40 protein-coding genes, 12 pseudogenes and 2 riboswitches (1 of these 54 only partly in view) are annotated in these 57671 nt (G+C 71.2%); of the genes and pseudogenes, 16 read left to right on the forward strand and 36 right to left on the reverse strand.

What is annotated here, in order from left to right; all coding sequences use genetic code 11:
• Both WJ438_RS12845 and WJ438_RS12850 read left to right on the forward strand, forming a co-directional pair.
• Window positions 1–932, forward strand: the 3' portion of a protein-coding gene (locus WJ438_RS12845) for an aldo/keto reductase (protein ID WP_406725360.1). Its footprint begins 67 nt before the window's first position; only the last 932 of its 999 coding nucleotides appear in the window; the start codon falls outside the window, past its left edge; it ends in the stop codon at window positions 930–932.
• A gap of 106 nt (window positions 933–1038) precedes the next feature.
• A pseudogene (locus WJ438_RS12850) lies at window positions 1039–2201 on the forward strand (PQQ-dependent sugar dehydrogenase).
• Here WJ438_RS12850 and WJ438_RS12855 read toward each other — a convergent pair.
• The 16 genes and pseudogenes from WJ438_RS12855 to WJ438_RS12930 all read right to left on the reverse strand — a co-directional run bounded on the left by WJ438_RS12855 (window position 2198) and on the right by WJ438_RS12930 (window position 22195).
• Window positions 2198–2392 carry a DUF6191 domain-containing protein gene (locus WJ438_RS12855; RefSeq protein ID WP_406725361.1) on the reverse strand — a complete coding sequence of 65 codons (195 nt, stop codon included), beginning with the start codon at window positions 2390–2392 and terminating at the stop codon, window positions 2198–2200. The pseudogene WJ438_RS12850 and the gene WJ438_RS12855 overlap by 4 nt on opposite strands.
• Window positions 2393–2449: 57 nt before the next feature.
• Window positions 2450–5544, reverse strand: a pseudogene (locus WJ438_RS12860) (AAA family ATPase).
• Window positions 5545–5651: 107 nt separating this feature from the next.
• Complete coding sequence (locus tag WJ438_RS12865) at window positions 5652–5837, reverse strand: hypothetical protein (RefSeq protein ID WP_406725362.1); 186 nt, start codon at window positions 5835–5837, stop codon at window positions 5652–5654.
• Window positions 5838–6040: 203 nt separating this feature from the next.
• The gene (locus tag WJ438_RS12870; RefSeq protein WP_406725363.1) at window positions 6041–6652 is read right to left on the reverse strand and encodes a hypothetical protein; all 612 of its coding nucleotides are present in this window, start codon (window positions 6650–6652) and stop codon (window positions 6041–6043) included.
• Window positions 6653–6730: 78 nt separating this feature from the next.
• Complete coding sequence (locus WJ438_RS12875; RefSeq protein ID WP_406725364.1) at window positions 6731–7297, reverse strand: GNAT family N-acetyltransferase; 567 nt, start codon at window positions 7295–7297, stop codon at window positions 6731–6733.
• Window positions 7275–9527: an MMPL family transporter gene (locus tag WJ438_RS12880; RefSeq protein WP_406725365.1), complete on the reverse strand. Its 2253-nt coding sequence runs from the start codon at window positions 9525–9527 to the stop codon at window positions 7275–7277. The genes WJ438_RS12875 and WJ438_RS12880 overlap by 23 nt, the downstream gene beginning before the upstream one ends.
• 684 nt (window positions 9528–10211) lie before the next feature.
• Window positions 10212–11726 carry an Asp-tRNA(Asn)/Glu-tRNA(Gln) amidotransferase subunit GatB gene (gene gatB, locus WJ438_RS12885; protein ID WP_406725366.1) on the reverse strand — a complete coding sequence of 505 codons (1515 nt, stop codon included), beginning with the start codon at window positions 11724–11726 and terminating at the stop codon, window positions 10212–10214.
• Between the two features lie 15 nt (window positions 11727–11741).
• Complete coding sequence (locus tag WJ438_RS12890; RefSeq protein WP_406725367.1) at window positions 11742–11981, reverse strand: hypothetical protein; 240 nt, start codon at window positions 11979–11981, stop codon at window positions 11742–11744.
• The gene (gene gatA, locus WJ438_RS12895) at window positions 11978–13471 is read right to left on the reverse strand and encodes an Asp-tRNA(Asn)/Glu-tRNA(Gln) amidotransferase subunit GatA (protein WP_406725368.1); all 1494 of its coding nucleotides are present in this window, start codon (window positions 13469–13471) and stop codon (window positions 11978–11980) included. Before gatA ends, WJ438_RS12890 begins: the two co-directional genes overlap by 4 nt.
• A gap of 5 nt (window positions 13472–13476) precedes the next feature.
• Window positions 13477–13773, reverse strand: a complete 297-nt coding sequence (gene gatC, locus WJ438_RS12900) for an Asp-tRNA(Asn)/Glu-tRNA(Gln) amidotransferase subunit GatC (RefSeq protein ID WP_031117542.1) — start codon at window positions 13771–13773, stop codon at window positions 13477–13479.
• A 239-nt stretch (window positions 13774–14012) separates the two neighbouring features.
• On the reverse strand, window positions 14013–16403 hold the full coding sequence (locus WJ438_RS12905; protein WP_406725369.1) for a putative bifunctional diguanylate cyclase/phosphodiesterase: 2391 nt from the start codon (window positions 16401–16403) through the stop codon (window positions 14013–14015).
• Between the two features lie 259 nt (window positions 16404–16662).
• Window positions 16663–18858 carry an NAD-dependent DNA ligase LigA gene (ligA, locus tag WJ438_RS12910; protein WP_406725370.1) on the reverse strand — a complete coding sequence of 732 codons (2196 nt, stop codon included), beginning with the start codon at window positions 18856–18858 and terminating at the stop codon, window positions 16663–16665.
• Between the two features lie 14 nt (window positions 18859–18872).
• Window positions 18873–19880, reverse strand: coding sequence for a methionine synthase (locus tag WJ438_RS12915; protein WP_406725371.1), 1008 nt, complete (start codon window positions 19878–19880; stop codon window positions 18873–18875).
• Window positions 19881–19952: 72 nt separating this feature from the next.
• Window positions 19953–20642 (reverse strand): SDR family oxidoreductase, encoded by a 690-nt coding sequence (locus WJ438_RS12920; protein WP_406725372.1) that lies wholly within the window; start codon window positions 20640–20642, stop codon window positions 19953–19955.
• A 216-nt stretch (window positions 20643–20858) separates the two neighbouring features.
• A complete protein-coding gene (locus tag WJ438_RS12925; RefSeq protein WP_406725373.1) occupies window positions 20859–21395 on the reverse strand; it encodes a TIGR00730 family Rossman fold protein in 537 nt (178 codons plus the stop codon).
• Entirely contained in the window at window positions 21392–22195 is an 804-nt protein-coding gene (locus tag WJ438_RS12930; protein WP_406725374.1) for a class I SAM-dependent methyltransferase, read from the reverse strand. Before WJ438_RS12930 ends, WJ438_RS12925 begins: the two co-directional genes overlap by 4 nt.
• A 75-nt stretch (window positions 22196–22270) precedes the next feature.
• Between WJ438_RS12930 and WJ438_RS12935 the strand changes: the two genes are divergently transcribed.
• The 3 genes and pseudogenes from WJ438_RS12935 to WJ438_RS12945 all read left to right on the forward strand — a co-directional run bounded on the left by WJ438_RS12935 (window position 22271) and on the right by WJ438_RS12945 (window position 24283).
• Complete coding sequence (locus tag WJ438_RS12935) at window positions 22271–22594, forward strand: DUF427 domain-containing protein (RefSeq protein ID WP_406725375.1); 324 nt, start codon at window positions 22271–22273, stop codon at window positions 22592–22594.
• A 105-nt stretch (window positions 22595–22699) separates the two neighbouring features.
• Window positions 22700–23478, forward strand: a pseudogene (locus WJ438_RS12940) (alpha/beta fold hydrolase).
• Between the two features lie 432 nt (window positions 23479–23910).
• Window positions 23911–24283 (forward strand): annotated as a pseudogene (locus WJ438_RS12945) (hypothetical protein).
• A 214-nt stretch (window positions 24284–24497) separates the two neighbouring features.
• Here the strand turns inward: WJ438_RS12945 and mnmA are convergent.
• Entirely contained in the window at window positions 24498–25640 is a 1143-nt protein-coding gene (gene mnmA, locus WJ438_RS12950; protein WP_406725376.1) for a tRNA 2-thiouridine(34) synthase MnmA, read from the reverse strand.
• A 43-nt stretch (window positions 25641–25683) separates the two neighbouring features.
• Here mnmA and WJ438_RS12955 point away from each other — a divergent pair, with 43 nt between their 5' ends.
• The gene (locus WJ438_RS12955) at window positions 25684–26364 is read left to right on the forward strand and encodes an N-acetylmuramoyl-L-alanine amidase (protein WP_406729668.1); all 681 of its coding nucleotides are present in this window, start codon (window positions 25684–25686) and stop codon (window positions 26362–26364) included.
• Window positions 26365–26448: 84 nt separating this feature from the next.
• Window positions 26449–26622: riboswitch (TPP riboswitch) on the forward strand.
• 19 nt (window positions 26623–26641) lie between these two features.
• Here the strand turns inward: WJ438_RS12955 and WJ438_RS12960 are convergent.
• The 11 genes and pseudogenes from WJ438_RS12960 to WJ438_RS13010 form a co-directional block, all read right to left on the reverse strand.
• Entirely contained in the window at window positions 26642–27808 is a 1167-nt protein-coding gene (locus tag WJ438_RS12960; RefSeq protein ID WP_406725377.1) for a cysteine desulfurase family protein, read from the reverse strand.
• Window positions 27809–28024: 216 nt separating this feature from the next.
• Window positions 28025–28888 carry a thioesterase family protein gene (locus tag WJ438_RS12965; protein ID WP_406725378.1) on the reverse strand — a complete coding sequence of 288 codons (864 nt, stop codon included), beginning with the start codon at window positions 28886–28888 and terminating at the stop codon, window positions 28025–28027.
• A gap of 74 nt (window positions 28889–28962) precedes the next feature.
• Window positions 28963–29622 (reverse strand): trimeric intracellular cation channel family protein, encoded by a 660-nt coding sequence (locus tag WJ438_RS12970; RefSeq protein ID WP_406725379.1) that lies wholly within the window; start codon window positions 29620–29622, stop codon window positions 28963–28965.
• 86 nt (window positions 29623–29708) lie between these two features.
• Window positions 29709–30944 carry an ABC transporter ATP-binding protein gene (locus WJ438_RS12975; RefSeq protein ID WP_406725380.1) on the reverse strand — a complete coding sequence of 412 codons (1236 nt, stop codon included), beginning with the start codon at window positions 30942–30944 and terminating at the stop codon, window positions 29709–29711.
• Window positions 30941–31942 carry an ABC transporter ATP-binding protein gene (locus tag WJ438_RS12980; RefSeq protein WP_406725381.1) on the reverse strand — a complete coding sequence of 334 codons (1002 nt, stop codon included), beginning with the start codon at window positions 31940–31942 and terminating at the stop codon, window positions 30941–30943. The genes WJ438_RS12975 and WJ438_RS12980 overlap by 4 nt, the downstream gene beginning before the upstream one ends.
• Window positions 31943–31948: 6 nt before the next feature.
• Complete coding sequence (locus WJ438_RS12985; protein ID WP_406725382.1) at window positions 31949–32908, reverse strand: ABC transporter permease; 960 nt, start codon at window positions 32906–32908, stop codon at window positions 31949–31951.
• Between the two features lies 1 nt (window position 32909).
• A pseudogene (locus WJ438_RS12990) lies at window positions 32910–33913 on the reverse strand (ABC transporter permease).
• Between the two features lie 109 nt (window positions 33914–34022).
• On the reverse strand, window positions 34023–35693 hold the full coding sequence (locus WJ438_RS12995) for an ABC transporter substrate-binding protein (RefSeq protein WP_406725383.1): 1671 nt from the start codon (window positions 35691–35693) through the stop codon (window positions 34023–34025).
• 428 nt (window positions 35694–36121) lie between these two features.
• A pseudogene (locus WJ438_RS13000) lies at window positions 36122–36870 on the reverse strand (enhanced serine sensitivity protein SseB C-terminal domain-containing protein).
• A 179-nt stretch (window positions 36871–37049) separates the two neighbouring features.
• Window positions 37050–37841 (reverse strand): enhanced serine sensitivity protein SseB, encoded by a 792-nt coding sequence (locus tag WJ438_RS13005; RefSeq protein WP_406725384.1) that lies wholly within the window; start codon window positions 37839–37841, stop codon window positions 37050–37052.
• Between the two features lie 82 nt (window positions 37842–37923).
• Entirely contained in the window at window positions 37924–38589 is a 666-nt protein-coding gene (locus WJ438_RS13010; protein ID WP_406725385.1) for an AAA family ATPase, read from the reverse strand.
• A gap of 220 nt (window positions 38590–38809) precedes the next feature.
• Window positions 38810–38908, forward strand: a riboswitch (glycine riboswitch).
• Window positions 38909–39099: 191 nt separating this feature from the next.
• On the opposite strand from WJ438_RS13010, the pseudogene gcvT reads away from it, so the two are divergent.
• The 4 genes and pseudogenes from gcvT to WJ438_RS13030 all read left to right on the forward strand — a co-directional run bounded on the left by gcvT (window position 39100) and on the right by WJ438_RS13030 (window position 43556).
• Window positions 39100–40226, forward strand: a pseudogene (gene gcvT / locus WJ438_RS13015) (glycine cleavage system aminomethyltransferase GcvT).
• 154 nt (window positions 40227–40380) lie between these two features.
• On the forward strand, window positions 40381–40758 hold the full coding sequence (gene gcvH, locus WJ438_RS13020) for a glycine cleavage system protein GcvH (protein WP_406725386.1): 378 nt from the start codon (window positions 40381–40383) through the stop codon (window positions 40756–40758).
• Window positions 40759–40773: 15 nt separating this feature from the next.
• Entirely contained in the window at window positions 40774–42033 is a 1260-nt protein-coding gene (gene glyA, locus WJ438_RS13025; protein ID WP_406725387.1) for a serine hydroxymethyltransferase, read from the forward strand.
• Window positions 42034–42188: 155 nt separating this feature from the next.
• Window positions 42189–43556: an L-serine ammonia-lyase gene (locus WJ438_RS13030; protein ID WP_406725388.1), complete on the forward strand. Its 1368-nt coding sequence runs from the start codon at window positions 42189–42191 to the stop codon at window positions 43554–43556.
• A gap of 328 nt (window positions 43557–43884) precedes the next feature.
• Here the strand turns inward: WJ438_RS13030 and WJ438_RS13035 are convergent, their stop codons facing one another.
• Window positions 43885–44790 (reverse strand): SGNH/GDSL hydrolase family protein, encoded by a 906-nt coding sequence (locus WJ438_RS13035; RefSeq protein ID WP_406725389.1) that lies wholly within the window; start codon window positions 44788–44790, stop codon window positions 43885–43887.
• Between the two features lie 769 nt (window positions 44791–45559).
• On the opposite strand from WJ438_RS13035, the gene WJ438_RS13040 reads away from it, so the two are divergent.
• From WJ438_RS13040 to WJ438_RS13055, 4 genes and pseudogenes are all read left to right on the forward strand, one after another.
• A complete protein-coding gene (locus WJ438_RS13040) occupies window positions 45560–45781 on the forward strand; it encodes a hypothetical protein (RefSeq protein WP_406725390.1) in 222 nt (73 codons plus the stop codon).
• A 96-nt stretch (window positions 45782–45877) separates the two neighbouring features.
• Window positions 45878–46282 carry a cold-shock protein gene (locus WJ438_RS13045; protein ID WP_406725391.1) on the forward strand — a complete coding sequence of 135 codons (405 nt, stop codon included), beginning with the start codon at window positions 45878–45880 and terminating at the stop codon, window positions 46280–46282.
• 132 nt (window positions 46283–46414) lie between these two features.
• Window positions 46415–46462 (forward strand): annotated as a pseudogene (locus WJ438_RS13050) (hypothetical protein); the annotation flags it as partial.
• Entirely contained in the window at window positions 46444–46998 is a 555-nt protein-coding gene (locus WJ438_RS13055) for a glycoside hydrolase family 25 protein (protein WP_406729669.1), read from the forward strand. The pseudogene WJ438_RS13050 and the gene WJ438_RS13055, both read left to right, overlap by 19 nt.
• 325 nt (window positions 46999–47323) lie before the next feature.
• Here the strand turns inward: WJ438_RS13055 and WJ438_RS13060 are convergent, their stop codons facing one another.
• Entirely contained in the window at window positions 47324–48013 is a 690-nt protein-coding gene (locus tag WJ438_RS13060) for an NADPH-dependent F420 reductase (RefSeq protein ID WP_406729670.1), read from the reverse strand.
• 264 nt (window positions 48014–48277) lie between these two features.
• Here WJ438_RS13060 and WJ438_RS13065 point away from each other — a divergent pair.
• Window positions 48278–48589, forward strand: a pseudogene (locus tag WJ438_RS13065) (GNAT family N-acetyltransferase); the annotation flags it as partial.
• Between the two features lie 28 nt (window positions 48590–48617).
• Here the strand turns inward: WJ438_RS13065 and WJ438_RS13070 are convergent.
• From WJ438_RS13070 to WJ438_RS13085, 4 genes and pseudogenes are all read right to left on the reverse strand, one after another.
• Window positions 48618–49121 carry an ATP-binding protein gene (locus tag WJ438_RS13070; RefSeq protein ID WP_406725392.1) on the reverse strand — a complete coding sequence of 168 codons (504 nt, stop codon included), beginning with the start codon at window positions 49119–49121 and terminating at the stop codon, window positions 48618–48620.
• 272 nt (window positions 49122–49393) lie between these two features.
• A pseudogene (locus tag WJ438_RS13075) lies at window positions 49394–50160 on the reverse strand (enoyl-CoA hydratase/isomerase family protein).
• A 204-nt stretch (window positions 50161–50364) separates the two neighbouring features.
• Window positions 50365–51522, reverse strand: a complete 1158-nt coding sequence (locus tag WJ438_RS13080) for an Ig-like domain-containing protein (protein ID WP_406725393.1) — start codon at window positions 51520–51522, stop codon at window positions 50365–50367.
• A 273-nt stretch (window positions 51523–51795) separates the two neighbouring features.
• Complete coding sequence (locus WJ438_RS13085; protein WP_406725394.1) at window positions 51796–53031, reverse strand: Ig-like domain-containing protein; 1236 nt, start codon at window positions 53029–53031, stop codon at window positions 51796–51798.
• Window positions 53032–53343: 312 nt separating this feature from the next.
• On the opposite strand from WJ438_RS13085, the gene glgX reads away from it, so the two are divergent.
• Window positions 53344–55623 (forward strand): glycogen debranching protein GlgX, encoded by a 2280-nt coding sequence (gene glgX / locus WJ438_RS13090; RefSeq protein WP_406725395.1) that lies wholly within the window; start codon window positions 53344–53346, stop codon window positions 55621–55623.
• Window positions 55624–55661: 38 nt separating this feature from the next.
• Here glgX and WJ438_RS13095 read toward each other — a convergent pair.
• A pseudogene (locus WJ438_RS13095) lies at window positions 55662–56305 on the reverse strand (response regulator).
• Window positions 56298–57547: pseudogene (locus WJ438_RS13100) on the reverse strand (sensor histidine kinase). Before WJ438_RS13100 ends, WJ438_RS13095 begins: the two co-directional pseudogenes overlap by 8 nt.
• Window positions 57548–57671 lie beyond the last annotated feature (124 nt).

Here is a 57671-nt window from a genome sequence, read left to right on the forward strand (position 1 = left end):
TGAGCTGGGCCTACAGCACCTCGCGGCAGCGCGGCGAGAACTCGCTCAGAGCGGTGCACCGGGCACTCGACCTGGGCTCGACGCTGCTGGACACGGCCGACATGTACGGCCCGTTCACCAACGAGCTGCTGTTGGGGCGGGTGTTGAAGGAGCGGCGTGGTGACGCCTTCGTGTCGACGAAGGTCGGCCTGCTGGTGGGCGACCAGCACATCGTGGCCAACGGCCGCCCCGGGTACGTGAGAAGAGCCTGTGACGCGTCCCTGAGGCGGCTCCAGACGGACGTCATCGATCTCTACCAGCTGCACCGCGCGGACCCGGAGGTGCCGGTCGAGGAGACCTGGGGCGCGATGGCCGAGCTCGTCCAGGCCGGAAAGGTACGGGCGCTGGGGCTCTGCGCGGTCGGCGCGCGGTCGGCGCGGCGGCCGGGGGCGCGGCTGCACGACACGACGATCCGGCAGCTGGAGCGGGTGCAACAGGTCTTCCCGGTGAGCGCGGTGGAGGCGGAACTGTCGGTGTGGTCGCCGGAGGCACTGGAGGCGCTGTTGCCGTGGTGCGGGGCGCGCGGTGTGGGCTTCCTGGCCGCGATGCCGCTCGGCAACGGCTTCCTGACCGGCACGCTGACACCGGGTGAGGGATTCGAGGCGGACGATCTGCGCGCCCGGCACCCCCGCTTCACGGCCGAGATGATGGCCGCGAACCAGCCGATCGTGGTCGGCCTGCGCCGTATCGCCCGCCGGCACGGCGAGGACGTCACCCCGGCGCAGGTGGCCCTGGCCTGGGTGTTGTCCCTGGGCGGGCAGGTGATCCCGGTGCCGGGCACCAAGCAGGAGCGGTGGGCCGCCGAGAACGCGGGGGCGGCGGAGCTGCGCCTGACGGAAAAGGACCTGGCGGAGATCGCGGAGCTGCCCGCGGCGCGGGGATCGTGGGACTGAGACGGTGGTGCGCGGTGATCGGCGATTCGGACTCGCGTGATCGGGAACCTGTGAGGCGCGAGCGGGGTATGACAAGGAGGACCTGCCGCGTCGAAGGGACAAGATCGTGCACCATCGAGCCGTTACGGCCGTGCTGGCCGCCGCCTCGCTCCTGCTGACGGCCGGCTGTTCCTCCGACGGCGGAGGAGCACCGGGCGAAGACGACAGCGCCCCACCGAGCCGTGCGACGGGGCAGTCCTCGCCCACGGAGCGCAGCGCCGAGGAGGCGCCCCCGGCGAAGGGCTCGGTGAAGGTGCTCCGCACGGTCACCGAGGACCTGAACACCCCCTGGGGCCTCGTCCCCCTGGAAGACGGCGATCTGCTGGTGTCCTCCCGGGACGAGGCGACGATCACCCGGGTCGACACGAAGACGGGCGAGAAGTCCGAGCTGGGCGAGGTGCCGGGGGTGTCGCGGCCGGCGAGGGCGGCCTGCTCGGCATCGCGCTCTCCCCGGAGTTCGCCTCGGACCACATGGTCTACGCCTACTTCACCTCGGCCTCGGACAACCGCGTCGTCCGCATGGTCTACGACGAGAAGAGGCCCGCGGGCGAGCAGTTGAGCGCACCCGACACCGTCTTCCGCGGCATTCCCAAGGGGGTGGTCCACAACGGCGGCCGGATCGCGTTCGGCCCGGACAAGATGCTGTACGTGGGCACGGGCGAGAGCGGGGACACCGGACTCTCCCAGGACAGGGGATCCCTGGGCGGCAAGATCCTTCGGCTGACCCCGGAGGGTGAGCCGGCACCGGGCAACCCGTTCCCCGACTCCCCGGTGTACTCGTACGGCCACCGCAATGTGCAGGGTCTGGCCTGGGACGGCAAGCAGCGCCTGTTCGCCTCGGAGTTCGGCCAGGACACCTGGGACGAACTGAACGCGATCAAGCCCGGTGACAACTACGGCTGGCCCGAGGCCGAGGGCTCGTCCGACAACGGCGACTTCCACAATCCGATAGACCAGTGGAGCACGGACGAGGCCTCCCCCAGCGGCATCGCGTACGCCGAGGGGTCGATCTGGATGGCGGGCCTGCGCGGCGAGCGCCTGTGGCGGATCCCGCTCAAGGGCGCGGAAGCCTCGGCGAACCCGCAGGCCTTCCTCGAGGGCGAGTACGGCCGGCTGCGCACGGTGGCCCCGGCCGGCGGCGACAAGCTGTGGCTGATCACCAGCAACACGGACGGCCGCGGCGACCCGAACGGCGAGGACGACCGCATCCTGGAGGTGCGGGTGAGCTAGGGCCCTTCGTTCGGTTCCGGTTCGGGGTGGTCCGGTGACGGGCGTACGACGACCCTTCCGGACGCGAGGTCCATCGGCCCGTGTCCGGGATCGGCGTCGCCGACGTCCTCACGGGTCAGTTCGAGCCGGTTCTGCTCGTCCCGGGTGTGCTTGCGGCCGGGAGCGAGCAGTTCCTCGAAGGCATCGGACATCGCTCCCCTTTCCAGGGCCGCACGGGCATCGGCCCGGGCCGCGCGGGCGTCAGCCCATCATCCCGCCGTCGACCTGTTCCCGGCCGGGAACAGGCCCAGGCGGTGGGCGACCGCCGCCGCCTCGCCCCGGCCGGAGACGCCCAGCTTGGCGAGGATGTTGGACACGTGGACGCTGGCCGTCTTCGGCGAGATGAACAGCTGCTCGGCGATACGGCGGTTGGTGTGGCCGACGGCCACCAGGCGCAGTACGTCGCGTTCCCGGCCGGTGAGGCCCAGGGCGTCGGCCGGATCGGTGGGCGCCGGGACGGGCTCCCGGGTGGCGGGGTCCAGCGCGAGGCGGGCGCGCTGGGCCAGCAGGGCGGCCGACCGGGCCAGCGGGGCGGCTCCGAGGTGCTCGGCGACGGCTCTGGACAGCCGGAGCAGCTCCGTGGCGCGGGCGCGCTCGTCCTCGTCCGCTCCGGAGGCGAGCAGCGCCCCGGCGAGCCGGAAGCGGACCCGCGCGAGGTCGTAGGGCCGTTCCAGCGGTTCCAGCGCGGCGACGGCGGCGGCCCACTCCCCCGGCGCCGGCCCTCGGCGCGCAGCAGCTCGGCGCGCAGCCACACTTCGTACGCCTGCCACAGCGGTACGCCGGTCGCCAGGCACTTGGCCGCCGCGCGGAGGTGCCCGAGGATCCGCGGGCGGTCCGGTTCGGTGGCCGGGTCGCCGTGGGCGTCTGCCTCGGCGGTCGCGGCGGCGAGCAGCAGCGGCCAGCCGTAGCGCTGGGTGCCGGGCGGGAGACCGGATTCGAAGTCGCCGAGAGCGGTGAGCAGTTCGGCCCGGGCGTCGACGAGACGGCCCTCCGCGGCGGCCACCCCGATGGCGACCCAGGTCATCGGCAGGGAGTACTGCGGCATGGAGTCGTGGGTGCCGAAGGAGGCGCGGGCCGCGCCGAGATGACGGTCCGCCGTGGCCAGGTCGCCCCGGTCGAGGGCGAGGTGGGCCAGCCGCACCCAGGCGCCGGCGCGGGGCTTGGCACTCTGCTCCAGGTGCTGGGCGCCGGCCGCGGCCCGGGCCGCCTCGTCCCAGCGGCCGAGGGAGTGGAGGGACTCGGCCAGATTGCCCCACACCCAGCCTTCCGCGTCCAGCAGCCCGAGCCTGCGGGTGACGCGTACGCCTTCGCGCAGGAGTTCGGCCGCTTCCGCCGAGCGGCCGATGCCTTCGAGGGCGGAGGGCAGGTTGATGTGGCTGCGGCCCACCACCGTATCCACGCCCAGTTCGGTCGCCCGGTCCTTGACCTCGTACATCTCGGCGAGGCCGGCGTCGATGGCGCCGGCGCCGACCATGAGGCCGCCGAGGGTGAGCCGGGCGTTGAGTTCGATGTCGTGGGCGCCGACCATGCGCGCGTACTCGACGGCCCGTTCGGCGGCGGCCATGGCGTCGGGGCCCGGTTCGTGCAGCATGGACCAGCCGGCGACGGAGGCGAGGACCTCGGCGTGCACCTCGGAAGGAGGCAGACCGCGGACCAGGTCCTGGGCGACGCCGAGTTCGGTCCAGCCGTCGCCCCGGGCGAGGGACGTGGTCAGCCGGAAGCGCTGTACCCAGAACCAGGCGGCGCGCAGCGGGTCCGGTTCCTCCTCGAGGACGCGCAGGGCCCGCTTGGTGATCTTCATGGCGCGTTCACGTTCCCCGCAGAGGCGTCCGGCGACGGCGGCCTCGGCCATCAGGTCGAGGTAGCGCAGTGGGGTGGTGTCGGTGTCGCCGGAGGTGGCGCCGGGTGCCGTGTCGCGGCGGCGCGGCCGCGGAGGCCGGTAGGCCTCGGTGTAGTCGGCCGGGCGCAGGCCGGCCCGTACGGCGTCGGGGACGGCGTCCCACAGTTCCATCGCCCTTTCCAGCAGGCCTAGTTGCTCGGAATAGGCGTGGCGTCGGCGGGCCTCGACGGAGGCGTCGAGGACGGCGGGCAGCGCTTTGGCCGCGTCGTGGGCGTGGTACCAGTAGCTGGCCAGGCGCGTCACCCGTTCGTCGGCGGGCACGGGCGTGGGGTCGGCCTCCAGGGCCTCGGCGTAGCGGCGGTTGAGGCGGGAGCGTTCGCCGGGCAGCAGGTCGTCGCTGACGGCCTCGCGGACCAGGGAGTGGCGGAAGCGGTAGCCGTCGCGGTCGGGCGCGGGCGTGAGGATGCTGGCGTTCACCGTCGAGCGCAGCGCGTCGAGGAGGTCGTCCTCGGCGAGCCGGGCGACGGCGGCCAGCAGCCGGTACTCGACGGTGGAACCGCCCTCGGCGACGTACCGGACCACCTGCTGGGCGCTCTCGGGCAGACGCTCGACCCTGACCAGGAGCAGATCGCGCAGGGAGTCGGTGAGACCGGTGTGGCAGCCCTCGTGGGAGGCGACGGCGAGTTCCTCGACGAAGAAGGCGTTGCCGTCGGAACGCTCGAAGATCTCGTCGACGCGTTCCGGTTCGGGTTCCCGGGCAAGGATGCCGGCGATCTGCAGGCCGACCTCCTCGCGGTTGAAACGGCAGAGTTCGATGCGGTGGACCGCGCGGAGCCGGTCGAGTTCGGCGAGGAGGGGGCGCAGCGGGTGGCGGCGGTGGATGTCGTCGGAGCGGTAGGTGGCGAGGACGACGAGGCGGCCGGTGCGCAGGGTACGGAAGAGGTAGGCGAGCAGATGCCGGGTGGAGGCGTCCGCCCAGTGCAGGTCCTCCAGGGCGAGGATTACGGTGTGCTCGGCGGCGACGCGCTCCAGCAGGCGGGCGGTGAGTTCGAAGAGGCGGGCCATGCCCTGTTCGTCGCGCCGGGTCTCGGGGACGGGGGTGCCGAGTTCGGGCAGCAGGCGGGCCAGTTCCTCCTCCTGCCCGGCGGCCGCGGCGGCGAGTTGGTCGGGCAGTTCGCGGCGCAGTCCGCGCAGGGCGGTGGAGAAGGGGGCGAAAGGCAGCCCGTCGGCGCCGATCTCGACGCAGCCACCGAGCGCGACGACCGCGCCCCGGCGGCGGGCCTCGGCGGCGAACTCCTCGACGAGGCGGGTCTTTCCGACGCCGGCCTCTCCTCCGACGAGCAGCGCCTGCGGCACGCCCGTGCCTTCGATGGCGCGGACGAGCGCGGTGTTCAACGCGTCGAGTTCACCGGCACGACCGACGAACACGGGACTGACGGACCTGGTCTCCACGGCTCCGAGCATCGCACGGGGGTCCGGCATCGCGGCACCGGTTTTCACCGTGTGGAGCACCACCGGGTGATGCCCGTCGGCGACGGGAGCGGGCCGGAGCCCTCCGCTCCCCTCGGTGTTCATACCGCTCGGGCGGACCGGCGCCGGCGTGGGCCGCGGCCATGGCTCTCGGGCTCGGCGCCCCGTGCGTTGGCTCCGCGGCGGGCGGCGCGCTCGAGGCGGACGGCCTCACGGGCCTGATGCTCTTGCTCGGCCTGGCGGACGAGCTCGGCGGAACGGTACTTGTGGATCTCGTACTCGTACATGGTGTGATCCCTCGGAGAGCGGGTGCCGGACATCGCTTTCCGCGATGCCTCCACCTTCGCCTCCCAGACGGGTCGGCCACATCGGAAGAGTTCCGCATCTTCGGCGGCCGTCGGGGCCTTAGACATGCGGTGAGACACACGTGAGGGGCCTTAGGCCGTCCGTGAGGTGCTCGTGGACGGCCTAAGGCCCCTGGAGAACCGGCTCAGCCGGTGGCGGGCAGGCCGAGCAGCACGTCGGTGTACGTGAGGACGGCGAGCAGCAGCCCGAGGGCACCGAGCGCGACACCGGCCCAGGCGACCGACTTGATCCAGGGCGCCCGCGTACCGCCGGGCGCCCCGAAGGCGGGCCGGACGAGCACCACGGCGCCGATGATCAGGGCGGCCAGGGCGAACATGCCGCCCCATACCGCGCTGGCGTGCCAGGCGTCGCCGTACACCTCCTTGATCTGTGTGGCGACGGTCGAGTCCGCGGCGGTCTCCAGCCGGCCGACGAGGGTTTCGCGGGCGGCGGCCACCGTGCCGAGCCAGCTGCCGGTGAGCGAGACGATGCCGAGCCCGGCGGAGCCGATCGCCGCGGCGCCCCGCCCGACACCGGAGGCGCCCGGCTCCCGGGTCCCGGTCGCGTCCTCGGCCACCGGTTCCGGCCCCGGTTCCGCTTCCGGCCCCGGTTCCGCTTCCGTCCCCGGCTTCGGCGCCGTGGTGGCGTCCGCGTCGGTGACGTCCACGGCCGTCTCGGTCCCGGCCTCGCTCCTGCCGTCGGCCCCGGCCGCGTTCTCGGTGTCGGCCGCGTTCTCGGTCTCGGTCCTGGTTTCCATGGTGCGCTCGTTACGGACGCTCTCTGAGAGGCGCCTCAGTGACCGCTGTGCGCCCTGGAGCACGCCGGACCGCGGGCGCTATCGGTTCGCACGCGCGTGCGCCTGCCGCCATTCGGGGGCCAGGACCGACCACACCTCCAGGTCGTGCCGTACGCCGTGGTGGAGATGGGCCTCGCGCCGCACCCCGTCCCGGGTCATGCCGAGCCGGCGGGCGATGTTCAGGCTGGGCTCGTTGCCGGCGGCGGCGACCCACTCCACGCGGTGGATGCCGCGCTGCTCGACCGCCCAGTCGATCAGCACCCGCATCGCGCGGGTGACGAGCCCGCGCCCGGTGGCGGCGGGCTCGAGCCAGCAGCCCACCTCACAGGTGCCGTTCTCGGCGTCGAAGTGGAGGGTGAGCACCCCGCCCACGAGCCTGCCGTCCAGCCACAGGCCGTGCAGCGAGGCCGTGTCGGCGGCGCGGAAGTCGGCGTACCGCTGGAGCGTCTCCCGCGCGGTGGGCACGTCGGTGGCCTTGGAGCCGAAGGGGACGTACTGGTTGATGAACTCCCGGCCCCGCTCCAGATGCGCGAGGAACTCCTCCGCGTGCCAGGGCTCCAGGGGACGCAGTTCGGCTCCGTCGTCACCCAGTCGTATCGCGTACATTCCGCTCCCGCCCCTCCTGCGCAGGCACGGTCGCCACCTCGACGTCCGTGGCCGTGGCCGTGGCCAGCCTTTCATGGGCGGCGCGGGCCTCGGGAGGCTCGATGCTGATGCGCGGCAGGATCCGGTCCAGCGAGCGCGGCAGCCACCAGTTGGCCCCGCCGAGCAGATGCATGAGCGCGGGGACCAGCAGGGTCCGCAGCACAAAGGCGTCGAGGGCGACGGCCACGGCGAGCGCGATGCCGAACATGGCGATCACGCGGTCGCCGGTCAGGACGAAGGCGAGGAAGACCGAGATCATGATCACGGCCGCGGAGTTGATCACTCTGCCGGTCTCCGCGAGGCCGACCCGTACCGCACGCCGGTTGTCACCGGTCTCCAGCCACTCCTCGTACATGCGGCTGACCAGGAAGACCTGGTAGTCCATGGAGAGCCCGAAGAGGACCGACACCATGATCACCGGCAGGAAGGGTTCGATGGGGCCCGCCCGGCCGAGGCCGAGCAGTTCGCTGCCCCAGCCCCACTGGAAGATCGCCACGATCACACCGAAGGCGGCGGCGACGGCGGCCACGTTCATCGCGGCGGCCTTGAGCGGGATCGCGACGGACCGGAAGGCGAGCATGAGCAGCAGGCAGCCCAGGCCTATGACGACACCCACGAACACGGGCAGCTTGCCGATGATGACGTCGGCGAAGTCGTCGTCGCCGGCCGTCACTCCACCGACCCGTACATCGAGCGTGGTACCGGTCTCGGCGCGCGGCAGCACGTCCTGTCGCAGCCGGTCGACGAGGTCGCTGGTCCGCTTCGACTGCGGGGACGACTCGGGTACGACGGTGAGGTACGCGGTGTCGCCGCCGGCGCTGTGGACCACCTGTCCCACGGACGCGACGCCCTCGGTCGCGCGCAGCGTGGGGCCGAGCCGGTCCAGGGCGAGCCGGTCGGCGGCGCCGTCGATTTCGGTGACGAGGGTGAGGGGGCCGTTGACCCCGGGCCCGAAGCCGTCGGCGAGGAGGTCGTAGGCCTGGCGGGTGGTGGACGTCCTGGGGGCGTTGCCCTGGTCGGAGGTGCCGAGGTGCAGGGAGAAGGTGGGCAGCGCCAGCACCGTCATGACGACCAGCGCGAGCGCGCCGAGCAGCCTGGGGTGGCGTTCGACGAACGCCGACCAGCGGGCGGCGAAGCCGGTCGGCAGCTCGGGCTGGGGGCCGAGTTCCGCCAGTCGGCGCCGCTCGCGGCGGCTGAGCGCGCGCATGCCGATGAACGACAGCAGGGCGGGCAGCAGGGTGACGGAGGCGGCGACGGTCAGCACGACGGTGAGCGAGGCCGCGACGGCGACGCCGTTGAGGAAGTTCAGCCGGAGGATCAGCATGCCCAGCAGGGCGATGCAGACGGTGGCACCCGCGAACACGACCGCGCGTCCGGTGGTGGCGACGGCTTCGGTGGCGGCCTCGGTGACGGACAGCCCGCGCTTCAGTCCGCGCCGGTGCCTGGTCACGATGAACAGCGCGTAGTCGATGCCGACGCCGAGTCCGATCAGCATGCCGAGCATGGGCGCGAAGTCGGCGACGGTCATGACGTGCCCGAGCAGCACGATTCCGGCGTAGGCGGTGCCGACCCCGACCAGCGCGGTGGCGATGGGGAGCAGCGAGGCGGCGAGCGAGCCGAAGGCGAGGAAGAGGACGACGGCGGCGACGGCCACACCGATGACCTCGGCGAGGTGCCCCTCGGGGGCCTCGGTCAGTGCGGCGGCGCTGCCGCCCAGTTCGACCTGGAGTCCGTCGGTCTCCGCGGTCTGCGCCGCCTCGACCACGGCCGCCGCCTCGGCCGGGTCGATGTCCTTGGCCAGATCGTCGAAGATGACGGTGGCGTACGCGGTGCGGCCGTCCGCGCTGATCCGGCCGGGGCCCTGGTCGTCGTACGGACCGGTCACGGCGGTGACGCCGGGCAGCTCCTCGATCCGGTCCAGGGTGCGGGTCATGGTCTGTTCGACGTCGGTGTCCCGGACGCTGCCGGACGTGGTGTGCCAGACGAGGGTGTCGCTGTCACCCCCGAGGGCCGGGAACCCTTCGTGCAGCAGCTCGGCGGCGTGTCCGGACTCGGTGCCGGGCACCTCGTAGTCGTTCGAGTACGCGGATCCGGCCGCGAAGGCCCCCGCAGTGACCCCGCCGAGGGCGAGGAGCCACAGCAGAACCGTGATCAGACGACGTCGGACACACCAGCGTGCGAGGGCTGCCACGAAACGTGCTCCCAGAGAGACAGTGTGGATCTTTGACCGGGAACAGCCGCGTGTGAACTGGACAACCCGCAAAGAACGCATGAGCAGTGCAATGCCACTCTTGCAGGCAAAAGTGATCGATTACCGGGTTCGTGGGCTTATTCACAGTAAGAGGAGGCAATTCATGCGACAAACGCACCGGATCTGTCACTGGACGTGACGTCGCTCACCCGCCGCTCGTCCGTTGCCGTTGCACTCGTTCTCGCCCGTTCTCGCCCGTTTCGACCCGCGATTCAGTCGAACTGGCCCCCCGGCCCCCTCACCGTCAGCCCCGCGACCAACAGCCACAGCGCCCTGCGGGTCCGTCCGCGTGAGCCCAGTACGGCGGCGAGGGCGCAGCCGCCGGCCCCGCAGCGGGACCGTGGAGGCCGAGACGTCCGACTGGCTGCCGGACGGCCGGTGCGAGTGCTGCTGTGGTGCGACGTCGTGGCCGAGGCGAGCACGGAGGGGTTCGTCGTGCGGACGAGCCGCGGGAGCGCGGAGATGCTGCGCACGGACGAAGGCCGCACGCTGGACTTCGCGCGCGTGGTGGGGCGTCGGCCCCGACCACGTGAAGCGCCGGCCGTGACCGCATGACCGTAGGTACGAGAGAGGGGTGACGCATCGGGCCCGATGCGTCACCCCTCTCTCGTCCGCCCTTGAGGATCAGCCCTCGCCGACGCCCAGCTTCTGAAGGATCAGCTCCTTCACACGGGCCGCGTCCGCCTGACCGCGCGTGGCCTTCATGACCGCGCCGACCAGCGCACCGGCCGCCGCGACCTTGCCGCCACGGATCTTGTCCGCGACACCCGGGTTGCCGGCGATGGCCTCCTCCACGGCGGCGGTGAGCGCGCCGTCGTCGGAGACGACCTTCAGGCCGCGCTTCTCGACCACCTCGTCCGGCGTGCCCTCGCCCGCGAGGACGCCCTCGATGACCTGACGGGCCAGCTTGTCGTTCAGATCACCGGAGGTCACCAGCGCGCTGAGGCGGGCGACCTGCTCCGGCGTGATCGCCAGCTCGTCGAGCGCCCTGGCGGACTCGTTGGCGCTGCGGGCGAGCTCGCCCATCCACCACTTGCGCGCGGAGGCCGCGTCCGCACCGGCGGCGATCGTGGCGACGATCGGATCCAGCGCACCGGCGTTGAGGATCGCCTGCATGTCGGTGGCGGAGACGCCCCACTCCTCGCGGAGCCGGTTGCGGCGCACCAGCGGCAGCTCGGGCAGCCCGGCGCGCAGTTCCTCGACCCACTCGCGGGACGGCGCCACCGGGACCAGGTCGGGCTCCGGGAAGTACCGGTAGTCCTCGGCCTCCTCCTTCACGCGGCCGGAGGTCGTCGACCCCGTGTCCTCGTGGAAGTGCCGGGTCTCCTGGATGATCGTCCCGCCGCCGCCCAGCACGGCGGCGTGCCGCTGGATCTCGAAGCGGGCGGCACGCTCCACGGACCGCAGCGAGTTGACGTTCTTCGTCTCCGAGCGGGTGCCGAACTTCTCCCGCCCGTGCGGACGCAGCGACAGGTTGACGTCGCAGCGCATCTGGCCCATCTCCATCCGGGCCTCGGACACACCGAGCGCCCGGATGAGCTCGCGCAGCTCACGCACGTAGGCGCGCGCGACCTCGGGAGCACGCTCCCCGGCACCGACGATCGGCTTGGTGACGATCTCGATCAGCGGGATGCCGGCGCGGTTGTAGTCGAGCAGGGAGTGGGACGCGCCGTGGATACGGCCGGTGGCGCCGCCGACGTGCGTCGACTTGCCGGTGTCCTCCTCCATGTGGGCGCGCTCGATGTCCACGCGGAAGGTCTCGCCGTCCTCCAGCTGCACGTCGAGGTAACCGTTGAAGGCGATCGGCTCGTCGTACTGGGAGGTCTGGAAGTTCTTCGGCATGTCCGGATAGAAGTAGTTCTTCCGGGCGAAACGGCACCACTCGGCGATCTCGCAGTTCAGCGCGAGACCGATCTTGATCGCCGACTCGACGCCGGTCGCGTTGACGACCGGGAGCGCGCCGGGCAGGCCGAGGCAGACCGGGCAGGTCTGGGTGTTCGGGTCGGCGCCGAGCGCCGTCGAGCAGCCGCAGAACATCTTGGTCTTGGTGCCGAGTTCGACATGGACCTCGAGGCCCATGACGGGGTCGTACGACGCCAGCGCGTCCTCGTACGACACCAGGTCGGTCGTGGTGGTCACGGTGAAACTTCCCTCTCAGCCCAGCAGGACGTCGTCGTCGCCCAGCCGCTTCAGCTCGCGGTAGAGGATGGCGAGGCCGGTGACGATGGCGGCGGCGGACACGGTGGCGTCGATCAGGACCAGGGTGTCCTTCTCCAGCCGGGCCTTCTTGACGCGCTTGGCGACGCCGAACGCGCCGAACGCGGTGGCGGCCATGGACAGGTACGTACCGGACCTGGACTTCTTGAAGCCCTTGGCCTTGGTCAGTGCACTCACAGCGACGGAGCCTCCTCGAGCAGCGGGTGGCCCCACTTTTCCACGAAGGCGGCCTCGACGGCGGCACCCACCTTGTAGAGGCGGTCGTCCTTCATGACCGGGGCGATGATCTGCAGTCCGACCGGCAGGCCGTCCTCGGGCGCGAGGCCGCAGGGCAGCGACATGGCGGCGTTGCCGGCCAGGTTGGTCGGGATGGTGCACAGGTCGGCGAGGTACATCGCCATCGGGTCGTCGGCACGCTCGCCGATCGGGAAGGCGGTGGTGGGGGTCGTCGGGGAGACGATCACGTCGACCTGCTCGAACGCCTTGTCGAAGTCCTGCTTGATCAGCGTGCGGACCTTCTGGGCGCTGCCGTAGTACGCGTCGTAGTAGCCGCTCGACAGGGCGTACGTGCCGAGCATGATGCGGCGCTTGACCTCGGGGCCGAAGCCGGCCTCACGGGTCAGCGAGGTGACCTCCTCGGCGGAGTGCGTTCCGTCGTCGCCGCTCCGCAGGCCGTAGCGCAGGCCGTCGAAGCGGGCGAGGTTGGAGGAGCACTCGGACGGTGCGATCAGGTAGTACGCCGACAGCGCGAGGTCGAAGGACGGGCAGTCCAGCTCGACGATCTCGGCGCCCAGTTCCTTGAGGAGCTCGACGGTCTCGTCGAACCGCTGGACGACGCCGGCCTGGTAGCCCTCACCGCGGAACTGCTTGACGACACCGACGCGCAGGCCGGTGACCGAGCCGTTGCGGGCGGCCTCGACGACCGGCGGGACCGGGGCGTCGATGGAGGTGGAGTCGAGCGGGTCGTGCCCGGCGATGACCTCGTGCAGCAGGGCCGTGTCCAGGACCGTGCGGGCGCAGGGGCCGCCCTGGTCGAGGGAGGAGGAGAACGCCACCATGCCGTAGCGGGAGACCGCGCCGTAGGTCGGCTTCACACCGACGGTGCCGGTGACGGAGGCCGGCTGGCGGATGGAGCCACCGGTGTCGGTGCCGATGGCGAGGGGGGCCTGGAAGGAGGCGAGCGCGGCGCTCGACCCGCCGCCGGACCCGCCGGGGATCTTGGTGAGGTCCCAGGGGTTGCCGGTCGGGCCGTAGGCGCTGTTCTCGGTCGACGACCCCATGGCGAACTCGTCCATGTTGGTCTTGCCGAGGATGACGACGTCGGCGGCCTTGAGCCGCTTGGTGAGCGTCGCGTCGTACGGCGGGATCCAGCCCTCGAGGAGCTTCGAGCCGACGGTGGTCGGGATGCCCTCGGTGGTGAAGATGTCCTTGAGGGCGAGGGGGACGCCGGCCAGCGGGCCGAGCTTCTCGCCCCTGGCCCGCTTCTCGTCAACGGCGCGGGCCTGGGCGAGGGCGCCCTCGCGGTCGACGTGCAGGAAGGCGTGCACCTTCTCGTCGACGGCCTCGATCCGGGTCAGGTGAGCCTCGGTGACCTGGACGGCCGTGAGCTCGCCGGAGGCGATCTTCGCGGCGGTGTCGGCGGCCGTGAGCTTGATGATGTCCATCATGGAATTCAGTCCTCCCCCAGGATCTGCGGCACCTTGAAACGCTGCTGCTCCTGGGCCGGGGCGCCGGAGAGCGCCTGCTCGGGGGTGAGCGAGGGACGGACCTCGTCCGGGCGCATGACGTTCGTCAGCGGCAGCGGGTGCGAGGTCGGCGGTACGTCTTGGTCGGCGACCTCGCTGACGCGGGCCACCGCGCCGATGATGTCGTCGAGCTGGCCTGCGAAGTGGTCGAGCTCTTCGGGCTTCAGCTCCAGACGCGCCAGCCGGGCGAGGTGGGCGACCTCCTCGCGCGTAATGCCAGGCATGCAGCGATCCTCTGGGGTGAGTGTGCGGTTCGGGGCTAGGCCGTCGCGATCCGGGCCAGGCGTGGAGCGGCGGGCGGGAAGGTGACGACAGGCCCCAATCCTATGGGGCGCCGCCCCGTACCCGTGAAACGGTTTCCCCCGCCCCCGAAACCACGGCACACCGGTGCCACGATCAGGACGCCGGAACCCGGGCCGACACCACCCCCTCCGCACCCGGCCCGTGCCGGGACGAAACGCTGTCAGGCCCGGCGGGTCGAGTCGTCGGATGCTGCCGCGGGGAGGGCCACTGCCGGGCGTTGCCAGCCCCGGGAGCCGCGGGCGAGGAGCCAGGCCGTGGCCTCGTCGGGCGGCATCGCGGCCGCGACCAGCCAGCCTTGGACGGCGTCGCAGTCGAGGTCGCGCAGGCGTTCCCAGGTCTCGTCGTCCTCGACGCCCTCGGCGACGACGAGCAGGCCGAGCGAATGGGCGAGGTCGATGGTGCAGCGCACGATCTCGGCGTCCTCGGCGTCGACGGCCAGCCGGGCCACGAAGGAGCGGTCGATCTTCAGTTCGCTGACGGGCAGCCGCCGCAGGTGCACGAGGGAGGAGTAGCCGGTGCCGAAGTCGTCCAGGGACATCTTCACGCCGTGCCCGGTCAGCCCGTTGAGGGTGTCGGCGGCGCGCTGCGGGTCCTCCAGGAGGACGTGCTCGGTGATCTCGAGTTGGAGCGCTCCCGCCGGCACACCGTGCCGGGCCAGTCGCGCCGCGACGGAGCCGGCGAAGCCGGGGGTGTGGACGTCACGCGGGGAGACGTTGACCGCGACCGGCACGAACAGGCCCTGGGAGCGCCACCGGGCGACCTGTCCGAGGGCGGTTTCCAGCACGTACTCGGTGAGACGCGGCATCAGGCCGGAAGACTCGGCGATCGCTATGAACTCGTCCGGCGGGACCCTGCCTCGCTCCGGGTGCACCCAGCGGACCAGGGCCTCCAGGCCCGCGACCTGTCCATCGAAGCGGACCTTGGGCTGGTAGTGGAGCTGGACCTCGTGGGCGTCCAGGGCCCGGCGCAGGTCGCCCAGGAGTCCCAGCCGGTCGGGGGTGTTGGAGTCCCGCTTGGACTCGTAGACCTCGACGCCGGTACGGTCCCGTTTGGCCTGGTACATCGCCACGTCCGCCCGCCGCAGCAGCCCCTCGGCGTCGAGGGCGTGATCGGGGAAGACGGCGACGCCCGCGCTGGCCTCCAGTACGAGGGTGAGCCCGTCGAGGTCGAGCGGCGAGCTCAGCGCGGAGACCAGACTGCGGGCGACCCGGGTCGCGGACGTCGTGGAGTCGGCGACCGGCAGTAACACGGCGAACTCGTCGCCACCGAGCCGCGCGGCCTCCGCCCCGCGCGGCAGGGCCAGCCTCAGCCGGTCGGCGATCTGCAGCAGCAGCCGGTCACCGGCAAGGTGACCGAGAGTGTCATTGACCGATCGGAAACGGTCGAGGTCGATCAGCATCAGGGCAGCGCGGGCGCCGATGCGCTCGGCGTCGTCCAGCGCGGTCCAGATGCGCTCCAGCAGCCACTGGCGGTTGGGCAGCCCGGTCAGCGGATCGCGCAACTGCTCCTCCGCTCGGGCCCTCGCTATCCACAGGGTGGAGTCGAGCGCGATCAGCGGGATGGCGAACAGGGGCAGCAGAATCGGCCGGGCGTACGCGACCACGCAGATCAGCGGCGCTATACCGAGCAGCGCGACCGCGACCAGGCCCTGTCTGGCCAGGGCGGTGCGGGCGACGGTGGGCAGTCCGGCGCGCGGGGTGTGCAGGTACCAGAGGAGGGTGCGGGTGACCGCGAGATACGCGAGAGCGGCCAGCACCACCTCGGCAGCGGTGTGCAGGCCCCAGGTGTCCGGGGTCGAGGGGGACTCGACGGACGGTGCGGACCCGAAGAGGGCCGGCACCAGCGCGCCGGCGCTGATGCCGAGCAGGTCCACCGCGCCGTGCAGGATGCCCTGGCGCCAGCGGCCCCGCCTGGCTACGCCGACCAGCACGACCACGGTGAGGCTGACCATGGCGGCCGGGACCCAGCCGTAGAGCAGCAGCACGGCGAGGGTGACGGCGCCGCCCGATCCGGTGCCGCCCCACCAGCGGCAGCGGCCCAGCATCACCAGGTGACCGACGATGATCCCGGTCAGTACGGCCAGGGACCAGCCGACCCGGCCGGACGGGAAGAGCGCGTGCCCACCGGTGAACGCCCGCAGGAAGCCGACACCCAGCACGAACGCGGCCGCCGCGACGACCACCGTGGGCAACGCGGGCCGGGACGGGTGGCGTTCCGTGTCCGCTCCTGACAATCCGGTGCGGTACGAGGGCAGTCCGGTGCCCGGCGAGGACGCTCCGGGACCGCGCGGCGCCTGTCCTGGTCCGTGCGGGGGCCGTCCGGGAGCGTGTCCGGCGGCAGGCTGTCCGCCAGCCGACTGCCCGGCGGCCGGCGGTCCGGCGCCGCGTGCGTTCCCCGCGCGCGCGTCCGCGGTGTGCGCCGCGGGGCGCCCCTGCGTGCCCGGATGCCCCGCGGGCCGCCCGTCCCCACGTCTGCGTCGTCGTACGGCCGCCATGCGGCGCAGGCCCAGGCGCAGCCGTGAGCCCGGGGCGGCGCTCTCGGTGGGTTCCATTCCCGTCCCTCTCACAGCCGGCGGTGCCCACACCACACGGCTCGATGCCCGACTACCCTCAGCGGCTCCGTGTTGGAAAGCCCTTCCACGGCCCCGTCATGAACACAGGGATGCCCCGACCGCAGCTGGGCACGGCAGGCGCACATCCCAACACTAGGCCGCAGAGGGCTTCCAGGGGCACCGGTCGGCGACGGTTGCCCGAATGCGCCCCAGCCACCCGTATGCATCTGGTATGCGCCGATCGGGTGGCCTTCCACCGCTACTCCTCGGCCTGAAGTGCCTTGTCGGAGGCGGCTTCCGGCCCTTCTTCGAGAAGAACGGTGAAGCCCTCCTCGTTCAGAACCGGCACCTTGAGCTGCATCGCCTTGTCGTGTTTCGACCCGGGGTTGTCTCCCACGACGACGAAGGACGTCTTCTTCGAGACCGAACCGGTCACTTTCGCTCCCCGGGTCTGCAGCGCCTCCTTCGCGCCGTCCCGGGTGTAGTGCTCCAGGGTGCCGGTCACCACGACCGTCAGTCCCGCCAGTGGACGCGGGCCCTCGTCCTCGCCGGACCCCTCGTCCTCCATGCGGACACCGGCCGCCCGCCACTTGCGGATGATCTCGCGGTGCCAGTCCTCGGCGAACCACTGCTTGAGGGAGGCGGCGATGATGCCGCCGACGCCCTCGGTGCCGGCCAACTCCTCCTCGGTTGCCTGCTCGATCCGGTCGATGGACCGGAACTCCCGGGCCAGCGCCTCGGCCGCGACCGGGCCGACGTGCCGGATGGACAGGCTGGTGAGGACCCGCGCGAGCGGGCGCTCCTTGGCCGCCTCGATGTTCGCCAGCATCGCGACGGCGTTCTTCCTCGGCTCACCCTCCTGGTTGGCGAAGACGGTGGCGATCTTCTCCTCGCCCGTCTTCGGGTCCCGCTTGGGCAGACCGCTGTCCTGGTCGAGGACGTACGCCTTGATGGGCAGCAACTGCTCGACGGTGAGGTCGAACAGGTCGCCCTCGTCCCTCAGCGGCGGATCCTTCGGTTCCAGCGGCCTGGTGAGCGCCGCCGCGGCGACATAGCCGAAGTGCTCGATGTCCAGCGCCTTGCGGCCCGCGAGATAGAACAGCCGCTCCCGCAACTGGGCAGGACAGGTTCGGGCGTTGGGGCAGCGCAGATCGACGTCACCCTCCTTCATCGCGCGCAGCGGCGTGCCGCACTCCGGGCACTCGCTCGGCATCACGAACTCACGCTCACTGCCGTCGCGCAGGTCGACGACCGGACCGAGGATCTCCGGGATGACGTCACCCGCCTTGCGCAGCACCACCGTGTCACCGATGAGGACGCCCTTGGCCTTGACCACGTCCTGGTTGTGCAGCGTGGCGAACTCCACCTCGGAACCGGCCACGGTGACCGGCTCGACCTGCGCGTAGGGCGTGACCCTGCCCGTACGGCCCACGCCCACGCGGATGTTGACCAGCTTGGTGTTGACCTCCTCGGGCGCGTACTTGTACGCGATGGCCCAGCGCGGAGCGCGCGAGGTGCTGCCGAGACGGCCCTGGAGCGGGATCTCGTCGAGCTTGACCACCACTCCGTCGATCTCGTGCGCCACGGAGTGCCGGTGCTCGCCGTAGTACGCGATGAACTCCCTCACGCCGGCGAGGCCGTCGACGACCCTGTTGTGCGGGGAGGTGGGCAGGCCCCAGGCCTTCAGCAGGTCGTACGCCTCGGAGAGGCGGGACAGACCGGTGAGACCCTCCAGGGCACCGATGCCGTGGACGACCATGTGCAGCGGGCGGCTGGCGGTGACGCGCGGGTCTTTCTGGCGCAGCGAACCGGCCGCCGCGTTGCGGGGGTTGGCGAAGGGCTTGTCACCGGCCTCCACCAGGCGGGCGTTGAGCCCCTGGAACTTCTCCATCGGGAAGAAGACCTCGCCGCGGATCTCCACGAGGTCGGGGACCTCGTCGCCCTTCAGGCGGTCCGGGATCTCGGCGATCGTCCGCACGTTGGGCGTGATGTCCTCGCCGGTGCGGCCGTCGCCCCGGGTCGCCGCGCGGACCAGGCGCCCGTGCTCGTAGGTGAGGTTCACGGCGAGGCCGTCGACCTTCAGCTCGCACAGCAAGTGGAACTCCTGCTCGCCCAGTTCGCGGTGGATGCGCTCGGCCCAGGCGGCGAGGTCGTCGTCGTTGAAGGTGTTGTCGAGGGAGAGCATGCGGGAGCGGTGCGCGACGGACGTGAACTCCGTCGCGTACGCCCCGGCGACCTTCTGGGTCGGGGAGTCGGGGGTGCGCAGCTCCGGGTACTCCTCCTCCAGTGCCTCCAGTTCGCGCAGCAGCCGGTCGAACTCGGCGTCGCTGACGACGGGCGCGTCGTTCACGTAGTACCGGAAGCGGTGCTCCTCGATCTGCTCAGCGAGCTTGGCGTGCTGCTCCCGTGCCTCGGCCGGCACGCTCGTCGTCTCCGCCTGCTTGTCACCCGCCACCGTGTGTCCTCCCGTTACTCTGGGTTGTCCGCGAGGGATCTCGCCGCCCGGACGCAGTGCGCGTAGGCCGTGCGCGTGTACTCCGGGGAGGCCCCGGCGAGTCCGCACGCCGGAGTGACCGTGACCGCCTCCGGGAGAAGGCCCGGCCGCAGCCCCAGCCTGCGCCACAGCGTTCTGACACCCATGACGCTACCGGCAGGGTCTGACAACGGGCCGTCCGTGCCCGGCACGACACCGGTGAACAGCCGGGTGCCGCTCTCGACCGCCTCCCCGATCGTGTCGTCGTCACGCTCGGTGAGAAGCGAGAAGTCGAAGGAGATCGCCTGCGCGCCCGCCCGGCGCAGCAGGGCGAACGGCACGTCCGGCGCGCACGAGTGGACCACGACGGGCCCGCCGCCGTGCACCCCGATGACGTCCCGGAGCGCGGCCTCGACCAGCTGCCGGTCCACCGCGCGGTGGGTGCGGTAGCCGCTGGCGCTGCGCACCCGGCCGCGCAGGACGTCGGTGAGGGACGGCTCGTCGAGCTGGAGGACGAGCCGCGCGCCGGGCACGCGACGCCGCATCTCGTCGAGGTGCAGACGCAGTCCCTCGGCGAGCGAGGCGGTGAGGTCACGGCAGGCGCCGGGGTCGGAGAGGGCGGCCTCGCCGTTCCTCAGCTCCAGCTGGGCGGCGAGCGTCCACGGGCCCACGGCCTGCACCTTCAGCGTGCCCTCGTACCCCTGGGTGAACTCCTCCAGCGCGTCGAGGTCCTCGCCGAGCCAGGAGCGGGCCCGCTTGGTGTCCCGCCCCGGTCGGTCCCCGATCCGCCAGCCGCTGGGCTCCACGCGCGCGTACAGCTCGACGAGCATCCCGGCGGTCCGTCCGATCATGTCCGCGCCGGGCCCCCGGGCGGGCAGTTCGGGCAGGAACGGAAAGTCCTCGAAGCTTCCGGTGACGGTCCTGACGGCCTCGCGGGGGTCCCCACCCGGCATCGACCCGACCCCGGTCGCGGCCCCGAACCTGAACTGGCTGTTATCGCTCACCGGAGAAGCGTACGGAACGGTCCGGGGATCCGGCGTCCCGGCCCGTACGCCCACCGGCCCGTACCCGTGAGGTCAGCGTCCCGGCCGTACCGTCAGATCGTTGATCTCCGCGTCCCTGGGCAGGTCGAGGGCCATGAGGATGGTCGTGGCGACCGACTCGGGGTCGATCCACCTGCCGGGGTCGTAGTCCTTGCCCTCCTGCTGGTGGACCTTGGCCTGCATGGGGCTGGCGGTGCGGCCGGGGTAGACCGAGGTGACGCGGACGCCGTTGCCGTGCTCCTCGTGGCGCAGCGAGTCGGCGAGGGCCTTCAGGCCGTGCTTGGAGGCCGCGTAGGCGGACCACTGGGCGTGGGCGCTCAGCCCGGCGCCGGAGTTGACGAAGACCACGTGGCCGCGGCTCGCGCGGAGCTGGGGCAGGAAGAGGCGGGTGAGCTCGGCGGGGGCGACGAGGTTGACGTCGAGCTGGTGCCGCCAGGTCTTCGGCGTCAGCTCGCCGACCAGGCCGAGGTCGACGACGCCGGCGATGTGCAGCAGGGAGTCCACCCGGTCCGGGAGCGACTGGTGGGAGAAGGCCCAGCTGAGCCTGCCGGGGTCCGCCAGGTCACCGACGAGGGTCCGCGCCCCGGGGAACGCGGCCGCCAGCTCCTTCGCCCGCCCCGCCTCACGCGCGTGCAGCACGAGTTCGTCCCCGCGCGCGTGCAGCCTGCGGGCGACGGCCGCGCCGATGCCGGAGCCCGCTCCGGTGATCACATGTGTAGCCATGCCGCCATGCTCGCATCACGCACGGTCAGGGCCTGGCTCGGGTTCTCCCCTGGAGGAGGGAGCGGCGTTCGGTGCGTGCTCTCGGTGTGCCGGCCGTCCTCCGACGTGGCGGAGCGACGTCGGAGGACGGCCGGCGCGGCAAGTGGGGCCCCTGCTCGGAGGGCTTGGGGGAGCGTGCCGGGCGTCGCGACGCCACGGGAGAACCCGAGCCAGGCTCTAGATGCCCTGGCTCTCCTCCAGGAACGCCATCGCCCCGACGGGCTCCTCCGCGAAGAACACCAGGTCGGTGAGGGCGCGGGGCAGGAAGCCCTCGGCCTCCATCCGCCGGAACTGCGTCTTGAGACCGTCGTAGAAGCCCGCGGTGTTCAGCAGGACCACCGGCTTGTCCGTGTGTCCGTGCTTCTTCAGCTCCAGGATCTCGGTCGCCTCGTCCAGCGTGCCGGTACCGCCCACCATGATCACGACCGCGTCGGCCTTGTCGAGGAGCAGGCGCTTGCGCTCCGCCAGGTCGGGGGCGATCACCATCTCGTCGGCACCCCGGCGTGCCTTCGCCGCCAGGAACTCCACGGAGACACCGAGGAGCCGCCCGCCCGCCTCCTGCACCCCGTCGGCGACGACTTTCATCAGGCCGACGTCGGAGCCGCCCCACACCAGGGTGTGGCCGCCCTTGCCGAGCAGCCGGGCGAACTCCCGCGCGGGGCCCGTGTAGCGCTCGTCCAGGTCGGCCGCGGAGAGGAAGACACAGATGTTCACGGGCTCACAGTACGGGCCCGGTCGGACAGCGCGGTGAGCCGCATCCTGGACTGCCGGTGCGGCAGCTCCTCCCAGTCGTCCATGAACCGCGCCGACAGGCCGTGCTCGGCGGCCAGTCCGGCGAGCGTCTCGGTCCGGTAGTAGAAGTCCTCGTGCAGTACGTGGTGTTCCTCGCCCTCCGTGCGGCCGAACGTGAAGTCGAAGAACCCGCCCGGGGCGAGCACCCGGCCGACATGCGCGAAGCACTCCTCGATGACGTGCCGGGGCGAGTGGGAGAAGACACTGTGCGCGTGCACGACGTCGAAGTGCCCCTCGGGCAGGAAGGCGAAGGTCAGATCATCGGCGAGTGCCAGATGGGGCAGCTTCGCCTGGAGCCCCTCGCGCACCACGGTGTCCTGCGCGGCCAGCAGGATGTGCGGCGAGATGTCGATGCCGTAGTAGTGACCGGTTTCGAGGTGGTCGATGAAGAGGCGCCCGGCGCGCAGGTTGCCACAGCCGATCTCCAGCATCCGGTGGTGCGGGCTCAGCCCGTGCCCGACCAGGTAGTCGAACTGCATCCGGCCGATGCGGGCCCACTGTTCCCTCGAGGGGTTGTGCCCCACCGCCGCCTCCGCGCTGCGGGCCGCGTCGGAGGCCATCACGGCCCGGTAGTAGGAGATGTGGTCGCGGTACCGCAGCCGCAGCCAGGCGTCACGCAGCAGACGCCGGGCGTGGCGGGGGACGCGCCGCGGATGCCGCACCGCGTAGCGGACCTGGTGGGCGAGGGTACTGCGGTTGCGAACGGTGTCCGCGGCTCCCATGGTGCCTCCTGGGGGAAGAACTCGGCTTCAGCGTGCGCTGTATCCGTCGACCCGGCTACCCGAGGAGCGTGGCCCGTGACCAGAGGACACCGCATCACCGTCGAGCGGAGCGACCGGCACGTGCGCGTGGTGCACGGCGGGGAGGTGCTGGCCGAAAGCGACCGGGCGCTGGTGCTGCGCGAGACGGGCTGTCCCGCGCGATATTACATCCCGCCCGAGGACGCACGGCTCGACCTGCTGGCCCCGTCCGACACCCACACCCACTGCCCCTTCAAGGGCACCGCGTCCTACTGGTCGCGCCCGGACGCACCCGATCTCGTCTGGGCGTACCCGGACCCGAAGCCGGACGTCGCCGGCATCAAGGACCACCTGTGCTTCTACGAGGTGGAAGTCCAATAGGCCAAGAGGAGGGGAAGTCCGATGATCGGATAGAAGGGTTGCGATCGTCGGACGCGCCGCCCGCCTCACCGACGATCGCGCCGCGGTGCGGCAGTCTCGACAACCATGGACAAGAACATCCTTTCGCGGGACGGCACCCCCATCGCCCACGAGAGCGCCGGACGGGGTTCCGTGGTCGTCCTCGTCAGCGGCGCGATGTCGACGGGCGCCACGGTGGCGCCGCTCGCCGCGCCGCTGTCGGAGCGGTTCCGGGTCGTCGTCTACGACCGCCGGGGGCGCGGCGCGAGCGGGGACACCCGGCCGTACGCGGTGGAACGCGAGGTGGAGGACCTGGCGGCGCTGATCGAGGCGATGGGCGGGGGGCGTCGCTGTACGGCGTCTCCTCGGGCGGCGCGCTGGCGCTGCGCGCGGCGGCGAGCGGGCTGCCGGTGCGGCATGTCGCCGTGTACGAGACGCCGTACGCGATGTCCGAGGACGACCTGCGCGAGCGCGCTCAGTACACCGAACGCCTGACGCAAGCACTCGCCGAGGGGCGCCGCGGGGACGCCGTGGAGCTCTTCCTCCGTCTCACCGGGCTGAGCGAGGCGGTGATCCAGGGCGCCCGGCAGTCCCCCCTGTGGGCCGGTATGGAGTCGATGGCGCCGAGCCTCGCCTACGACGACGCGGTCATGGGCGACGGCGGCGTCCCCGTGGAACTGCTGGCGTCGATCCCCGTGCCGGTGCTGTCCCTCGCGGGCGACGCGAGCCCGGCCTGGATGCGCGAGGCCGCCCGGGCCATCGCGGACGCCGTCCCCCGGGGCACCTGCCGCACTCTGGCCGGCCAGACCCACATGGTGGAGCCGGACGTCCTGGCCCCGGTACTGGCGGACTTCTTCTCGCGGTGAGGGCACGAACGGGGCCGGGTCGCTCGGCCTCGGTTCTCCGCCACGCCGTGTGACGGACCAGGCAGACGGGCACCCTTCCGTCAGGCGCCGAGCACGGGCAGAACCAGACGCTCTCGCCGCTCACCCCGAACACCGCCCTCCCCTGGCCCGCATCCGCCCCAGTCGTCGGCCAGCAGATCGAGGATCAGCAGTCCCCGGCCCGCTCCGCGTCCGGCCCGCCCGGCACCGACGGCACGGGGAACTCGGGACAGGTGTCCGTCGCGCTGCCCGCCCGGTCGGCGAGCTCCCCCAGCCTGTGCGTGGCGGTGGCCTCATCGCGTGCGGGGGCGTGTACGGGCGGGAACAGCGTGGCCGCGGGGCCTGGTGTGTCGGTATCGTCCGGTCTTCCGACCAGCCGTTTCCGCGGCTCTCGAGGTGCGGGGAGCGAGACCGATGACCGTCCGACGGGCGACGGGCGACCCTGTGGCGCCCGACGGGCCCGAAGGAGCTGGAGCTGGTTCGGGAGCTGAACTGGCGTGCCTGACCGCCCCGCCTGCCCGAGCAGCCGGTCTTCTGTCCGGTCCTCCACGAGGACTACGCGATCAGGATCGCCAGGGACTGGAACGTGAAGCACGACGGTGCCGGCTTCGTCACCCGCTTCGAGGTCGAGTCGGAGTTCCTCGCCCGGTATCCCGTGCAGCAGGCAGGTGGGCGGACCATCCTCGAACTGTGGGTTCCGGCCGAGGAACTGGACGAGTCCAACGCCCACATCGTCGGTGAGATCCAACTGGTCCACGAATTTGCCGCACAACCGCAGAGCCACTGACGGGGCGGAGAAGCCATGACGGGCGGGGGCACGCATGGGCAGCCGCCGTGGCGACCGTCCTGCTGGACGCGGGACGGCCCTTCCCGAAGAGTGTGAGCATTCCGGGCCTCACTGTCACTTCGGCGCTCATTCGAGCGCCGAAGTGACAGTCGCCCGCCAACTGCTCACGGTTTTCGACAAGCTCACCGCGCCGGCCCCGTCGGACTCCTCGGGGTCAGACCGTCGTGGGTGTTTTCGTCGCGCGGGACGTCGTGGCGATGGTGGCGGAGCCGACCACGCGGGTGCCCGCGTAGAGGACGACGGCCTGGCCGGGGGCCACGCCCCGGACCGGCTCCTTGAAGGAGACCTCCAGGGTGCCGTCGGTCAGTTCGGCGGTGACCTCGGTCTCGTCACCGTGGGCGCGGAGCTGGGCGGTGTAGGTGCCGGGGCCGGTCGGGGCGGTGCCGCACCAGCGGGGGTTGATCGCGGTGAGGGCGTCGACGTCGAGGGCGTCCGCGGGGCCGACGGTGACCGTGTTGGTCACCGGGGAGATGTCGAGGACGTAGCGGGGCTTGCCGTCGGGGGCGGGAGTGCCGATCCGCAGGCCCTTGCGCTGGCCGATGGTGAAGCCGTAGGCGCCCTCGTGCGTGCCGACCTTGCTGCCGGACTCGTCGACGATGTCACCTTCGGCCCTGCCCAGCCGGTTCGCGAGGAAGCCCTGGGTGTCGCCGTCGGCGATGAAGCAGATGTCGTGGGAGTCGGGCTTCTTGGCGACCGCGAGTCCGCGCCGCTCGGCCTCCGCGCGGATCTCCTCCTTGGTGGTGACCGTGTCGCCGAGCGGGAACATCGCGTGGGCGAGCTGCCGGTCGTCCAGCACGCCCAGCACGTACGACTGGTCCTTGGCCATGTCCGAGGCGCGGTGCAGCTCTCGCGTGCCGTCGGACAGGGTGACCACGCGCGCGTAGTGGCCGGTGGCCACGGCGTCGAAGCCGAGGGCCAGGGCCTTGTCCAGCAGTGCGGCGAACTTGATCTTCTCGTTGCAGCGCAGGCACGGGTTGGGGGTGCGGCCCGCCTCGTACTCGGCGACGAAGTCCTCCACCACGTCCTCACGGAAGCGGTCGGCGAGGTCCCACACGTAGAACGGGATGCCGATGACGTCGGCGGCGCGGCGGGCGTCACGCGAGTCCTCGATGGTGCAACAGCCCCGCGCGCCCGTGCGGAAGGATTGGGGATTCGCGGAGAGCGCGAGGTGGACGCCGGTCACGTCGTGTCCCGCTTCGGCGGCACGGGCGGCGGCCACGGCGGAGTCGACTCCGCCGGACATGGCGGCCAGTACCCGGAGGGGGCGGGAGCGGGAGGGCTGCGGGATTTCAGTCATAACCCCTCCAGGGTACGGGGCACGGGAACCGGAGCCACCGGATATCCGTTGTTGCCGGCATGGGGAAAGAAGAGCTTCCAAGGACGGCGATCGGCGCATCGGGCGGCGTGCCCTGATCGTCGGCGGGGTGGCGGCCGCCGCGGGCACCGCCGTGCTGGCGCGGGGCGAGTTGGGCCGCCTGTGGTGGCGTGTGCCCGGGATCGAGAAGCCGCGCGCGCAGGGCGTGGTCGACTTCTCGGGCGCCCGCTGGGTCGCGGCCTCGGACGCCAACTGGCGGCGCGCGGACCGGCCCGACGACTACGGCATCGACATGGTGATCGTCCATGTCACCCAGGGCAGCTTCGACGGCGCGGTGCGGGCGTTCCAGGACCCCGAGCACCGGGCCGCCACGCACTACATCGTCGGACAGGACGGGCGCGTCACACAGATGATCCGCGAGCTCGACGTGGCGTACCACGCGGGCAACCGCGACTACAACGAGCGCAGCATCGGCATCGAGCACGAAGGGTTCGTGGACCGGCCGCAGGACCTCACGGACGAGATGTACGAGGCCTCGGCCCGGCTCACGGCCCGGATCTGCGCGCGCTACGACATACCCGTCGACCGGAAGCACATCCTCGGCCACATCGAGGTACCGGGGACGGATCACACCGACCCGGGCCCGCACTGGGACTGGGACCGCTACATGAAGCTCGTACGTCAGGCGCGCACGGCGACGGCCTGACCTCTCCATTCGAAAAACCGGACAAAAATCTCAATCCACCCTCTTCCATTCAGCGATGGACGTTTTATCATAGGAATAGGCCTACGGGACGAGTGAGGGAGTTCGACCGGAGTAGCCGACTTCAGCGCGAAGCTTCGGCTTCCGCTGGTGCCGACGTCGACGGTCGGGCTGAGAGGCCGGAAGGTCTGAGGACCGGAAGGCGACCCCTAGTCACCTGATCCGGGTCATACCGGCGAAGGGAACCCGTCTCGTAGGTCGTCGTCGTGCCCGGGGGAAGTCAGGACAGCCCCGCCGCCCGGGCCCGTTCCACCGCCGGGCCGATGGCCTTGGCCAGGGCTTCGACGTCGGCCCGGGTGGAGGTGTGGCCGAGGGAGAAGCGGAGGGTGCCGCGGGCCAGGTCCGGGTCGGTGCCGGTGGCCAGGAGGACGTGGCTGGGCTGGGCGATGCCCGCCGTGCAGGCGGAGCCGGTGGAGCACTCGATGCCCTGGGCGTCGAGCAGGAGCAGCAGGGAGTCGCCCTCGCAGCCGGGGAACGTGAAGTGGGCGTTGGCCGGAAGCCGCCCCCCGGGAGAGGGGTCGCCGCCGAGGACGGCGTCCGGGACGGCCTCGCGGACCGCGGCGACCAGGTCGTCGCGGAGGGCGCCGATCTCGCGGGCGAACCGTTCCCGCCGCTCGGCGGCCAGGCCGGCGACCGCGAAGGAGGCGACCGCGGGCACGTCGAGCGTGCCGGAGCGCACGTGGCGTTCCTGACCGCCGCCGTGCAGCACCGGCACGGGTGTGTGCTCGCGGCCCAGGACCAGCGCCCCGATGCCGTACGGGCCGCCGATCTTGTGGCCGGACACGGTCATCGCGGCGAGCCCCGAGGAGGCGAAGTCCACGGGCACCTGGCCGAAGGCCTGAACCGCGTCGGAGTGCAGCGGAACACCGAACTCGGCAGTGGTCTCGGCGAGTTCGCGGACCGGCAGCAGCGTCCCGATCTCGTTGTTCGCCCACATCACGGTGGCCAGCGCCACGTCGTCGGGGTTGCGGGCGATCGCCTCGCGCAGCGCGTCCGGGTGGACCCGGCCGTAGGAGTCGACCGGCAGGTACTCGACGGTGGCGTCCTCGTGCTCGCCGAGCCAGTGCACGGCGTCGAGGACGGCGTGGTGCTCGACGGGGCTCGCGAGCACGCGGGTGCGGGCCGGCTCCGCGGCGCGGCGGGCCCAGTACAGGCCCTTCACCGCGAGGTTGTCGGCCTCGGTCCCGCCGGAGGTGAGGACCACCTCGCTGGGGCGGGCGCCGAGGGCTTCGGCGAGGGTTTCGCGGGCCTCCTCGACGGTCCGGCGGGCACGCCGGCCGGCCGCGTGCAGGGAGGAGGCGTTGCCGGTGACGCTCAGGTGCGCGGTGAGTGCCTCGACTGCCTCGGGAAGCATCGGGGTGGTCGCGGCGTGGTCGAGGTATGCCATGGTGAGGCCGATTCTACGGGCCTTGTCCGGCGGACCCGGGGCGCGGTCGGCCGGGAAACGACGCCGGTGCGAGCACTCCGGCTCAGAAGCTCCCCGAGAGGGTGCCGTCCCCCTGCATGGCGGACGGCCTACAGGTCGGCGACCGTGCGGGGTGGTGACGGCGGGCGTACGGAAACACATCGAGCCCGCCGCCCCGCCACCACGGCACAGGGCCCCTCAGGACAGCCGTACGCGGGCCAGCTGGCGGGACTGGGCCACCAGCCGGTCCGCGGTGTCCCAGACCTCGGCGTCCTCCTCCAGGAAGCCGCCGGCGAGGTTGCGGGTGGTGATCGACACCCGCAGCGGGCCGGGCGCCGGACGGGAGCGGACGTGCGCCGTCAGCTCGACCGTGGGGACCCAGCCGGTGAGCCCGATCTCGAAGGCGGTGGGCGGCAGCGCGTCCACGGCGAGCAGCAGGGAGAACGGATCGGGGTCCCGGCCGTCGGCGAGCCCGAACCAGGCCCGCATCTCCCCCTTGCCGGAGGGCTGTCCGAGGGCCCAGCCGAGGGTCGACGGGTCGAGCTTGAGCATCAGCCGCTCGGTGATGGCGGAGCTGCCGTCGACGGGGGTCGGACCGTCCTCGGGGCCGAAGCACTGCTCCATGGGCGGTATCACGGGCGGCCGGGCCGCCGTACGGACGTCCTCGGGGAGGGTGTCCAGGTCGCCGTAGGAGGCCAGCACGCGGATGCGTTCGACCTCGCGGCCCTGGTCGTCGTACTGGAAGAGGGACGCCTGCCCGGTCGACAGGGTGCGCCCGGTGCGTACGGTCTCGGTGCGGACGACCGCCGGGCCGGGCTGGGAGGCGGTCAGGTAGTGCGCGGAGATGGTGAACGGGTCCGAGTGCGGCAGGGCGTCGGCGAGGGCGCGGCCCAGGACGGCCAGCAGGTAGCCGCCGTTGACGGCGCTGATGATCGTCCAGCCGGCGGAGAGGTCGGCGTCGTAGACGCCCGGCGCGCGGAGCGTCACCGCGGTGTCGCGGTCGAACTCGCTGTCACCGACGGTGGCCCGGGTTGCGGCCTGGGCGAAGGCTGCTTCTGACATGGATGAAGAGTACAAGAAGTAATTACTAAGCGGTAGCTTTGCCGGGTGCCGTACCCACTCCCGGGCGCCCCGCCCTACTCCTCCTCTCGGGCTGTCGAGCGCCGCTGCCACGCGCGGGGCGCCCGCCAGTGGTACCGCAGCGCCAACAGCCGCAGCGTGAACGCGGTGATCACGGCGAAGGTGCTGGTGAACGCGTTCAGCGTGTCGAAGCGGATACACAGCGCCACCATCGTCGCGCCGACCATCGCCGGTACCGCGTAGAGATCACGGTCCCAGCGCAGCAGCGAGGGCACCTCGTTGGCGAGCACGTCCCGCACCACGCCGCCGCCCACCGCGGTGGCCAGGCCGAGGCAGGCGGAGGCGGTCAGGCCGAGCCCGTAGTCGTACGCCTTGGCGGTGCCGACGACGCAGAACAGACCGAGCCCGGCGGCGTCGAAGAAGTTGACGGCGTTCTGGATGCGCTCCACGTGCGGGTGCAGGAAGAACACCAGCACCACGGCGAGCAGCGGGGTGACGAAGTACCCCAGGTCCGTGAAGGCGGCGGGCGGCACGGCGCCGATGACCACATCGCGGAAGAGTCCGCCACCGAGGGCGGTGACCTCCGCGAGAACCGCGATGCCGAAGACATCGAGGTTCCTGCGAACGGCCAGCAGGGCACCCGAGATCGCGAAGACGAAGATGCCGACCAGGTCGAGCGCGTGCAGGAGGGACGGGCTGAAGAGTTGCTGGAGCACCCTTATATTCTTACTCAGCAAGAACCCCTCGCCTTACAAACCAAGGCGAGGGGTTCCATGAACACCGACGGACACGCGGCAGAGGGCTAAACGGCCTTCTCCGCCGCGCCCTTCTTCTCCGCGGGGGCCTCCGGCTCCTCCGCGGACACCTTCTCCACGGACTCCGGCTCGGCCTTCTCCGTCAAGGTCTCGGGCTTCTCCGGCGCGCTCTCCTCCACCGGCTCCCCGGACTGCTCCGGCGCCGTCACGTCACCGGAGCCCACGGACGGCGGGGCGTCCTCGACGCCCTCGCGGGTCGCCGACACCACCTCTCCCCGGCTCCGCTTCAGCGTCCCGGCCGCGATCTCGGCGGTGTAGTGGCAGGCCACCCGGTGACCGCCGCCGACGTCCTTCAGCTCCGGCCGTTCGGTCGCGCACCGCTCGGCCTGGGCCCAGGGGCAGCGGGTGTGGAAGCGGCAGCCGCTGGGCGGGTTCGCCGGGGAGGGCAGGTCGCCGGTGAGCAGGATGCGCTCGCGGCGGTCCTCCACCTCCGGGTCCGGCACCGGCACCGCCGACATCAGGGCCTTGGTGTACGGATGCTTGGGCTCCGCGTACAGCGTGTCGCTCGGTGCCTCCTCGACCAGCGAGCCCAGGTACATCACGCCGATCACGTCGGAGATGTGCCGGACCACCGCGAGGTCGTGGGCGATGACCAGGTAGGTCAGGCCGAGTTCCTCCTGGAGCTCCTCCAGCAGGTTGACGACCTGGGCCTGGATCGACACGTCGAGCGCGGAGACCGGCTCATCGCAGATGATCACGTCCGGTTCGAGGACGAGGGCGCGGGCGATGCCGATGCGCTGGCGCTGACCGCCGGAGAACTCGTGCGGGTAGCGGGCGAGCGCGTTGGAGGGCAGGCCGACCCGTTCCAGGATCGCCTTGATCTTCTCCCGGCGCTCCTCCTGGTTCTTGCCGATGCCGTGGGCGACCATGCCCTCGGACAGGATCGACTCGATGTTCTGCCGCGGGTTGAGCGAGCCCAGCGGGTCCTGGAAGACCATCTGGAGACGGCGCCGGAAGCGGCGCATCTCCTCGCCCGGCAGCTTCGCCAGGTCGGTGCCGTCGAGGACGACCGAGCCCTCGGTGATGTCCACCAGCCGCAGCACCGACCGCCCGAGGGTGGTCTTGCCGCAGCCGGACTCGCCGACCAGGCCGTAGGTCTCGCCGGCCTCGACCTTCAGGGACACCCCGTCCACGGCGTAGACGTGGCCGACCGTACGGTCGAACAGCACGCCCTTCTTGATGGGGAAGTGGACCTTGACGCCGTCCAGTTCGAGCAGGCTCATGCGGGGACCTCCTCGGCCTTCGCGTCGTCGAGCACGGGGTTGACGCACCGCGCCTGGTGACCGGCGGCGCGCGGCTCGGTGAGTTGCGGGGTGCCGGTCAGGCAGCCCATCTCGTACCGGTCGCAGCGGGGCGCGAAGGCGCAGCCGTCGGCCCAGGCGATGCGGTCGTTGATGGAGCCGCGGATGGGCTTGAGGGACTCGCCCCGGGGAGCGTCCAGGCGCGGGATGGAACCCAGCAGGCCGTGCGCGTAGGGGTGGGTGGGGTGGGCGAACAGCTCGCGGCGCCCGGCGGACTCCACGACCTTGCCCGCGTAGAGCACGTTGACCTGGTCGCAGAGGCCGGCGACCACGCCGAGGTCGTGGGTGATCATCAGCAGGGCGGTGCCCTCCTGGTCCACGAGTTCCTTGAGCAGTTCCAGGATCTGCGCCTGGATCGTCACGTCGAGGGCCGTGGTGGGCTCGTCGGCGATGAGCATGCGCGGGGCGCAGGCCACCGCCATGGCGATCAGCGCGCGCTGGCGCATACCGCCGGAGAGCTGGTGCGGGTACTCCTTGAGCCGCCGGGTCGGGTCGGGGATGCCGACCCGGTCCAGCAGGTGGGCGGCCTCCTTGCGGGCGGCCTCGCCCTTGAGTCCGCGGTGGCGCTCCAGGATCTCGGTGACCTGCACGCCGACCGGCACGACCGGGTTGAGCGAGGACAGCGGATCCTGGAAGATCATCGCCATTTCGCTGCCGCGCAGGTTGCGGCGGGCGGACGGGTTCATGGTGAACAGGTCCGTGCCGTCGAATACGGCGCGGCCGCCGACCTCGAGGCCCTTGTCCGGGAGCAGGCCCATCAGGGCCAGGGAAGTGACGGACTTTCCGCAGCCGGACTCGCCGACCAGGCCCACGACCTGGCCCTGGTCGACCTCGAAGGAGACGCCGTCGACCGCCCGGGACTCCTTGCGGCCGCGGCCGCCGAAGGTGACGGTCAGTTCGTCGACAGTGAGCAGAGACATGGTGGTTCAGCCCCTCAGCTTCGGGTCGAGGGCTTCCCGCATGGCCTCGCCGAGGAGGGTGAAGCCGAGGGCGGTGATGATGATGCCGACGGCGGGGTAGACCGCCATCATCGGCGCGTTGTCGAAGAAGCGCTGCGCCTGGGCGAGCATGACGCCCCACTCGGGGATCGCCGGGTCGGGGTTGCCCAGGCCCAGGTAGGACAGGGCGGCCGCCTCGATGATCGCGGTGGCCAGGGAGAGCGTGGCCTGCACGATCACCGGGCTGAGCGAATTGGGGATGATCTGCGAGAGGACGATGCGCCGCTTGCGCACGCCCAGGGACTTGGCCGCGAGCACGTAGTCCGCGCCGCCCTGCGCCAGCATGGAGCCGCGCAGCAGCCGGGCGAACACCGGTATTTGGACCACACCCACGGCGATCATCACGGTGGTCAGCGACTGGCCCATGACGGCCGCGATGGACACGGCCAGCAGCAGCGAGGGCATCGCCAGCATCATGTCGATGAAGCGCATGATGACGGAGTCGATGCGCTTTCCGGCGTCGCCGCCGAGGGTGGCGGCCGCTCCGGAGACGCCGCCGATCAGGAAGCCGACGGTCAGACCGATGAGCGTGGCGACGACGCCGACGAGCAGCGTCTGGCGGGCGCCGACCAGCATGCGGGAGAACATGTCCCGGCCGAGGTTGTCCAGCCCGAACCAGTTCCCGCCGCGCGGGCCGACGAACTCGCCCCGGTTGGGGAAGACTTCGCCGCGCCAGGTCTGGGCGGTCGGGGCGTACGGCGCGAGGTAGGGCCCGACGATCGCAAGGGCGACGAACAGGGCGATGACGATCGCGCCGATGATCGCCATCTTGCTGTGCTTGAGACGGCGGAAGGCCTCCCGCCACAGGCTGGCGCCGGTGCTGGTCTCCTTGGTAGCGGTCAGTTCCGCGAGGCGCTGGATCTTCTCGGTCTTGGTGGCGACGCTCACGTCAGTGCACCCGCACTCTCGGGTCGATGAGGCTGTACGCCACGTCCACCAGCAGGTTGATCAGGACGTACACCATCGCGATGAACATGATGAACCCGACGAGCACGGGGTAGTCGCGGCCGTCGATCGCGGTCCGGATGAAGGAACCGATGCCGCCGAAGGAGAACACGGACTCGGTGAGGACGGCGCCGGACAGCAGGGAGCCCGTGAGCAGGCCGACGGCGGTCACCACGGGGAGCATCGCGTTGCGCAGCACGTGCCGGCCGCGGACGACACTCCGCTTGAGGCCCTTGGCCTCGGCGGTGCGGACGTAGTCCTCGTCCTGCACCTCGAGGACGCTGGCGCGGGTCATGCGCACGATGACCGCGAGCGGGATGGAGGACAGGGCGATGGAGGGCAGGATCAGATGCATGAACGCGTCCCAGGAGGCGTCGAGCTCCCCGGTGAGGATGCCGTCCAGGACGGCGAAGCCGGTCACGCTCGTGGCGTCGATCCCGGTGGTCAGGCGTCCGTAGCTCGGGAAGATCCCGAGCTCGACGGCGAAGATGCCCTTGAGGATCAGGGCCAGGAAGAAGACCGGGATGCAGATGCCGATGAGCGAGCCGGAGACCGCGGTGACATCGAGCCAGCCGCCGCGGTTGCGGGCCGCGAAGTAGCCCAGCGGAACGCCGACGGCCACGGCGATCAGAATGGCGAGGAGGGACAGTTCCACGGTCGCGGGAAAACGCAGCACGAACTCGTCCCACACCGGCTGTCCGGTCTGGGTGGAGGTGCCCAGGTCGAGCTCGACGATGCGCTTGAGGAAGCGCCAGTACTGGACGTGGACGGGCTGGTCCAGCCCGAGCGCACGGTTGATGCGCGCCACTTCGGCCTCGGTGGCCTTTTCCCCAGGATCGCTGAGGCGGGTCCGCCGGGCAGCCGGTCGAGCCACAGGAAGAGCAGAACCGACAGGCCGAGCAGCGTGGGTATGAGCTGGAGCAGTCTTCGTACGACGAGACGCAGCACCCCGCATGCCCCTTTCTTGCGTGATGTCTTACATGAATGGCCCCGCCCGGCCGCCGAGTTGCGACGGCCGGGCGGACCCCCCGTTTTTCGTTTCCTGTTACTTACTCGCTTACTTGAACGAGGCCTCGGAGAAGACTTCCTGCGTCAGCGGGGAGACGTTCGGCGGGTTCACGTTCTTGGCGAAGGCGATGGCCGGCGGGGAGGACGAGATCGGGACACCCGGAAGGTAGTCCATGACGACCTCGTTGGCCTTCTTGTACGCGGCGATGCGCTCGTCGTGGTTGCCGAGCTCCGAGCCGGCGTTCACGGCGTCGAAGACCTTCTTGTCCTTGAAGCCCCACTGCTTGTCGTACCCGGCGAACCAGGTGCCGATGAAGTTGTAGCCGTCGTTGAAGTCACCGGTCCAGCCGAGCATGTGCAGGTCGCAGGAGCCCGACTCGGTGGCGTCCAGGTAGTCCGGGGCCCACTTCATCGCCTTGGGCGTGACGGTGATGCCGGACTTCTCCAGGTCGGCCTTCATCAGCTCGAACAGGTCCTGCGGGGCAGGCATGTACGGGCGGGTGACCTCGGTCGGGTAGCAGAACTTGACCTTGAGCTTCTCCTGGCCGGCCTTCTTGAGGAGCTTCTTGGCCTCGGCCGGGTCGTACGGGTACTGCTTGACGTCCTTGGAGTAGCCCTCGACCGTGTCGGGCATGAACTGGTCGGCGACCTTGCCGCCCTCGGGCAGCTGGGTCTTGACCAGGTTCTCCTTGTCGATCGACTGCGCGATCGCCTGGCGGACTTCCTTCTTCTTGAGGGCCGGGTTCGCCTCCTGGCTCATGCCCACGTAGAAGAGGTTGAAGACGCCACGGGTCGGGACGACGTAGCCCTGGTCCTCGAGGGTCTTGACGTCGGCCGGCGCGACGAGGTCGTAGCCGTCGATGTCACCGGCCTGGAGCGCCTGGCGGCGGCCCTCTTCGGTGTCGATGGTGCGGAAGACCAGGTTCTTGACCTTCGCCTTGTCGCCCCAGTAGTTGTCGAAGCGCTCGAGGGAAACTTCCTTGTTGCCCTTGTTCCACTTCTTGATCTCGTACGGGCCGGTACCGGCGACCGTGCCGGCCTCCTGGCTGTACTTGGGGTACGTGATGGCGTCGCCCTTGGCGGACGCGTCCTGCTTCTTGTACTCCTCGATGGCCTTCGGCGAGTGGATCGCCAGGGCGTTGAGGGAGAAGCCGCCGGGGAGGTTGGCGGAGGGCTTCTTGACCTCGATGACGGCGGTGTTCTCGTCCTTCGCGGTGCAGGACTTGTAGTTCGCCTCGGGCGTCTCCTTGTCCTCGTTCTTCGCGAAGCCGCCCATGATGGTCTGCCAGTAATAGGAGACCGCGCTGGACTGGTAGGTGCCCGTCCAGTTGAACCAGTGGTCGTAGTTGGCGCAGACGGCCTCGGCGTTGAACGCCTCGCCGTCGTGGAACTTCACGCCCTTGCGGAGGTTGAAGGTCCAGACGGTGCCCTCGTCGTTGCTCGACCACTTCTCGGCGAGGCCGCCGACGAGCTCACTGCCGCCGGACTCGTGCTCGAGAAGGGCCTCGAACGCCTGCCGCGTCACGCGGAAGGTTTCACCGTCGCTCGCAAGGGCAGGGTCCAGGGAGCCAGGGTCACCGGCACCGGCGAAGACGAAGGTGTCCTTGTCGCCGTCGCTCTTGTTGTCACTGTCCCGGTCGCTGGAGCAGCCCGTGGCGATCAGAGCGACCGCCACCGCGGCCGTGATCGCCCGAGCCGCTCGGGACTTGGATATGCGCATATTGGGGCCACTCCGGGTCCGCTATGTGGATGCATCTTGACCGGCCGAACACTACAGATGTTCACAGCGAGTCGAGAACAGTCCGGATACCGGTGATACCTACCTGAGATCTGAACAGTTGACATAAGGGACGCTTCAGGCGCCCCTTCGTCGGGAAGTGACCTTCCCGAGACATCCGGCGCCTCCTCAACGGCCTCCCGGGAAGCGTCGAACGGCGTGAAGAACGGGTGAAACCGCAGGTGACGAGCGGTCAACCGGTCATAGCCGAGCGCGCATGGCCGAAAAACTGACGTGCGATCAGCGCTCGGCGGGAACGTGGAGGTTCGCCGTCGACACTCGTGTCCATTCAGCGGGCACCGTCACACTGAGTCAGTAGAGGCGGGCACGACCGGCGCCGGCCGACCCGGCCTCTCGCGCATACGGCCCGGTCAGCGCTGGTGCGCGGGCGGGTAGCCGGAGCCCGCGGCGGGGGGCGGAGCGACCCCGTGGGCCTCACGGTCGTAGAACGGGCGGGCGTTGGCCCGCAGCCACATGGCGACCGGGTCGTGCTCGTCGGTCATCGCGACGGTCGACACCGGGAGCCCGTCCGGGATGGCGCCGAGGGACTGCTGCATCATCGCGCGCACCGCGTCGACGGCCGGCGGCGAGGTGTCGTACACGTCCAGCCCGATGGCGAGATACGGCGCTCCCAGCGACGGCTGCACCCAGGCGCGGCGCAACGCGCGCACGGCGGGCGTGCGGTGCGCGTTCTGCGCGAGCAGGGCGTAGAACTGGGGGATCTCGATGGCGGGTTCGGACAGCCGCAGAGGTCCGGCGGGCTGCCGGTCGAGGCCGGTGGCGAGCCGGCGCAGGTCGAGCCACGGGACGCCGAGGCCGCCGCCAGGGGCGTGCGGGTTGAGCCAGAGGCCGTAGCGGTCGGGGTAGAGGGCGCGGGCGGCCTCGAGGCCGTCGACGACCTCGTACGACCGGTTCCAGCCACTGGCGGACAGCTCCTGGGCGGAGGTCACGCAGGGCGCGTAGCCGAAGCCGTCGACCTCCATGTTCCCGTACTGGGCGTCCGGGAGCCGGCCTGGCCGTGCCACAGCAGCATCCAGACATGCCCGGAGGAGGGGGTCGCGAGCGCGCGAAGCAACGCCTCATAGGCGTCGTAACGCCCGGGGGTCACCTGGCGCAGCATGTGCTCGACCTGCCCGGCCGCCGCGGTGCCAGCGCTCACTTTGTATCGCCCCTCCGTACAACACCCTCGCCCCAGCCAATGAACCTAGCTTAAGCCGCCCGCGGCCCGGGGGCTCCGCCCGTCCGTCGGGCACCGGTGAGCCGGCGGACGGGGGCCTCCCACTCGCTCCGCCGGACGGGTCAGCCCTCGCGCTGGTAGAAGGGGCGGACGCGGTCGCGCATCCATTGGCCGACCGGGTCCTGGGCCACGTCCAGGAGGACCAGGTTGACGGGCCACTTCACCGGTCGGCGGCCCAGCGCACGGCCCAGGGCGTTGCCCGGAAGGGTCTGCAGATCGCCCTCCCACTGGGACAGTTCGACCCCGACGAACAGCACCGGGTCCGCGGTCTCGATCTCGGCGAGGCATCGACGGGCGGTGCTGACGACACCGATCGACTCGAACTCCGCGCCCGCGGCGGCGAGGAAGTCCACCGGATCGTCCTGCCAGTCGGGTTCGAACAGCTTGACCCGGCCGCCGCTCGCCGGACCGTCCAGCGGGCCGCGTCCCGCCCGGCACAGTTCGGCCACGGCGGGCGGCGGCAGCGGGATGCCGACCACGCCGTCGGGGTTCACCACGATCCCGGCCTGCGGCGGCAGACCCCGCGCGAACTCCACCGCGGGCGCGACGGTGAACGACATGTGGGAGCCGACGACCTGACGGAACTGTTCCTCGGAGCTGAAGACCGGGACGTATGCCTGCCCCTCGATCTCCAGGCTGGGCAGGTCCAGCGGGCCGCTGTGCGGGCCGCCGCCGTTCGGCAGCGGAACCCAGACGAAGCTCCGGCCCAGTACCTCGATGATCCGGCCGTTCGCCGAGGGCACACCGAGGGAGGCGGAGAGCACCTCCTCCAACTCGTTGCCGGGCCATCCTCCGTGCGGATGGGGGTGAGTCTGTGCCGGGAAGTCCGCGGAGAAGCCCGCCGGGAAGTCCATCTGCCTACCGCCTGCCTGGAGCCACTGCTGTGGCTGAAAAGGCTAACCGCTGCCGCGCCGCGGCCGTCAGCCCGTGCAGCCGTCAGCCCGTGAAGTCGATGCGGCGCAGCGCGTCCGCCGCGGCCCGGTCGGCCAGGACCGCCGAGCCGCAGCCCGCGGGCAGGTCGCCGCGCTCCACCGACCGCAGCAGCCGGTCGACGGCGGTGCGGTGCCGCAGGAAGGCGTACCGGGAGACGCCGCGCCCGCGCTCACGCTGACCGTCCAGTGCCTGATCCGGGGGGACGTCGAGCAGCAGCAGATGCAGCCCCGCGCCCCGGCGGCGGGCCTCGCGGGCCAGCCAGCGGCGCACCCAGGCGTGCGTACCGCAGTCGTGCACGACGATCCCCTCCCCCGTGCGCAGGGCGCGGCGCAGCCCGGCGTAGTGGGCGAGGCGGACCAGGGGCCGGTACACCGCGTACGGCAGGAAGCGCGGCATGCGGCGGTCCCAGCGGTCGCGGGTGTCCTGGGAGTCGATACGGGTGCCGCGCACCGCGCGCCGCATCAGTGTGGATTTGCCGCTGCCGGGCAGTCCGGTGACCACGACGAGGTCGCGGGGGCCGAAGAGCAGGGCGTGCGGACTGCGGCCGGCGCGCTGGCGCAGGTCGCGGACGACGGGCGCCGGCAGCGCGCCGCGGGCCTCCCGGGCCGAAGCGGCCTGCTGCCCGGGCGGCGCGACACCCGTGGTGGCGTACGCCGTGGTCCTGTTCACCGTGAATCCTCCCCTGGGGCAGGTGCCCGAGCACCTTCCCCGCCGAGTGTAAAGAGACGGTAACGGCGAGTGCCTCTTCTTTCCGTCCATTTTCCGATACAGCCCTGTCACCGCCGTCTGTGGGGGCTTGAACACTCTGTGCGTCCGCTGGAAAGGGTCCCCCTGCCGAAGCCCCACAATGCGTGCAATGATGAACGCGCCCAACTGCATACCGGCCGTTTGAATCCGCGCGGGAGAGTCCCTGGCACCGTTTCGCCGGGGCGCCGAAGGAGCAAGTCCCTCCCTTGAATCTCTCAGGCACCGTTACCGCGCGGGCCAGGCACATCTGAAAAGCGGGCCGCCGTGCGAGTTACCGGCGGCTCCACCCAAGGTGCAAGCCGTGACGTCACCCTGCGCGGACGGTCATGGCGAACCTCTCAGGTTCCGATGACAGATGGGGAGGAACGTCCTCGCCCTCCCCGTGCTCGGCCCCGGCCGGCGGGGGACCCCATCGCCCTGGGAGACCGACCGATGAGCAGTACCGAACTCCGCCGGACCGCGCTCGACGCCCTGCATCGTTCGCTCGGCGCCACGATGACCGACTTCGCCGGCTGGGACATGCCCTGCGCTACGGCTCCGAGCGCGACGAGCACAACGCCGTGCGCACGAAGGCGGGCCTCTTCGACCTCTCGCACATGGGCGAGATCACGGTCACCGGCCCGCAGGCGGCGCGGTTCCTGGACTACGCCCTGATCGGCAACATCGGGACCGTCAAGCCCGGCCGCGCCCGCTACACCATGATCTGCCGCGAGGACGGCGGCATCCTGGACGACCTGATCGTCTACCGGCTCGGCGGGACCGAGGCCCCCGAGTACCTGGTCGTCGCCAACGCCTCCAACGCCCAGGTGGTGCTGGACGCCCTCGTGGAGCGGTCGGCCGGCTTCGACGCCGAGGTCCGCGACGACCGCGACGCATACGCGCTGATCGCGGTGCAGGGCCCCGAGGCCGCCGGGGTCCTCAAGACCCTGACCGATGCTGATCTGGACGGCCTGAAGTACTACGCCGGCCTGCCCGGCACAGTCGCCGGCGTCCCCGCGCTCATCGCCCGTACCGGCTACACCGGCGAGGACGGCTTCGAGTTGTTCGTCGCGCCGGAGCACGCGGTCGAGGTGTGGCAGGCCCTGACCGAGGCGGGCGAGAACGTGGGGCTGGTCCCGTGCGGGCTGGCCTGCCGGGACACGCTGCGCCTGGAGGCCGGCATGCCGCTGTACGGCAACGAGCTGAGCGTCTCGCTGACGCCGTTCGACGCCGGGTTCGGCCGGGTCGTCAAGTTCGAGAAGGAGGGCGACTTCGTGGGCCGGGTCGCCCTGGCCGAGGCCGCCGCCCGCGCCGAGCGGACCCCGCCCCGCGCCCTGGTGGGCCTGGTCGCCGAGGGCCGCCGGGTCCCGCGCGCCGGGTACGCGGTGGTCGCCGGCGGCGAGGTGATCGGCGAGGTCACCTCCGGCGCGCCCTCGCCGACGCTGGGCAGGCCGATCGCGATGGCGTACGTCGACGTGGCGCACTCGACGCCGGGCACCCCGGGCGTCGGCGTGGACATCCGTGGCAGCCACGAGCCGTACGAGGTCGTGGCGCTGCCGTTCTACACACGGCAGAAGTGACACCGTCGTAGGACGTGAGCCGCGTATGCCGTACCAGCCCCGCCGTGGCCGGGCGCGGCGCCCGCTCACGCATGCTTCCGTCATCAGGTAGTCCCGTAATCCCTTACAACGCCGTCGATCCCGGCGGTCCCTCGCACACAGGAGGATCCAGGTCATGAGCAACCCCCAGCAGCTGCGTTACAGCAAAGAGCACGAGTGGCTGACGGCCGCCGAGGACGGCGTGTCGACGATCGGCATCACGGAGCACGCGGCCAACGCGCTCGGCGACATCGTGTTCGTCCAGCTCCCCGAGGTCGGCGACACCGTGGCCGCGGGTGAGACCTGCGGCGAGCTGGAGTCGACCAAGTCGGTCAGCGACCTGTACTGCCCGGTCACCGGCGAGGTCACCGAGATCAACGAGGACGTGGTGAACGACCCGTCGTTGGTGAACTCGGCCCCCTTCGAGGGCGGTTGGCTGTTCAAGGTGCGGGTGGGCGAGGAGCCGGCCGACCTGCTCTCCGCCGCCGAGTACGACGCCTTCATCCAGGGCTGAGGAGGCCGTAACCCCATGTCGCTTCTGAACACCCCGCTGCACGAGCTCGACCCGGCCGTCGCGGCGGCGGTCGACGCCGAGTTGCACCGTCAGCAGTCCACCCTCGAGATGATCGCCTCGGAGAACTTCGCCCCGGTCGCGGTCATGGAGGCCCAGGGCACGGTCCTCACCAACAAGTACGCCGAGGGCTACCCCGGCCGCCGCTACTACGGCGGCTGCGAGCACGTCGACGTGATCGAGCAGATCGCCATCGACCGGGTCAAGGAACTCTTCGGCGCCGAGCACGCCAACGTGCAGCCGCACTCGGGTGCACAGGCCAACGCCGCCGCGATGTTCGCGCTGCTCAAGCCCGGTGACACGATCATGGGCCTGAACCTCGCGCACGGCGGGCATCTGACCCACGGCATGAAGATCAACTTCTCCGGCAAGCTCTACCACGTGGTCGCCTACCACGTCGGCGACGACGGCCAGGTCGACATGGCCGAGGTCGAGCGGCTGGCCAAGGAGAGCAAGCCGAAGCTGATCGTCGCCGGCTGGTCGGCGTACCCGCGCCAGCTGGACTTCGCCGCGTTCCGCCGGATCGCGGACGAGGTCGGCGCGTACCTCATGGTCGACATGGCGCACTTCGCCGGTCTGGTCGCGGCGGGCCTGCACCCGAACCCGGTCCCGCACGCCCACGTCGTCACCACGACCACGCACAAGACCCTCGGCGGTCCGCGCGGCGGTGTGATCCTCTCCACGGCCGAACTGGCCAAGAAGATCAACTCCGCGGTCTTCCCCGGCCAGCAGGGCGGCCCGCTGGAGCACGTGATCGCGGCCAAGGCGGTCTCCTTCAAGGTCGCCGCGTCCGAGGACTTCAAGGACCGGCAGCGCCGCACCCTGGAGGGCGCCCGCATCCTGGCCGAGCGCCTGGTCAAGGACGACGTCAAGGCCGCGGGCGTGGACGTGCTGTCCGGCGGCACGGACGTGCACCTGGTCCTGGTCGACCTGCGCGACTCCGAGCTGGACGGGCAGCAGGCCGAGGACCGTCTCCACGAGGTCGGCATCACCGTCAACCGCAACGCGATCCCGAACGACCCGCGCCCCCCGATGGTCACCTCGGGTCTGCGGATCGGCACGCCCGCCCTGGCCACCCGCGGCTTCACGGCCGAGGACTTCGCCGAGGTCGCGGACGTGATCGCCGAGACGCTGAAGCCGTCCTACGACGTGGAGGCGCTCCGGTCCCGGGTGACGGCGCTCGCCGGGAAGTACCCGCTGTACCCAGGCCTGAAGTAGTTATGTAATTTCGTACGCTTTTGTTCGTACGGACGGGGCATCGCGCACACTGGACGGTGGGCACGGTGCCCCGCACCATGCACCGCGCACATCCCGTGCCGAACCCTCCCTTCCCGGCGGCCAGCGCCGTCCGCCGAACCCCTAGGAGTCCTCCCGTGGCCCTCTCGGTCTTCGACCTCTTCTCGATCGGCATCGGCCCGTCCAGCTCTCACACGGTCGGCCCGATGCGGGCCGCCCGCATGTTCGCCCGGCGACTGGGCAACGAGGGTCTGCTGGACTCGGTCGCCTCGGTCCGGGCGGAGCTGTACGGCTCGCTGGGCGCCACCGGCCACGGCCACGGCACCCCCAAGGCGGTGCTGCTCGGCCTGGAGGGCGACTCGCCCCGCACGGTGGACGTGGAGACGGCCGACGAACGGGTGGAGAAGATCAAGGAATCGGGCCGCCTGCGCCTGCTCGACGACCACGAGATCGCGTTCTCCTTCGACGACGACCTGGTGCTGCACCGCCGCAAGGCACTCCCGTACCACGCGAACGGCATGACCCTCTGGGCCTTCGACGCGTCCGGCGCCGAGGTGCTGTCGAAGACGTACTACTCGGTGGGCGGCGGCTTCGTCGTCGACGAGGAAGCGGTGGGCGCGGACCGCATAAAGCTCAACGACACGGTCCTGAAGTACCCCTTCCGCACCGGCGACGAGCTGCTCCGCCTGACCCGGGAGACGGGCCTGTCCATCTCCGCGCTGATGCTGGAGAACGAGTGCTCCTGGCGGACCGAGGAGGAGGTCCGCGAGGATCTGCTGGAGATCTGGCGGGTGATGCAGGCGTGCGTGGCGCGCGGCATGTCCCGCGAGGGCATCCTGCCGGGCGGACTGAAGGTGCGCCGCCGCGCCGCGAACACGGCGCGCAAGCTGCGCTCGGAGGGCGATCCGAAGGCCCTCTCCATGGAGTGGATCACGCTCTACGCCATGGCCGTGAACGAGGAGAACGCCGGGGGCGGCCGCGTCGTCACCGCCCCGACCAACGGTGCGGCCGGCATCATCCCCGCCGTCCTGCACTACTACGTCAACTTCGTCCCCGGCGCCGACGAGGAGGGTGTGGTCCGCTTCCTGCTCGCGGCCGGCGCGATCGGCATGCTCTTCAAGGAGAACGCCTCCATCTCCGGCGCCGAGGTCGGCTGCCAGGGTGAGGTCGGCTCCGCCTGCTCGATGGCGGCGGGCGCCCTCGCCGAGGTGATGGGCGGCTCGCCGGAACAGGTCGAGAACGCCGCGGAGATCGGCATGGAGCACAACCTCGGCCTGACCTGCGACCCGGTCGGCGGCCTCGTCCAGATCCCGTGCATCGAGCGCAACGGCATGGCGGCGGTGAAGGCGGTCACCGCCGCACGCATGGCCCTGCGCGGCGACGGCTCGCACAAGGTGTCCCTCGACAAGGTCATCAAGACGATGAAGGACACCGGCGCGGACATGTCCGTCAAGTACAAGGAGACGGCACGGGGCGGGCTGGCGGTCAACATCATCGAGTGCTGAGGGAACAGGCCCTGACCAGCGCGTTCGCAACTTTCAGCGCTGTCGGGGCCTTCCCCGCCCACGCGACGGAAAGTCCCTGGAACCTCCCTGGGGCAGGCGTGAGATTCCCTGGGGAATCCCGGCGCCCAAGCGGCTGAACAGGCCGTCCCCCGTCCAGTCCGCAACAGGAGCGGAAACCGGTCCGTCAACCACGCGCTGCACAGCGGGGGAATCTCACTCCTTGGCCATCGCCCTGGTCAACCAGTGTGTGGTGTTCTTCGGCGTGGGCCCCAGCATCTTCTTCACCACCGCGGAGACCCGGAGGGTCCTCACCGTCCGGAGCTGCCGATCACGGGGCTTTCGAGGGTGAGGTGCCTGGGCCGCCAGACGGCGCCGACGTCGCGCGAACGGCCGCGGCGAGGGCCTCGCCGATGGCCCGGGCTCCTGGAGCGTTGGGATGCAGCGGCGCGGCCGCACGGGTGGGGACCAGGCCCTCGATATAGCGGTCGGTGGGGGCGGCGCAGATGTCGTGTCCGATGCTCAGGGTGTAGGTGTCGACGAAGGCGGCGCCGTGCTCTTCGGCCGTCTGCTTCAGTACGGTGCCGAGGTGGTTGACTGCGCCCTGGAGGTAGTTGGCGTCCTGCTTCCAGAAGGGCTGGGCGGGGTGACAGCCGTCGGCGCGGAAGTAGTTGCCGTAGCCGACGACGAAGACCTCGGCATGCGGTGCCCGTCGAGCGATTTCGTCCAGGACGGCGGCGAAGGCCGGTGCCCAGGCGTCGATGCGGGCCCTGACCTTGTCGGTGCCGTCGGCGGTGTTCTCTTCCGCGCAGCTGGTGCCGTAAGGCTGGGGCAGGATGTTGACGCAGCCCAGCACCTCGTTGAAGAGGTCGGTGTCGTTGCCGCCGATGGTGACGCTGACGATGTCGGTGCCGGGCGTGAGTGCGTCGTACTGGGGCGCGATTCCCGGGTGCTGGGCGGTGCTCAGGTGGTCGCCGGTGGCGCCGGAGCAGCTGACGTCGGTGAGTTTCGCGCCGAGGGCCTTGGCCGCGATGTGGGGATAGTCGGCCAGGGAGCGCAGGCATGCCAGGTCGGCCGGGTCGGTGGGCGGCACCAGTGGTGCGGCCGCGTAGGAATCGCCGAGTGCGACGTACCGCAATGGTTCGGCCGCGGCCGACGCGGCCGGGACTGATGCCGTGGCCCATACGGTCCCAGTGGACAGAACGATGGCCAGGGCTGTGCGCAGGGCTGTTTTCAAGGACGCCTCCATTTGATACGTGCGCGGACGTGGTCCCGCCTTGCCATGAGCTTGCTCGAGCAGGCGTGCCGCCGCACGGCGACCTGCGGGAACCGGTTCCTCTGGAGCAGACGCCACCAGACCACCGCCCGCTGCGCCTCCCCGCCGTGCAGGAGGTTCTGGTCAGCTGGTCAGGGCGGGGTGACAAGGCCTCAGGTCCACCTGTTCGGCCGCTGCCTGTTCGGCGTACCGCTTCTCTTTGCTCTCGACGGGTGTGTCCATTCAAGGCTCTGGCCCACATTCGGTGGTAGCCGCGCGGCACGTTCGTCTGGGCCCGGATCCCGCAGCTCATGGAGGAGACGGCGGCTGCGTCCGAATCCACCTCATTGACTCTCCAAGCGGTGCAACCTGCGCACCGTACCGAGTTGTCGATGGAGAGCCGCGGTGGCGCGAAGGTCAGGGCCTGGTCCCGCCAACCGTCGGCACGGTCCGCTCCCACCTCCAGGACCGCTGCAGGTTCGCGGTCGACCTCGGACTCGGACTGCGCCAGGGGAGGCCTTCGGCCTGGGAAGGAGGACTTCGACTTCGAGGCAGGCACCGTGCATGTCCGCCACCGGCTCAGGTGGGGCATCAGGAGGCGGTCGTACTTCTGCCTCCCCAAGGGCGGTAAGACACGCGAGGTACCGCTCGCCCCCAACCTCGCCGCCCGAGCGTGTGAGCGCTTCCGGTGTTTTCAGCCCGCCCCGCGCACGCTGCCGTGGCGCAATCCGGAGACACCGACCAACGACCTGTGGGCCCGGCGGCGGAAGCCGGTCACCGTGCAGCTGGTCCCGACGACCTCGCACGGCAACCGGATCCGCTGCCGGACGAGGAGTCCCCGCCGACCGGACGGATCAAGCAACTGACCCCGTTTACGCAGGTCAGAGAGCAGATCACAGGGGCATCCAGCCTGAACGTCAAGGACGAGGAGACGGCGCGGGGCGGGCTGGCGGTCAAGAGCATCGAGTGCTGACGGCAGGCCGGGCGGCGGCGTATTCTTGTCTGCTGGGACTCTGGTCCGGGCATGGGTCCGGGCATGGGGCCCGGTGTTCTGCTGGGGGTTGGAATCATGGTTGCTGGTCGTGTGGTGCGGTTCGACACCGTACGGGGTTACGGGTTCATCGCTCCCGAGCACGGCGGGGAGGACGTCTTCCTCCACGTCAACGACGTACGGATCCCGGAGCACCAGTTGCGTCCCGGGATCGCCGTGGAGTTCGAGATCGAGGAGGGCGACCGGGGTCTCAAGGCTTCGGGCGTACGGCTGGCCCAGGGGGCCGGAGGGGTGTCCTCCGCCGTGAGCAGGCATCCGGACGGCGACGACTCGCTGTGCGACGTGCTCACCGCCGACGAGTACCTCCAGGAGGTCACGGAGGTTCTGCTGTCCGCCGCTCCCACGCTGACCGGCGAGCAGATCCTCCAGGCGCGCCGCGGGCTGCTGCAGTTCGGCAAGACCCACGGCTGGTGCGACGGCTGAGGCCGGCCCAAGGCCGTTGTGGCTCCTGGGGCCGGGCCTGCCGGTCCCTCCTTACGGGAAGAAGTTGATGTTTCCACCACGTAGGCAGGGCTCCCATGCCACGGTAAGCGGAGTGAATCATTCCACTCCCCTCCCCCCTCAGCACTTCAGGGAGCCTCATGCTGCGTGGCATCGATGTGAGTTCGTACCAGTCCTCGTCATTCGACACCGACGGCCTCTCCTTCGTCTTCATCAAGGCGACGGAAGGCCGTTCCTATGTCAACCCCAGGCTCTCCGCCCAGACGAAGACGGCCCGCGACGCCGGTCTGGTCGTCGGCTTCTACCACTTCCTCTGGCCGGGCAACCTCACGGCCCAGGCGGAGTACTTCGTGAGCAAGGCCCCGGAGAAGCGGGGCGACATCCTCGCGGTCGACTGGGAGACGACCAGTGAGGGAACGCGCGCGAGCAACGCGGAGAAGGACCGCTTCCTCCGCAAGGTGAAGGAACTACGGCCGCACAACAGGGTGATCCTGTACGCAAACAGGCACTTCTGGCTCAACGTCGACACCACCTCCTACTCCGGTGACGGCCTCTGGATCGCCGACTACGTCACCGCCGGGAAGCCCCGCATCCAAGCGAAGTGGCGTTTCCACCAATACACCGACGACCCGATGGACAAGAACGTCGCGAACTTCTCCAGCAAGGCGGCGCTCAAGGAGTGGGCCGAGGGAGCCTGATCCCTGATCACCGGGGTGGCCGTCGACTGCGCACGGAGCCGCTTCGCGGGCGGATCCGTGAGATACCCGTTCAGCAGAGAAAAGGTTCGGAGCTCAGACGGCAGCGCTTCGTACCACCCCGGGGCGTGGAAGTTTCAGTTGCTGCAGACAAGCCCTCACACGCACTCCCCACCACCACGCCTCCCCGGTCAGCACCCGTGGTCGTGATCGATGTCCAGGGCCCGTTTCCTGGGGGCAGCCACCCAGCCCCTTCGTGAACCGATATTCGTCGGAGGTCCTGCTGCAGAACCAGTCGCCCCCACGTGTCCCGCATGTCTTCGGATTCCTACGCCCGGAACTCCGGCTTGCGTTCCGGGGAGGCCTCGGTCAGAGCCTTGGTGACGGACTCGGTGCCCGCGCGCAGGCCGTAGACCGGGGTGTCGGGCTGCTGGCGCCAGGAGTCGTCGATGCCGCCCGCGTCCACGGTGTCGAAGCCGAGCTCCTCGATCAGGGTCCGGACCTTCCGCTTGGCCGCCTCGTCGTCACCGGCGACGGGCAGGGCCATCCGGTCGGAGGCACCGACGGGGCGGTGGCGGTCCAGGATGTCCTGGGCGTACGTGCCGTTGAAGGCCTTGATCACGGGGTGGCCGATCTGCCGTTCCGTCCAGCGGCTCTCCGTGAGGCCCTCGTCCTCGATGCCCGTGATCCTGCCGTCGCGCTGCCGGGGGTAGTAGTTGCCGGTGTCGATGACGGCCACGCCCTCCGCGGCCTCGTCGAACAGGCCGGACGGCAGGTCCGGTACGGCCTTCAGCGGGACGGTGACGACGACGATCTCGGCGCCGCGCGCCGCGTCCTCGGCCCGTACCGGGGTCGCGCCGGTCTCCTCGGCCAGGCCGGTGAGCGTGTGGGGGCCACGGGAATTGGCGACGGAGACGTCATGGCCGAGGGCGGTGAGCCGCCGTGTGAGGTTGCCCCCGATGTTGCCCGCTCCGATGATGCCGATCTTCATGTCCGCTCGCCTCGCCCTTCCGGGGATCGGTGTCCGCTTCGGTTCCCTTCGGGAACCACCATGGTCGACACCAACCGCCCGGGACGGGCGGGCTATTCCCGACCTACTTGCTCAGGTGGGTCCAGAACTCGTCGAAGGAAAAGGCCTTGTCGCCGCCGCGAGGCGTTCCAGTACGGCGGCCGGGTCGGCGTCGCCGATCAGCGCAGGACGCCGACGGCCCGCGGCGAATCCGGCGCGATGCCCTCCCGCAGGGCATCGCCCGCGAGCTGGACCAGGCGGCTCATGAACCACATCGACGACCCCGGCCGCCCCGGGTCGTGAGCGCCCGCGCCCGGCGCGACGACGTGCAGGTGTGGACAGTGGAGGGGAGCGTGCTGGTCCTGGGCCGCGGCATCGCCGGGCGGCTGGAAGCCGCCGTGGAGATGCCGGAGGAGGTACGCCACTGAGGGCGGGGACGGCGACTGCCGTCGGCGGCACGGCAGCCGCCCGGGGGCGAGCTGGTGTGGGCGCGAGATCTCCCCGGGCAACGCCCGCGGTCTGCTGGCGTTCCAGGCGGCCGGGTACCGGGCGGTCGGCTCGGAGGCGCTGTTCCTTCCCGGCTGATCCGGCGGACGGGACGGCCCGCGGGCCCTCAACGGTCCGACACGCGCATTTCGAACCAGGTCGTCTTGCCCCGCGGGAGCAGGTCGACGCCCCAGCGGTTGGCGAGGGTGTCGACGAGGAAGAGGCCGCGCCCGCTGACGTCCAGCTCCTGGACCGGCATGAGACAGGGCAGGCCGCGGGACGGGTCGCGGACCTCGACGCGGATCCAGCGGGGGCGGCGGCGCAGCCGGAGGCCGAAGACGCGGGCGCCGGTGTGGCGTACCGCGTTGCCGACGAGCTCGGAGACGAGCAGAACGGCGTCCTCGGTGGTCGCGGCGGTGAGGCCCCACTGGCGCAGGACCACGATCTGGGTGAGCCGGCGTGCGGTGGCCGCGGACTCGGGGCGGGACGGTAACGGAACTTCTGCCTCCGACGGATTGCCGAACAACTCCAGCGCCTTCTGGGCGCGTTCGTCCTCGACCGTCGGCGACCAGCGCGACGCGGTCGCACGTCCGTCTCCCCGCGGCTGTTCCATGCCCTCCAGCCCCGCCATGCCCCCATCATGGCCGCCCGGTGGGGCGTCCGGGGCCGTTCCGGGGAGTGCGCCCCCTGCACGCCCCCACTCCGGGCCGGGCCGCCGGCTTGTGCCTTCGGCGCTTCGGGGTTGTCAGCGGCTCCTGTGACCTGCGGCAACGGCTCGGTGTGCGGCAATCGACAGGCTCCCTCGACGCGGCAGACTTAAGGGTCCGTCAAGGCTCCCATAAACCGCCCCGTCGAGGGACCCGAATCAGACATCATGTCAATTGCAAGCCCTCGAAAGAGGATTTACAAGAACTTTGCTTTGCCGGGGCCGTCTTCCACGAAGCTGCGCATCCCCCGTTCACGGTCCTCGGTGGCGAACAGACCCGCGAACCAGTTGCGCTCGACGGCGAGGCCGGTGTCGATGTCGGTCTCCAGACCGGTGTCGATCGATTCCTTGGCCGCGCGCAGCGCGATCGCCGGCCCCTTGGCGAGCCGCGCGGCCCAGGCGTGCGCCTGCTCGTAGACCTCGGTGGCGGGGACCACACGGTCCACCAGGCCCAGCGCGAGCGCCTCGTCGGCCTTCACCTGACGGCCCGTGAAGATGAGGTCCTTCGCCCTCGACGGGCCGATGAGGCGGGCCAGGCGCTGCGTACCGCCGGCCCGGGGATCAGCCCGAGCAGGATCTCCGGCTGGCCCAGCTTGGCGTTCTCCCCGGCGATGCGGAAGTCGGCGCAGAGCGCGAGTTCACAGCCGCCGCCGAGCGCGTAACCGCTCACCGCGGCCACCACCGGCTTGGGGATGCGGGCCACGGCCGTGAAGGAGTCCTGCAGGGCGCGGGCGCGCAGGACCATCGCGGTGTGGTCCATGGCCTGCATCTCCTTGATGTCCGCGCCCGCGGCGAACACCTTCTCGCCGCCGTGGATCACGACGGCGCGCACGTCCTCGCGGCGCGTGATCTCCTCGGCGAGTTCCTTCAGTCGGTCCTGCGTGGCGACGTCCAGTGCGTTCATGGGCGGGCGGTCCAGGCGCAGCGTGCCGACGCCCTCGGCGACTTCGAGATGTACGGTCATGCCAGCAGGTTAACGGTGGCTAACGGCAACCGGGTCGGTGCGGTCGCTCACACTCGGCCGGGGGTCCGGGGGTTGCCCCGGGCAGACACAGCACGGTGGCCAACGGCAACCGGGCCGGTGCGGCCGCTCACCCCCACTGACGGCAGCGGCCCCGGTGCCCTGGCTGACACCGGGGCCGCGTATGCCGTGACGACCGGGCCGGACCTAGGCCTTCCACTCCTCCCAGGACATGTTCCAGCCGTTGAGGCCGTTGTCCGGGGCGATGGTGGCGTCGTCGGAGTTCTTCACGACGACCACGTCGCCGATCATGGTGTTCTCGTAGAACCAGGCACCGGGGGCCTTCCTGTCCCAGCCGCCGCGGGTGTCGCGCAACCCGATGCAGCCGTGGCTGGCGTTGTGGTTGCCGAAGGCGCCGCCGCCCCAGTAGTTGCCGTGGATGAAGGTGCCCGAGGTGCTCAGGCGCATGGCGTGCGGGACGTCCTTGATGTCGTACTCGCCGCCGAACCCGACCGTCTCGCCGTTCATCCGGGTGACCTTGAGCCGCTCGCTGACGACCATCTTGCCGTTCCAGGTCTCGGTGCCGGGGGCGCCGGCGGTGATCGGGATCGTCTTGATGACCTTGCCGTCCCGCTCGACCTTCATGGTGTGCCTCTTGGCGTCGACGACGGAGACCTGGCTGCGGCCGATCGTGAAGGAGACGGTCTTGGACTGCTTGCCGTAGACGCCGGGGCGGCCCTCGACGCCGTCGAGGTCGAGGTCGACGGTGACCTCGGTGCCGGCCTTCCAGTACTTCTCGGGCCGGAAGTCGAGCCGGTCGTTGCCGAACCAGTGGCCCTCGACCTCGACGGCCGGTTCGGTCGTGATGCGGACGGCCTTCTCGACCTCGTCGGGGTTGGTGATGCCCCGGGTGAAGCGGAGCGAGAACGGCATTCCGACGCCGACCTCGGAGCCGTCCTCGGGCGTGAAGTTGCCGATGAAGGTGTTCTTCGGGGTCAGGGTGGTGAAGCTGGAGTCCTCGGCGGCGGTGCGGCCCGCGGAATCCTTGGCGACCGCGTGCACCGTGTACTTGGTGGCGGCGGCCAGGTGGGTCGACGGCGTCCAACTGGCGCCGTCGCCGGATATCTCCCCGTCGACCTTCTTGCCGTTCGGGGCCTTGACGACGACCTCGGTCAGCTTCCCCTTGGCCGCGTCGACCTTCAGCGCGCCGCTGGTCTTCACGGACTGGGCGCCGTCCTTGGGCGCTATGCCGATGACCGCCTCGGACTGCTTGCTCTGCGCCGCGGTGGAGCCCTTGCCGTCGGCCGAGGCCGACCCGGAACCCGGGCCTGTCTTCCCGCCGCCGCACGCGGTGACCGCCAGCATCACTCCGAGTGCCAGCGCCGCCAGCTTCCTGCCACCAGGCCTCCGTGCGTCAACCGACGCCCCCGAAATCGGCCCCACGTTCACTTGTTCTCCCCTCGGCGGGCCTGGCCGGACCCGCGCCCCCGCGCGCCCTCGCGCGCTTCGGCGCATAGTAGCCACAGGTCAGGGGCGTTGGACGCGGCTGGTTTGTCACCGTTCCGTTCCAACTTCAAGAGCCTGCGGCGCACAACCGGGGCGCCCTCTCGGCGGTCCGCGCGAGGGCACTACGAGGAGTCACCTCACGGCGCTGCCCTCCGTCCACTCCTTCCAGTCCATGTTCCAGCCGCCGAGGCCGTTGTCGGGGGCGACCGTTGCGTCCTTGCTGTTGACCACCTCGACGACGTCACCGATGAGGCTGCGGTCGAAGAACCAGCCCGCCGGGGTGTCCGCGCCGCCGCCCTTCACGTTGCGCAGGCCCACGCATCCGTGGCTGACGTTGGTGTCGCCGAAGACGTCTTCCTCGGCCCAGTAGTTGCCGTGCAGGAAGGTGCCGGAGTCGGTCAGGCGGATGGCGTGCGGGACGTCGGGGATGTCGTACTCGCCCTTGCCGTCGGCGTCGGTGAAGCCGACGGTCGCGCCGTCCATCCGGGTGACCTCGAGCATCTCGGTGATCACCATTTTCCCGTTGTACGTGGGGGTCTTCGGCGCCCCGGCCGTGACCGGCACCGTGGCGAGTTCCTCACCGTCCCGGCTCACCTTCATGGTGTGCCGGCCCGCGTCGACCACCGAGACCTGGCTGCGGCCGACGGTGAAGGAGAACGTGCGGTGCTGGAGCCCGTACACGCCGGGCGCACCCTCGACGTCCCGCAGGTCCAGCTCGACGGTGACCTCGGTGCCGGCCTTCCAGTACTCCTCGGGCCGGAAGTCGAGCCGGTCCTTGCCGAACCAGTGCGGGCGGATGTCGACGGCCGGGCGGGAGGTGACCCGGATGGCCCGTTCGACCGCCGCGCGGTGGACGATCTCACGGTTGAACGACAGGGAGACGATCATCCCGGTGCCGACGACGGAACGGTGTTCCGGGGCGACGTAGCCGATGAAGCGTTCTTCGGGGACGTACGTCGTGAACGTGGTGCGGCGGGACGAGCGGCGGCCCTCGTCGTCCAGGGCCACGGCGTCGACCGTGTACTTCGCGGCGAGCGCCAGCCGTTCGTCGTCGGGCTTCCAGGTCCGCCCGTCGGCGGAAATGCGCCCGGGGACCGGGGACTCCCGCGCGTCCTGCGATCTGACGACCTTCACCGACTCCAGCCGTCCCCGGGGCGCCCGCACCCGCAGCGTGCTGCCGGGGCGCACCTCCTTGCTGCCGTCGGCGGGCACGACCCGGATGACCTCCTCGGCCGCCGGAGGGCCGAACGCCCCTCCGATTGCGCCGTCCGAGGTACAGCCGGCGGCTCCGGCCAACAATCCTGCCCATGTCAGTACCGCGGCCAGTGCGGTCCTCGCGCGCCGTGCGCGCCCTTGTACGTGGCTCACGCGGTACCCAACGACGGTGTGCGCTGTCGGGAAACGACCATGCGCCCCCTCGGGGCACGCGACGGTACGCCCTTTGGGGGAACCCCTGGGTGCGCCCCCGCTCCAGGTGTGCTGTCACGCGGACAGGTCGCGCTCTCGGCGACACGTGAGTGCGCGGCACGCTCTGGGCAGAACTGTGGGGAGGACGACGCGCCGGGGAGCCGCGGCCGAAGCCGAGAAACGCCGAAGCATGCCGAAGAACGCCGAGGACGCCAGGGAACACCGCCGCTCCCCCTGCCCGCCGTCGTCCCACGAGCCGCGGGAGGCGGACAGGTGTCCAGCGCAGCCGAGCAGGAGGCGGTGGCCGGGGAGCGGGCCACCGGCGACGGGCGCCCGGCCGTCGCCGTGGACGGTGTGCGGGCGGCGACACCGCCGCCGGCGACCGTGCCCGTGCGGCCCGGCCCGCCGACACCGCTGGGCGCCCGCTTCCGGGTCGGCCCGGACGGGGTGGCGGGTACCGACTTCGCGGTGTGGGCGGGTGGCGCGGAGGGGGTCGAGCTGTGCCTGTTCGACGAGCGCGGCGAGGAGAGCCGGGCCCGGCTCACCGAGCTGACGGACGGCGTCTGGCACGGCTTCGTACCCGGCGTCCTGCCCGGCCGTCGTTACGGCTACCGGGTGCACGGCCGCTGGGACCCGTGGACCGGCGCCCGCTGGAACCCGGCGAAGCTGCTGCTCGATCCGTACGCACGCGCGGTGGACGGCGACTACGCCACGCACGGCCTGTCGCCCGAGGTGTACGGGCACGTCCGGGACTGGCCGGAGCGGCATGTCGCGGACACCGTGCGCGACGACCGGGACTCCGCCCCGTACGTGCCGAAGGCCGTCGTCGTCCACGAGGACGACGGGCAGGCCGGCCAGGGTGCCGGGGCGGCCGGCCACCGGCCCGGCACCCCGTGGGCGGACACGGTCCTGTACGAGTTGCACGTCAAGGGGTTCACCCGACGCCACCCCGGCGTCCCCGAGGAACTGCGCGGCACCTACGCGGGGCTCGCGCACCCCGCGGCGATCGAGCACCTGGTGAAGCTGGGCGTGACGGCCGTGGAGCTGCTGCCGGTGCATCAGTTCGCGCACGAGGACCATCTGCTGCGGCGCGGGCTGCGCAACCACTGGGGCTACAACTCCATCGGCTACTTCGCCCCGCACGCCGGTTACGCGGCCTCCGGGACGGCCGGGCAGCAGGTCGGCGAGTTCAAGCGGATGGTGCGCGCCCTGCACGCGGCGGGCATCGAGGTCGTCCTCGACGTGGTCTACAACCACACCGCCGAGTCGAACGAACTGGGCCCCACGCTGTCCCTGAAGGGCATCGACAACCGCGGCCACTACCGGCTCCGGGCCGACGCCCGCCGGTACGCCGACTACACCGGCTGCGGGAACACCCTGGACGCCGTCCAGCCGCACGTACTGCGCCTGATCACGGATTCGCTGCGCTACTGGGTGACCGAGATGGGCGTCGACGGCTTCCGCTTCGACCTGGCGGCGGCGCTGGCCCGCTCCGCGCACGACGTCGACATGAACTCCCCGTTCCTCGCGGTGATCGCCCAGGACCCGGTGCTGCGCGGGGTGAAACTGATCGCCGAGCCGTGGGACGTGGGCCCCGGGGGCTACCAGGTGGGGGCGTTCCCTCCGCTGTGGTCGGAGTGGAACGACCGGTACCGCGACGCCGTGCGGGACTTCTGGCGGCCCGCGGCGGCGGACCTCGGGGAGATCGGCTACCGGCTCTCCGGTTCGAGCGACCTCTACGACTGGGGCGGGCGGCGCCCGTACGCCTCGGTCAACTACGTCACCGCGCACGACGGGTTCACGCTGCGCGACCTCGTGTCGTACGACCGCAAGCACAACGAGGCCAACGGCGAGGGCAACCGGGACGGCACCGACGACAACCGCTCCTGGAACTGCGGCACCGAGGGCGAGACCGACGACCCGGCCGTCCTGGCCCTGCGGCGGCGGCAGCTGCGCAACCTGCTGACCACGCTGCTGCTGTCGACGGGCGTGCCGATGCTGGTCGCCGGTGACGAGATGGGGCGTACGCAGCACGGCAACAACAACGCCTACTGCCAGGACAACGAGACCGGCTGGGTGGACTGGGAGCTGCTGGCGGAACCGGGGTGGAAGGCCCTGTTCGACCTCACGTCCCGGCTGATCGCCCTGCGCCGCCGCCATCCGGTGCTGCGCCGCCGGGTGTTCTTCTCCGGGCGGGCGCACTCCGCCGACGGCCTGCGCGACCTGGCCTGGTTCACCGCGCGGGGCACGGAGATGACCGAGGGGGACTGGTACGCGCCCGCCGCCACGCTCGGCATGTACCTCTCCGGGCGTGACGTCCCGGACCACGACGAGCACGGTGAGCGGATACGCGACGACAGCTTCCTCGCCGTGCTGCACGCCGGTGACGCACCGGTGGACGTCCTGCTGCCGGGGCCGCCGTGGGCGCGGTGCTACGAGGTGGTCCTGGACACCGGGCGGGAGGACCAGGCGGACGCGCCGGACACGACCCATCCGGCGGACACGACGATCACGGTGCCGGGACGGACGGTGTTGCTGCTGCGGGTGCGCTGAGCGGGCGGGCAGGTGGGCGGCCGGGGCGGGGCGGGCGGTCAGCCGAGGATGCCGCGGTCGTAGGCGACCGCCACGGCCGCCGCGCGGTCCTTGACGCCCAGTTTGGCGTACAGGTGGGTGAGGTGGGTCTTCACGGTCGCCTCACTGATGAAGAGTTCGCGGGCGATCTCACGGTTGGAGGTGCCTCTGGCGACCAGGCCGAGGACCTCGCGCTCCCGTGCGGACAGCGGTTCGCTGCCGGACGCGCGGGGGAGCGGACCGCGGAGACCAGGCGGGAGGCCACCGCCGGGGAGAGGACCGTACGTCCCTCGGCCGCCGCCCGCACGGCCGTGAACAGCTCCTTGCGCGGGGCGTCCTTCAGCAGATAGCCGGTCGCGCCCGCCTCGATCGCGGGCAGGGTGTCGGAGTCGGTGTCGTAGGTGGTCAGGACGAGCACCTTGGCCCGCGCACCCCGGCGGGACAGTTCCCGGATGGCGTCCACGCCCGAACCGCCCGGCATGCGCAGGTCCATGAGGACGACGTCCGGGTCGAGGGCGTCGGCCCGTTCCAGCGCCTCGACGCCGTTCGCCGCCTCGCCGAGGACCCGGAAGCCGGGCGCGGACTCGAACATGCCGCGCAGGCCGTCCCGTACGACGGGGTGGTCGTCGACGATCAGCACGGAGATGGCCGGGGTGTCAGTCATGGCGGACCAACGGTACGCGAGCCGACACCGCCGTCCCGTGGCCCGGCTCGGACTCCACGGTGAGGGAGCCCGCGATGCGCTCCGCGCGGGCGCGCATCCCGTCGAGGCCGAAGCCGCCGCTACCGGTGCGGGCGGGGCGCACGCGCGGGTCGAAGCCGCGGCCGTCGTCGCGGATGTCGAGGGTGACCTCGTCGCCGATGTAGGAGAGCGTGACGCCGACCCGGGTGGCGCGGGCGTGCCGGGAGGCGTTGGACAGGGCCTCCTGGACGATCCGCAGCAGTGTGGCGGCGACCTCCTCGTGGAGGGGCTCGACGGTGCCGGTGACCGTGCAGTCGGCGCGGGCTCCGGTGCGTTCGCCCCATTCCGTGACCGTCTTCTCCAGGGCCTGCGGCAGCCCGTCCCGGTCGAGGGCGACCGGGGCGAGGTTGTGCACGGAGCGGCGAGCCTCGCCGAGGCTCTCGCGGGCCAGGTCGGTGGCCCGGACCGCGTGGACGCGCGCCAGGTCGGGGTCACGGGTGTTCGCCACGACCTGGAGCTGGGCGATGATGCCGGTCAGGCCCTGGGCGAGGGTGTCGTGGATCTCGGCGGCCAGCCGCCGGCGCTCGTCGGCGACCCCCGCCTCCCGTGCCTGGACGAGGAGTTGGGTGTGCAGTGCGGCGTTCTCGTCGAGGGCCTGCTGCAACGCGGCGTTGGTGCGCTCCAGTTCGGCGATGGTGGCGGCCTGCGCGCGGGTGCGCTCCTCCTCCAGGTCGCCGAAGTGGGCGAACAGGGCGACCAGCAGGGCGTTGACCAGGAGGACCGCGCCGAAGAGGGCCCAGCCCAGGCCGTCACGCGGGGCAGCCCGCCCGACTGTGAGCCCGCGAGGGTCACCGCGGTGGCGACAAGGCCGACCCTGACCAGACGTCTCGGGAGCTGGCGCCCGACGCCGAAGTAGCCGATGACCGCGTAGAAGGCGAACAGCGGGTTCATCCAGGTGAGCGCGAACCCGACGGCCCAGCGGACGGCGTAGTAGCAGGCGCTCTCGGCGGACGGCCCGGGGCGTCTGTGCTCCGCGCTGCCCCAGGCCAGTTGCAGGGCGGCGGCCACGACGACCAGCACACCGCTCGCCCACAGCTCACCGCCGGTCATGCCGATCCCGTCGGCGGCCGACACCGAGAGCAGGGTGCCGGCCGCGAGCAGCACGTACGGCCCCCAGCGGTGGAACGCCGCCCAGCGCTGCTCGACCGCCGCCCCGTCCGACATGGCCCCATTCTCGGTCACCCACACGGACGCCCGAGGCTTGCTCCCCCACGCGGACTCCCCGCCCCCGGACCGGCGCACGCCTGCCGCCGCCCCGCCCGACATGGCGCCATTCTCGGTCACCCGC

The sequence above is a fragment of the Streptomyces sp. GD-15H genome, from assembly GCF_045291515.1.
In the GTDB taxonomy this organism is placed as follows: domain Bacteria; phylum Actinomycetota; class Actinomycetes; order Streptomycetales; family Streptomycetaceae; genus Streptomyces.

What these genes read in the sequence shown, in the direction of transcription:
- WJ438_RS12855 (WP_406725361.1), bottom strand. Translation starts at nt 2,392, where the DNA reads ATGTCCGATGCCTTCGAGGAACTGCTCGCTCCCGGCCGCAAGCACACC.
- WJ438_RS12865 (WP_406725362.1), bottom strand. Translation starts at nt 5,837, where the DNA reads ATGTACGAGTACGAGATCCACAAGTACCGTTCCGCCGAGCTCGTCCGC.
- WJ438_RS12870 (WP_406725363.1), bottom strand. Translation starts at nt 6,652, where the DNA reads ATGGAAACCAGGACCGAGACCGAGAACGCGGCCGACACCGAGAACGCG.
- WJ438_RS12875 (WP_406725364.1), bottom strand. Translation starts at nt 7,297, where the DNA reads ATGTACGCGATACGACTGGGTGACGACGGAGCCGAACTGCGTCCCCTG.
- gatA (WP_406725368.1), bottom strand. Translation starts at nt 13,471, where the DNA reads ATGATGGACATCATCAAGCTCACGGCCGCCGACACCGCCGCGAAGATC.
- gatC (WP_031117542.1), bottom strand. Translation starts at nt 13,773, where the DNA reads ATGCCTGGCATTACGCGCGAGGAGGTCGCCCACCTCGCCCGGCTGGCG.
- WJ438_RS12905 (WP_406725369.1), bottom strand. Translation starts at nt 16,403, where the DNA reads ATGGAACCCACCGAGAGCGCCGCCCCGGGCTCACGGCTGCGCCTGGGC.
- WJ438_RS12920 (WP_406725372.1), bottom strand. Translation starts at nt 20,642, where the DNA reads ATGGCTACACATGTGATCACCGGAGCGGGCTCCGGCATCGGCGCGGCC.
- WJ438_RS12930 (WP_406725374.1), bottom strand. Translation starts at nt 22,195, where the DNA reads ATGGGAGCCGCGGACACCGTTCGCAACCGCAGTACCCTCGCCCACCAG.
- mnmA (WP_406725376.1), bottom strand. Translation starts at nt 25,640, where the DNA reads ATGACTGAAATCCCGCAGCCCTCCCGCTCCCGCCCCCTCCGGGTACTG.
- WJ438_RS12960 (WP_406725377.1), bottom strand. Translation starts at nt 27,808, where the DNA reads ATGGCATACCTCGACCACGCCGCGACCACCCCGATGCTTCCCGAGGCA.
- WJ438_RS12965 (WP_406725378.1), bottom strand. Translation starts at nt 28,888, where the DNA reads ATGTCAGAAGCAGCCTTCGCCCAGGCCGCAACCCGGGCCACCGTCGGT.
- WJ438_RS12975 (WP_406725380.1), bottom strand. Translation starts at nt 30,944, where the DNA reads ATGAGCCTGCTCGAACTGGACGGCGTCAAGGTCCACTTCCCCATCAAG.
- WJ438_RS12980 (WP_406725381.1), bottom strand. Translation starts at nt 31,942, where the DNA reads ATGTCTCTGCTCACTGTCGACGAACTGACCGTCACCTTCGGCGGCCGC.
- WJ438_RS12995 (WP_406725383.1), bottom strand. Translation starts at nt 35,693, where the DNA reads ATGCGCATATCCAAGTCCCGAGCGGCTCGGGCGATCACGGCCGCGGTG.
- WJ438_RS13005 (WP_406725384.1), bottom strand. Translation starts at nt 37,841, where the DNA reads ATGGACTTCCCGGCGGGCTTCTCCGCGGACTTCCCGGCACAGACTCAC.
- gcvH (WP_406725386.1), top strand. Translation starts at nt 40,381, where the DNA reads ATGAGCAACCCCCAGCAGCTGCGTTACAGCAAAGAGCACGAGTGGCTG.
- glyA (WP_406725387.1), top strand. Translation starts at nt 40,774, where the DNA reads ATGTCGCTTCTGAACACCCCGCTGCACGAGCTCGACCCGGCCGTCGCG.
- WJ438_RS13045 (WP_406725391.1), top strand. Translation starts at nt 45,878, where the DNA reads ATGGTTGCTGGTCGTGTGGTGCGGTTCGACACCGTACGGGGTTACGGG.
- WJ438_RS13070 (WP_406725392.1), bottom strand. Translation starts at nt 49,121, where the DNA reads ATGGCGGGGCTGGAGGGCATGGAACAGCCGCGGGGAGACGGACGTGCG.
- WJ438_RS13080 (WP_406725393.1), bottom strand. Translation starts at nt 51,522, where the DNA reads ATGCTGGCGGTCACCGCGTGCGGCGGCGGGAAGACAGGCCCGGGTTCC.